The sequence below is a fragment of the Nonomuraea sp. NPDC049646 genome, from assembly GCF_044465525.1.
Taxonomy (GTDB): domain Bacteria; phylum Actinomycetota; class Actinomycetes; order Streptosporangiales; family Streptosporangiaceae; genus Nonomuraea.
In genome coordinates, this window is sequence record NZ_JBITLU010000003.1 from 107,807 (window position 1) to 162,663 (window position 54,857).

The 54,857-nt window shown below is 74.0% G+C and carries 50 protein-coding genes (2 of these 50 running past the window's edge); 29 read left to right on the forward strand and 21 right to left on the reverse strand.

Translation table 11 applies throughout. From position 1 onward, the window contains the following. Positions 1-275, forward strand: partial view of a serine hydrolase domain-containing protein gene (locus ACIBQ8_RS09565; protein ID WP_397191687.1) — the end only. It extends 1,054 nt beyond the left edge of the window; 275 of the gene's 1,329 nt are visible here — the last part of the coding sequence; its start codon lies off the left edge, out of view; its stop codon occupies positions 273-275. Between the two features lie 217 nt (positions 276-492). Here ACIBQ8_RS09565 and ACIBQ8_RS09570 read toward each other — a convergent pair whose 3' ends face one another. Beyond that, entirely contained in the window at positions 493-1,161 is a 669-nt protein-coding gene (locus ACIBQ8_RS09570) for a hypothetical protein (protein WP_397191688.1), read from the reverse strand. A gap of 61 nt (positions 1,162-1,222) precedes the next feature. On the opposite strand from ACIBQ8_RS09570, the gene ACIBQ8_RS09575 reads away from it, so the two are divergent. Next, the gene (locus ACIBQ8_RS09575) at positions 1,223-1,690 is read left to right on the forward strand and encodes an NUDIX hydrolase (protein ID WP_397175081.1); all 468 of its coding nucleotides are present in this window, start codon (positions 1,223-1,225) and stop codon (positions 1,688-1,690) included. A gap of 146 nt (positions 1,691-1,836) precedes the next feature. Here ACIBQ8_RS09575 and ACIBQ8_RS09580 read toward each other — a convergent pair whose 3' ends face one another. Both ACIBQ8_RS09580 and ACIBQ8_RS09585 read right to left on the reverse strand, forming a co-directional pair. Further along, on the reverse strand, positions 1,837-2,370 hold the full coding sequence (locus tag ACIBQ8_RS09580; protein ID WP_397191689.1) for a tetratricopeptide repeat protein: 534 nt from the start codon (positions 2,368-2,370) through the stop codon (positions 1,837-1,839). Between the two features lie 13 nt (positions 2,371-2,383). Continuing rightward, positions 2,384-5,278 (reverse strand): AAA family ATPase, encoded by a 2,895-nt coding sequence (locus tag ACIBQ8_RS09585; RefSeq protein WP_397191690.1) that lies wholly within the window; start codon positions 5,276-5,278, stop codon positions 2,384-2,386. 285 nt (positions 5,279-5,563) lie between these two features. Here ACIBQ8_RS09585 and ACIBQ8_RS09590 point away from each other — a divergent pair, with 285 nt between their 5' ends. The 7 genes from ACIBQ8_RS09590 to ACIBQ8_RS09620 all read left to right on the forward strand — a co-directional run bounded on the left by ACIBQ8_RS09590 (position 5,564) and on the right by ACIBQ8_RS09620 (position 16,164). Beyond that, positions 5,564-7,846: a TOMM precursor leader peptide-binding protein gene (locus ACIBQ8_RS09590; RefSeq protein WP_397191691.1), complete on the forward strand. Its 2,283-nt coding sequence runs from the start codon at positions 5,564-5,566 to the stop codon at positions 7,844-7,846. A gap of 39 nt (positions 7,847-7,885) precedes the next feature. Further along, complete coding sequence (locus tag ACIBQ8_RS09595; RefSeq protein WP_397191692.1) at positions 7,886-9,220, forward strand: SagB family peptide dehydrogenase; 1,335 nt, start codon at positions 7,886-7,888, stop codon at positions 9,218-9,220. A 54-nt stretch (positions 9,221-9,274) separates the two neighbouring features. Next, positions 9,275-10,087, forward strand: a complete 813-nt coding sequence (locus ACIBQ8_RS09600) for an HlyD family efflux transporter periplasmic adaptor subunit (protein WP_397175072.1) — start codon at positions 9,275-9,277, stop codon at positions 10,085-10,087. 42 nt (positions 10,088-10,129) lie between these two features. Then, on the forward strand, positions 10,130-12,460 hold the full coding sequence (locus ACIBQ8_RS09605) for an NHLP family bacteriocin export ABC transporter peptidase/permease/ATPase subunit (protein ID WP_397191693.1): 2,331 nt from the start codon (positions 10,130-10,132) through the stop codon (positions 12,458-12,460). Between the two features lie 16 nt (positions 12,461-12,476). Then, positions 12,477-15,404: an NHLP bacteriocin export ABC transporter permease/ATPase subunit gene (locus tag ACIBQ8_RS09610; RefSeq protein WP_397175068.1), complete on the forward strand. Its 2,928-nt coding sequence runs from the start codon at positions 12,477-12,479 to the stop codon at positions 15,402-15,404. A 19-nt stretch (positions 15,405-15,423) separates the two neighbouring features. Then, the gene (locus tag ACIBQ8_RS09615) at positions 15,424-15,750 is read left to right on the forward strand and encodes a YciI family protein (protein ID WP_397175066.1); all 327 of its coding nucleotides are present in this window, start codon (positions 15,424-15,426) and stop codon (positions 15,748-15,750) included. 69 nt (positions 15,751-15,819) lie between these two features. Further along, positions 15,820-16,164, forward strand: coding sequence for a YciI family protein (locus tag ACIBQ8_RS09620; protein WP_352356825.1), 345 nt, complete (start codon positions 15,820-15,822; stop codon positions 16,162-16,164). A 23-nt stretch (positions 16,165-16,187) separates the two neighbouring features. Here the strand turns inward: ACIBQ8_RS09620 and ACIBQ8_RS09625 are convergent, their stop codons facing one another. The 3 genes from ACIBQ8_RS09625 to ACIBQ8_RS09635 are packed head-to-tail and all read right to left on the reverse strand — an operon-like array spanning position 16,188 to position 18,495. Next, positions 16,188-16,373, reverse strand: coding sequence for a hypothetical protein (locus tag ACIBQ8_RS09625; RefSeq protein WP_189646391.1), 186 nt, complete (start codon positions 16,371-16,373; stop codon positions 16,188-16,190). Next, a complete protein-coding gene (locus ACIBQ8_RS09630; protein ID WP_397191694.1) occupies positions 16,370-17,206 on the reverse strand; it encodes a class I SAM-dependent methyltransferase in 837 nt (278 codons plus the stop codon). The genes ACIBQ8_RS09625 and ACIBQ8_RS09630 overlap by 4 nt, the downstream gene beginning before the upstream one ends. Before the next feature lie 32 nt (positions 17,207-17,238). Next, positions 17,239-18,495, reverse strand: coding sequence for a cytochrome P450 (locus ACIBQ8_RS09635; protein ID WP_397175062.1), 1,257 nt, complete (start codon positions 18,493-18,495; stop codon positions 17,239-17,241). 306 nt (positions 18,496-18,801) lie between these two features. Between ACIBQ8_RS09635 and ACIBQ8_RS09640 the strand changes: the two genes are divergently transcribed. Genes ACIBQ8_RS09640 through ACIBQ8_RS09650 form a run of 3 tightly spaced genes read left to right on the forward strand, consistent with a single transcriptional unit; the run spans position 18,802 to position 21,024 of the window. Further along, positions 18,802-19,173: a hypothetical protein gene (locus ACIBQ8_RS09640; RefSeq protein WP_352356831.1), complete on the forward strand. Its 372-nt coding sequence runs from the start codon at positions 18,802-18,804 to the stop codon at positions 19,171-19,173. Positions 19,174-19,213: 40 nt separating this feature from the next. Beyond that, positions 19,214-20,170 (forward strand): ABC transporter ATP-binding protein, encoded by a 957-nt coding sequence (locus ACIBQ8_RS09645; RefSeq protein WP_397175060.1) that lies wholly within the window; start codon positions 19,214-19,216, stop codon positions 20,168-20,170. Then, entirely contained in the window at positions 20,167-21,024 is an 858-nt protein-coding gene (locus ACIBQ8_RS09650) for an ABC transporter permease (RefSeq protein ID WP_397175059.1), read from the forward strand. The genes ACIBQ8_RS09645 and ACIBQ8_RS09650 overlap by 4 nt, the downstream gene beginning before the upstream one ends. Positions 21,025-21,037: 13 nt before the next feature. Here ACIBQ8_RS09650 and ACIBQ8_RS09655 read toward each other — a convergent pair whose 3' ends face one another. Then, entirely contained in the window at positions 21,038-22,243 is a 1,206-nt protein-coding gene (locus ACIBQ8_RS09655) for a cytochrome P450 (RefSeq protein ID WP_397191695.1), read from the reverse strand. Positions 22,244-22,294: 51 nt separating this feature from the next. Here ACIBQ8_RS09655 and ACIBQ8_RS09660 point away from each other — a divergent pair, with 51 nt between their 5' ends. Genes ACIBQ8_RS09660 through ACIBQ8_RS09675 form a run of 4 tightly spaced genes read left to right on the forward strand, consistent with a single transcriptional unit; the run spans position 22,295 to position 25,890 of the window. Continuing rightward, entirely contained in the window at positions 22,295-23,539 is a 1,245-nt protein-coding gene (locus ACIBQ8_RS09660; protein ID WP_397191696.1) for a flavin monoamine oxidase family protein, read from the forward strand. Then, entirely contained in the window at positions 23,536-24,459 is a 924-nt protein-coding gene (locus tag ACIBQ8_RS09665) for a Rieske 2Fe-2S domain-containing protein (RefSeq protein ID WP_397175053.1), read from the forward strand. Before ACIBQ8_RS09660 ends, ACIBQ8_RS09665 begins: the two co-directional genes overlap by 4 nt. After that, positions 24,456-25,277 carry an alpha/beta fold hydrolase gene (locus tag ACIBQ8_RS09670; RefSeq protein WP_397175051.1) on the forward strand — a complete coding sequence of 274 codons (822 nt, stop codon included), beginning with the start codon at positions 24,456-24,458 and terminating at the stop codon, positions 25,275-25,277. The genes ACIBQ8_RS09665 and ACIBQ8_RS09670 overlap by 4 nt, the downstream gene beginning before the upstream one ends. After that, entirely contained in the window at positions 25,255-25,890 is a 636-nt protein-coding gene (locus ACIBQ8_RS09675; protein ID WP_397191697.1) for a VOC family protein, read from the forward strand. The genes ACIBQ8_RS09670 and ACIBQ8_RS09675 overlap by 23 nt, the downstream gene beginning before the upstream one ends. Here the strand turns inward: ACIBQ8_RS09675 and ACIBQ8_RS09680 are convergent. Beyond that, positions 25,873-26,034, reverse strand: a complete 162-nt coding sequence (locus ACIBQ8_RS09680) for a hypothetical protein (protein ID WP_397175047.1) — start codon at positions 26,032-26,034, stop codon at positions 25,873-25,875. The genes ACIBQ8_RS09675 and ACIBQ8_RS09680 overlap by 18 nt on opposite strands. 164 nt (positions 26,035-26,198) lie before the next feature. On the opposite strand from ACIBQ8_RS09680, the gene ACIBQ8_RS09685 reads away from it, so the two are divergent. From ACIBQ8_RS09685 to ACIBQ8_RS09695, 3 genes are all read left to right on the forward strand, one after another. Further along, positions 26,199-27,572, forward strand: coding sequence for an NAD(P)/FAD-dependent oxidoreductase (locus ACIBQ8_RS09685; RefSeq protein WP_397191698.1), 1,374 nt, complete (start codon positions 26,199-26,201; stop codon positions 27,570-27,572). Continuing rightward, the gene (locus tag ACIBQ8_RS09690; RefSeq protein ID WP_397175043.1) at positions 27,572-28,123 is read left to right on the forward strand and encodes a hypothetical protein; all 552 of its coding nucleotides are present in this window, start codon (positions 27,572-27,574) and stop codon (positions 28,121-28,123) included. Before ACIBQ8_RS09685 ends, ACIBQ8_RS09690 begins: the two co-directional genes overlap by 1 nt. 122 nt (positions 28,124-28,245) lie before the next feature. After that, positions 28,246-29,076, forward strand: a complete 831-nt coding sequence (locus ACIBQ8_RS09695) for a hypothetical protein (protein WP_397175451.1) — start codon at positions 28,246-28,248, stop codon at positions 29,074-29,076. A gap of 159 nt (positions 29,077-29,235) precedes the next feature. Here ACIBQ8_RS09695 and ACIBQ8_RS09700 read toward each other — a convergent pair whose 3' ends face one another. Together ACIBQ8_RS09700 and ACIBQ8_RS09705 are read right to left on the reverse strand one after the other, a co-directional pair. Beyond that, a complete protein-coding gene (locus ACIBQ8_RS09700; RefSeq protein WP_397175041.1) occupies positions 29,236-29,541 on the reverse strand; it encodes a DUF6401 family natural product biosynthesis protein in 306 nt (101 codons plus the stop codon). A 48-nt stretch (positions 29,542-29,589) separates the two neighbouring features. Further along, on the reverse strand, positions 29,590-30,750 hold the full coding sequence (locus ACIBQ8_RS09705) for a 4-hydroxybenzoate 3-monooxygenase (RefSeq protein WP_397191699.1): 1,161 nt from the start codon (positions 30,748-30,750) through the stop codon (positions 29,590-29,592). A gap of 80 nt (positions 30,751-30,830) precedes the next feature. On the opposite strand from ACIBQ8_RS09705, the gene ACIBQ8_RS09710 reads away from it, so the two are divergent. Further along, on the forward strand, positions 30,831-31,583 hold the full coding sequence (locus ACIBQ8_RS09710; protein ID WP_397191700.1) for an IclR family transcriptional regulator: 753 nt from the start codon (positions 30,831-30,833) through the stop codon (positions 31,581-31,583). 17 nt (positions 31,584-31,600) lie between these two features. On the opposite strand, the gene ACIBQ8_RS09715 is transcribed toward ACIBQ8_RS09710, so the two are convergent. Next, positions 31,601-33,367: a thiamine pyrophosphate-dependent enzyme gene (locus tag ACIBQ8_RS09715; RefSeq protein ID WP_397175035.1), complete on the reverse strand. Its 1,767-nt coding sequence runs from the start codon at positions 33,365-33,367 to the stop codon at positions 31,601-31,603. Between the two features lie 87 nt (positions 33,368-33,454). Here ACIBQ8_RS09715 and ACIBQ8_RS09720 point away from each other — a divergent pair, with 87 nt between their 5' ends. The 3 genes from ACIBQ8_RS09720 to ACIBQ8_RS09730 all read left to right on the forward strand — a co-directional run bounded on the left by ACIBQ8_RS09720 (position 33,455) and on the right by ACIBQ8_RS09730 (position 36,555). Next, a complete protein-coding gene (locus ACIBQ8_RS09720) occupies positions 33,455-34,342 on the forward strand; it encodes an SDR family oxidoreductase (protein ID WP_397175033.1) in 888 nt (295 codons plus the stop codon). Between the two features lie 189 nt (positions 34,343-34,531). Then, positions 34,532-35,140 (forward strand): helix-turn-helix domain-containing protein, encoded by a 609-nt coding sequence (locus ACIBQ8_RS09725; protein ID WP_397175031.1) that lies wholly within the window; start codon positions 34,532-34,534, stop codon positions 35,138-35,140. Then, complete coding sequence (locus ACIBQ8_RS09730; protein WP_397191701.1) at positions 35,137-36,555, forward strand: NAD(P)/FAD-dependent oxidoreductase; 1,419 nt, start codon at positions 35,137-35,139, stop codon at positions 36,553-36,555. Before ACIBQ8_RS09725 ends, ACIBQ8_RS09730 begins: the two co-directional genes overlap by 4 nt. Before the next feature lie 48 nt (positions 36,556-36,603). Here the strand turns inward: ACIBQ8_RS09730 and ligD are convergent, their stop codons facing one another. After that, positions 36,604-37,845, reverse strand: coding sequence for a non-homologous end-joining DNA ligase (gene ligD, locus ACIBQ8_RS09735; protein ID WP_397191702.1), 1,242 nt, complete (start codon positions 37,843-37,845; stop codon positions 36,604-36,606). 29 nt (positions 37,846-37,874) lie between these two features. Beyond that, positions 37,875-41,069, reverse strand: a complete 3,195-nt coding sequence (locus ACIBQ8_RS09740; RefSeq protein ID WP_397191703.1) for a BTAD domain-containing putative transcriptional regulator — start codon at positions 41,067-41,069, stop codon at positions 37,875-37,877. 55 nt (positions 41,070-41,124) lie between these two features. Between ACIBQ8_RS09740 and ACIBQ8_RS09745 the strand changes: the two genes are divergently transcribed. Further along, positions 41,125-42,405 (forward strand): FAD-binding oxidoreductase, encoded by a 1,281-nt coding sequence (locus tag ACIBQ8_RS09745; protein WP_397191704.1) that lies wholly within the window; start codon positions 41,125-41,127, stop codon positions 42,403-42,405. 5 nt (positions 42,406-42,410) lie between these two features. Here the strand turns inward: ACIBQ8_RS09745 and ACIBQ8_RS09750 are convergent, their stop codons facing one another. Together ACIBQ8_RS09750 and ACIBQ8_RS09755 are read right to left on the reverse strand one after the other, a co-directional pair. Next, on the reverse strand, positions 42,411-43,499 hold the full coding sequence (locus tag ACIBQ8_RS09750) for a winged helix DNA-binding domain-containing protein (RefSeq protein ID WP_397191705.1): 1,089 nt from the start codon (positions 43,497-43,499) through the stop codon (positions 42,411-42,413). Continuing rightward, positions 43,496-44,620, reverse strand: coding sequence for an epoxide hydrolase family protein (locus ACIBQ8_RS09755; RefSeq protein ID WP_397191706.1), 1,125 nt, complete (start codon positions 44,618-44,620; stop codon positions 43,496-43,498). Before ACIBQ8_RS09755 ends, ACIBQ8_RS09750 begins: the two co-directional genes overlap by 4 nt. 104 nt (positions 44,621-44,724) lie before the next feature. Here ACIBQ8_RS09755 and ACIBQ8_RS09760 point away from each other — a divergent pair, with 104 nt between their 5' ends. Then, positions 44,725-45,699: a helix-turn-helix transcriptional regulator gene (locus ACIBQ8_RS09760; protein ID WP_397191707.1), complete on the forward strand. Its 975-nt coding sequence runs from the start codon at positions 44,725-44,727 to the stop codon at positions 45,697-45,699. A 24-nt stretch (positions 45,700-45,723) separates the two neighbouring features. Here the strand turns inward: ACIBQ8_RS09760 and ACIBQ8_RS09765 are convergent, their stop codons facing one another. Continuing rightward, a complete protein-coding gene (locus ACIBQ8_RS09765) occupies positions 45,724-46,467 on the reverse strand; it encodes a crotonase/enoyl-CoA hydratase family protein (RefSeq protein WP_397191708.1) in 744 nt (247 codons plus the stop codon). Between the two features lie 58 nt (positions 46,468-46,525). Next, positions 46,526-48,178 (reverse strand): acyl-CoA dehydrogenase family protein, encoded by a 1,653-nt coding sequence (locus ACIBQ8_RS09770; RefSeq protein ID WP_397191709.1) that lies wholly within the window; start codon positions 48,176-48,178, stop codon positions 46,526-46,528. A gap of 31 nt (positions 48,179-48,209) precedes the next feature. Between ACIBQ8_RS09770 and ACIBQ8_RS09775 the strand changes: the two genes are divergently transcribed. Then, positions 48,210-48,929, forward strand: coding sequence for a PaaX family transcriptional regulator C-terminal domain-containing protein (locus ACIBQ8_RS09775; protein ID WP_358285340.1), 720 nt, complete (start codon positions 48,210-48,212; stop codon positions 48,927-48,929). 59 nt (positions 48,930-48,988) lie between these two features. On the opposite strand, the gene ACIBQ8_RS09780 is transcribed toward ACIBQ8_RS09775, so the two are convergent. From ACIBQ8_RS09780 to ACIBQ8_RS09790, 3 genes are all read right to left on the reverse strand, one after another. After that, positions 48,989-50,017, reverse strand: coding sequence for a hypothetical protein (locus tag ACIBQ8_RS09780; RefSeq protein ID WP_397191710.1), 1,029 nt, complete (start codon positions 50,015-50,017; stop codon positions 48,989-48,991). A gap of 64 nt (positions 50,018-50,081) precedes the next feature. Then, positions 50,082-51,479 carry a glutamate--cysteine ligase gene (locus ACIBQ8_RS09785; RefSeq protein WP_397175010.1) on the reverse strand — a complete coding sequence of 466 codons (1,398 nt, stop codon included), beginning with the start codon at positions 51,477-51,479 and terminating at the stop codon, positions 50,082-50,084. 35 nt (positions 51,480-51,514) lie between these two features. Then, positions 51,515-51,961, reverse strand: coding sequence for an SDR family NAD(P)-dependent oxidoreductase (locus tag ACIBQ8_RS09790; RefSeq protein ID WP_397191711.1), 447 nt, complete (start codon positions 51,959-51,961; stop codon positions 51,515-51,517). 258 nt (positions 51,962-52,219) lie between these two features. Here ACIBQ8_RS09790 and ACIBQ8_RS09795 point away from each other — a divergent pair, with 258 nt between their 5' ends. Beyond that, positions 52,220-52,828 (forward strand): helix-turn-helix transcriptional regulator, encoded by a 609-nt coding sequence (locus ACIBQ8_RS09795; protein ID WP_397191712.1) that lies wholly within the window; start codon positions 52,220-52,222, stop codon positions 52,826-52,828. Between the two features lie 9 nt (positions 52,829-52,837). After that, positions 52,838-53,875, forward strand: coding sequence for a zinc-dependent alcohol dehydrogenase family protein (locus ACIBQ8_RS09800; RefSeq protein ID WP_397175005.1), 1,038 nt, complete (start codon positions 52,838-52,840; stop codon positions 53,873-53,875). A gap of 56 nt (positions 53,876-53,931) precedes the next feature. Here the strand turns inward: ACIBQ8_RS09800 and ACIBQ8_RS09805 are convergent, their stop codons facing one another. Continuing rightward, a complete protein-coding gene (locus ACIBQ8_RS09805) occupies positions 53,932-54,420 on the reverse strand; it encodes a carboxymuconolactone decarboxylase family protein (protein ID WP_397175003.1) in 489 nt (162 codons plus the stop codon). Between the two features lie 144 nt (positions 54,421-54,564). On the opposite strand from ACIBQ8_RS09805, the gene ACIBQ8_RS09810 reads away from it, so the two are divergent. Next, positions 54,565-54,857 carry the 5' portion of a response regulator gene (locus ACIBQ8_RS09810; RefSeq protein ID WP_397175002.1) on the forward strand. It continues 316 nt past the right edge of the window, so 293 of the gene's 609 nt are visible here — the first part of the coding sequence; it begins with the start codon at positions 54,565-54,567; its stop codon lies beyond the right edge, outside the window.

A 54,857-nucleotide genomic window follows, 5' to 3' on the forward strand; every position in this document is an offset into this window, starting at 1 on the left:
CCTACGCCGAGGTGCTCACCGCGGCCAAACTCCCCCACGGACCGCAGTCGTTCGGGGCTTACCACATGCCGGTCCGCATCGTCGGCGGTCAGTGGGTGCACGGGCGCGCCGGCGCCAACCCCGGTGTCGGCGCGAGCTGGAACATCTACCCGTACACCGGCTGGGTCGGTGTCATCCTCAGCAACACCGACGGCGGGACGCTGCAGGAGCTGACCGGACGTGAGACACAGGCGGTCACCGGAGGCACGCCCGGCGGCGGGGGCGGTGGCGGCTGAGGTGGCCCGGCGGCCGACACGAACGGAACGGAACGCCGAGGAGACACGGCCTCGCCTGCCCTGAGCCCGCGCGCGTCCCGGCTCGGCACGGCGGACACCGCCACAGAGGCGGACGTCGCCACACCTTTGAGGCCCTTCAAGCGAGCGAGGAGGAGTGGGTCGTGTATCCGAACGCCGACGCCGTGGAGGATGGGCGTTCCAGTTCTGGGGCACTGGCTCACGGCCAGACGTCCATGTACGCCATGTCGCTCATGGGCAGTCCTGTGTTCGTAACCCGCTTGCGCAGTTCGCTGCTCAGGTGTGTCTCTTCGAGCCGCTCAACCGTCACGAGGGCGGACGGCCACCTGGCCGATTCCAACCGGATCTCGGAGGGCTCTCTTCGCGTCGCGTGCCAGCCATGCTGCTGCAGCCGATGTTCGATCTCGGCGACCACGTCCTCCTTCGCGTTCTCATCGAGGTAGATCACGAGGTCGCTCAATTCGATGTAGTTGTTCTCCCACTGGTGCCCCACGACGGTGTCTTCGCCGACCACCCGGCCGACGGCCCGTAACTCCGACAGCATGGCCGGGTCTATGCGCGATATGCGGGGGGCGAAGACGAAGTGCAGCGCGGCCCACACCAAGCCCATCACGACGAGCACGACAGCTACCAGAACCACGGGCGCGGTCACGTCGCTCTTCGGGCGGTTGCGTACGTACGACCGTGTCATGCCACCCGCACCTCCGTGATCACGCTGCCGGTCAGCACGCCCGGCGATCAAGGGCGAGCGCCGCCGAGGGCACCATCGCTCCTGCGCGCCGGAACGGATCTCCCAGATCCTCTCAGAAACGGCACGGGCCTGGTTGATCGCCGACGTCGCGGCGGGCGCAACCTTGATCATTGCCATCCGGCGTCGATGATCAGTAAGTTCGTGCCAGCGAAGTGCCGGTGCGTCAAGGAAGGTGCGGATGAGTTTCCGGCTGGCGGCGTACGCGGTGTGCATCGAGGACGAGCGGGTGTTGCTCGCTCGTCACGTACCACCCACAGGCGAGCCTGCCTGGACTCTTCCCGGCGGCAGGGTCGAGCACGCGGAGGATCCGTTCGACGCGGTGATCCGGGAGATCGCCGAGGAGACCGGTTGCGACGCGGTGGTCGAACGCCTGCTGGGCGTGGACTCACGGGTGATCCCCGCCACCGTCGCCCGTGCCGGTGCCGAGCACCAGAACGTCGGCATCTTCTACCAGGCCCGCATCACCGGCGGCGAACTCCGGCCGGAGCCGGACGGCGAGATCGCGGAGTCGAGGTGGACACCGATCGCCGACGTCGCCGGGCTGCGCCGATCATCGCTCGTCGACATCGGCCTTGCCCTGGCACGGACCCTTCCGGCGACCGGCCACGTCGCTCCCGTCCCGGTCGGTGGCCTGATCCAGCATTGAGGCCACCGCCGACATCCACCCAGCCCGCCCGACCGCCGTCCACAAGGCGATGACGGTGGCCGGGCTGGAGGGGTGAGTTGCGCTACGTCGTGATCAACGGGTCGGGTGAGAGCGCGTCTACCGGCCGCCCCTGGGGCAGTTGGGGATCAGGGGGCCGGGTCTTCGCCGGTGGCGGCGGCGTCGAGCGATCGCAGGGCCGCCCGGCTGCGGGCGATCAGCTCGGGGTCGCCTTCGGCCGTGCGCAGGGCCAGGGCCTCCTGGAGCACCTCGCGGGCCTCCTCCGTGCGCCCCAGGTCGGCAAGGGTCTTGCCGAGATGCTGGAGCGGGAAGCACACCATCTCGGGTGCTTCGTTCCTCGCGAGGGTGAGCATCGCGCGGCAGAGGGTTTCCGAGGCTGCCGCGTCGCCTGCGTACCGATGGGCGTCGGCCAGGTTGAGCGACGCGGCGATCCGCCTGCCGGTCGTGTCCGCCAGGTCGAGCGCACGGCTGAGGCAGTGGATCGCGTCGCCGTACTCGCCCAGAACCAGCAGCCCGACCCCGAGCGCGCGCAGCGTGCTGTGATCGGCGGGGTCGCGGGCGCGGGCGGAGTCGACGAGCGTGGCGAGCAGGCCACGGTCGCGGGGGACCATGCGCTGGCGTTCGTCGTAGGCGATGAGCTGGTTGACTGCTTCGAAGAGCACGGCCTGACCCGGGCTACAGGTACTCGTGGGGGCCGGTGGGCACGGGTTCGGCGGAGGGCGGGTCGTCGTCGGACAGGCCGGTGAGGATGACGGCGAGTTCGGCGCGGGTGTGGATGCCGAGCTTGCGGTAGATGCGGGCCAGATGGGTGTCCACGGTGCGCTTGCTGATCGACAGCGTCGTGGCCACCTCCAGGTTGCTCATCCCGCGCAGCACCAGGTCGGTGACCCGGCGTTCGCCGACGGTCAGCACGTGGTCGTCCTGGCCGGGGGTGAGCGTGGCGACGCGGGCCGGGGCGGTGGCGGCGCGGTGCTTGTCGGCCAGGGCGGCCAGGCGGCCCGCGCCGCAGTCGGCTGCCAGCCGCAGCGCCAGGGCCAGCGTCTCGTGGGCCTTGCCGTCGTCGCCGGCCTGGCGCTGGGCGATGCCGAGGCGCAGCAGGGCCCTGGCGTGTTCGAGCCGGGCGCCCCGGTTGCCCAGCAGGGCGACGGCCTCGTGCAGCATGTCGAGCCGGACCCGTCCCTCGTGGGCGAGGCTGCCCGCGCTGAGCGCGCGGGCGACGACGGTGGGCGCGCCCCAGGCGCGGGCCAGCTCCAGCTCCCGTTCGGCCACCATGCGGGCCGCCGAGCGCTCCCCGGACAGGACGTAGGCCAGGATCGAGTTCGTGCCCCAGGGCACGCAGGCGGGGTTGGTGATGCCGGCGACGGTCAGGCGGCGGCCGCACTCCAGCAGGGTCAGCAGGCCGTCGCGCGGGCGGCCCTGCGCGAGCCGGAGGCGGCCCAGGGCGTCGAGGGCCTGCCCGGAGATCATCGGGTGCCAGTCGCCGTACGGGGCGACGGACTTCAGCGCCGACTCCGCGGCCTCCAGGTCGCCGAACTCCACCAGCACCCGGGCGGCGCAGGCGGCGGCGGCCACGTGGAAGCCCTCGGCCTGGCACTCGCGCGCGCTGGCGACGGCGGCCTCGGCGTCGGCCAGCCCGGCCTCCAGGCTGCCGAGCTGGTAGCGCACCTCGGCCCTGGTCAGCAGCGCCAGCGCCAGGCCGGTGCCGGAGCCGGCCTCCTGGGTCTCGCTGACCAGGCGTTCGGCCCAGTAGGAGGCCTCGTCGAGGCGGTCGCCCCACACCAGCGGCAGCACGGCGGCCGCCGGCACCGGGCCCTGGCCGTCGAGGCAGCGCCGGGTCTGGGCGAGCGTGCGCGGCAGGCTGCGGCCCCGCGCGCCGGTGGCCAGGGCCAGCACGCTGAGGAACTCCCTGGCGGCCGGGCTGACCAGCGTGCCGAGGGAGCGGCCGAGCCGGCGCAGGCCGAGCCGTCCGGCCGAGCGGCCCCACAGCAGCGCCTGGGCGGCGAACACGAGCAGCAGGTCCGCGCTGCCGAACTGCGGGACGGCGGCGGCGCTCTCGGCCGCGCCGGCGAAGACCTCGGCGGCCTCGGCGGAGTTCGCGGTGACCAGGATGTCGGCGAACGGCGCCAGCGACATCAGGGCGTGCGGGGCCAGCCTGACCCGGCCGTAGGCGGTGCGCAGGTGGCGCAGGCAGGCGGGCAGGTCGCGGTGCTTCTCCACGGCGCCCAGCTCGGCGGTGACCTCCAGCACGGTGTCCTGGTCGTCGGTCTCGGCCAGCGCGCGGTGCAGGTAGCCGGTGGCGTCCTGCCACGAGTGCCTGGCGGCGGCCTCGCCGGCGGCCTCGCGCAGCACGGTGACGGTGAGCGGGTCGCCGGTCGGGCCGGCCGACATCAGGTGGCGGGCCGAGCGTCTCAGCGGCGCGCCCAGCCGGTACAGCAGCGACGCGGTACGCCGGTGCAGCCGGTCGCGCTCGCCCGGGTCCATCCCGGCCAGCACGGCCTGCTGGATGCGCGGATGGGCGAAGCGGTCGGGCGGCGTGCCGGTGACCAGCCCGGCGCGGCGCAGCGTCTCCCCCGCCGCCCTGGCGGTGTCCTGGCCGTGTCCGGCGATCATGGAGGCGACCTCCATGCCGTCCTCGGGCGCGACGATGGCCAGGCTGCGCAGCAGGTCGACGCCAGCTGCGTCCACGCCTGAGCCGCTGCCGGACAACCAGCCGAGCGCGGTCTCGGTCAGCGCCAGCGCGCCGATCTCCAGCACGCGGGGCAGCTCGGCGGTCACCGGGCGCACGCCGGACCGGCCGAGCCGCCCGGCCAGCTCCCGCAGCAGCAGCGGGTTGCCCTGGGTGAGCCGGTGGCAGGCGGCGGCGACCTCCTCGCCGATCTCGTCCCCGCTCTCGTCCCCGGTCTCCTTCCCGGTCTCCTTCCCGCCGGCGAGCACCGACTCCATGAGCCGGGCGGCGCAGCGGGCGCACAGGGGCGCGGGCCGCAGCAGCCGCGTGTACGGCAGCGCCGCCAGGTCCCTGACCAGGTCGTCGGGGCCGCCGGAGTCGGCGGTGGTGTCGGCGGTGGTGAGGACCATCGCGATGGGCAGGCCGTCGAGCCGCCGGGCGATGTAGGAGCACCACTGGGAGGACTGCGGATCGGTGTGGTGCACGTCGTCGACGGCGATGATCAGCGGCCGGTCGCCGGTGAAGGACCGGGTGGCCCGGTAGAGGCCGTGCAGCAGGTCGGGGGTGACGGGATGGCCCCGGTCGAGCCCGCCGCCGAGGTCGGGGCCGACGACGGCGCTCCCGCCGGACGGCGGCGCGCGCCCGGCGGTCATGAGCGGTTCGAAGAGCTGGCGGACCACGCCGAACGGGTGGTCGCGCTCGGTGGGGTGGCCCCGGGCCATCAGCAGCAGCGCCCCCACCTCGCCCCTGGCCGCCAGCGCGGCGTTGAGCAAGGTCGTCTTGCCCATGCCCCGGGACCCCTGGATCAGCAGGACGGAGGGGCCGCCGGCACGGACCCTCGACAGCGCCTCCCGCATCGCGGCGGTCTCGACGTCACGGTGTAGCAGCGGCTGTCCCGAAGACATCGCCACTCCCCACAGTTTGGCCCCCCTGAAACTGTCCACCAGGATCATGCCGCCTCAGCCGGGCGGGCTGTCAATACCTAGGCGCACGAATCCGACTAATCCGGACTATTGGCACCAGGTTCAACAGCCGGCCCACGCCGGGGCGCATGCGCATTCCCGACGGACCAATACGTATTTTCCCCCGTCGTACCGGTGAAATGCGTACGCCGGAATTACGTCTTTACACCGGATCCGGCCCGGTGCGACTCTGCGATCAACCGATATGGACCCGATACGGGGAGGGTCATGGACCGCCCACGTCTCAAGGCGCACTTCACACCCCAGGTGATCGACGGGTCGAAGGTTTTTCTCCTGGCCGAGGGGCAGCACTACCTCGTCCAGTCGGCGGGGGCCGGGAAACTCCTTCCCTACCTGGACGGACGGCGTACCGTCGCGGAGATCGCGAGCGCGCTGAGCGACGAAGTGCCGCTCCCGCAGACGCTCATCGCCATTCGCAAATTCGCCGCATTCGGCCATCTCGCCAATGGCCGGCCCGATTGGCCGGACAGCACGCTCGCATTCTGGGACGCGCAGGGAATTGACCCGGTCCACGCCCACGACGCGCTCTCCCGCGCCGAATTCACCGTCGTAACGTGCGCGGGTGCCGACGCCGAGCCGCTGCTCCCGGTGCTGCGCGAGCACGGATTACGTATGCGTACGACAAGCGTGGAGCAGGCGGCCGCCGAGCCCGGCGGGACGATGTCGGTCGTGGTGGCCGGCGACTACCTCGACCCGGCGCTCGACCGGCTCAACGCCGCCTGCCTGGCCGCCGGGCACCCGTGGGTTCTGGTGAAACCGGGCGGGATCACGCTCTGGGTCGGCCCGGTGCTCCAGCCGGGACGCACCGGCTGCTGGGCCTGCCTGGCGCAGCGGCTGGCCGGGAACCGGCAGGTCGAGCGGTACCTGGCGGGCAAGCGCGGCGGCGGGGCGCCCTTCCACCCGGCGCGGGAGTCGGCGCCCGCCGGTCCGGCCGTGGCGGGCGGGCTGCTGGCCGTGGAGCTGGCGCGGATCGCCGCGGGGGCGGCCTCCTCGCGGCTGGAGGGCCGGATGACCACCGTCGACCTGCGCACGCTCGGCGTCATGGAGCACACCCTGGTCCGGCTGCCGCAGTGCCCGGCCTGCGGCGATCCCACGCTGATCAGCGGGCGCAGCCCCAAGGTCGCGCTGTCGGCGCGCAGCGCCCGGCACGTCACCGACGGCGGCTACCGCATCGAGCCGCCCGCGCGCACGTACGCCCGGCTGGAGAAGCACATCAGCCCGCTGATCGGCGCGGTCACCCGGCTGCACACCTTCGCCGAGCAGGACAACGGCGTCACCTACAGCTTCACCGCGGGCCACAACTTCGCCATGATCGGCGACAACATGGACCTGCTGCGGCGCAACCTGCGCGGGCAGAGCGGCGGCAAGGGCCGGACCGAGGTGCAGGCCAGGGTGAGCGCGCTGTGCGAGGCCATCGAGCGCTACTCGGGGGTCTGGCGCGGCGAGGAGCCGGTCACCGAGGCCGCCTACGCCGACCTCGACCCGGCGGTGGCCGTCCATCCGGAGTCGCTGCTGCACTTCTCCGACGCCCAGTACGCCGGCCGCGAGGAGTGGAACAAGGACCCCGCGCACCGGCTGCACCTGGTGCCCGAGCGGTTCCGTACGGACCTGCCGATCGACTGGTCGCCCGCCTGGTCGCTGACCGAGGAGCGGGAGCGGCTGGTGCCCTCCGGCTACGCCTGGTACGGCCACCCCGACCTGGAGCGCCACTTCTACTGCGTGGGCGACTCCAACGGCAACGCCTCGGGCAACTCGATCGAGGAGGCCGTCCTGCAGGGCTTCTGCGAGCTGGTCGAGCGGGACGCGGTGGCCCTGTGGTGGTACAACCGGGCCCGTCGGCCGGCCTTCGACCTGGACTCGCTGCGCGACCCGTACGTCGACACCGTGCGCGAGTTCTACCGCGGCATGGACCGCGACCTGTGGCTGCTCGACATCACCACCGACCTCGGCATCCCGGCGTTCGTCGGGGTCTCGCACCGGCTGGGGCACCCGGTGGAGGACGTCATCGTCGGGTTCGGCTCGCACCTCGACCCGCGGATCGCCGCCATCAGGACGCTGACCGAGGTCAACCAGTTCCTGCCCTCGGTGGAGCGGCGCGACGAGCGGGGCGAGACGCTCTACCTGGACGACGACGTCGCCACGCTGGCCTGGTGGAAGCAGACCAAGCTGGCCGAGGAGCCGTGGCTGGTGCCCGACCCCGCCGCGCGTCCCCGCACCCTGGCCGACTACGCCCGCTCGGACGGCGGCGACCTGGCCGGTGACGTGCAGACCTGCGTGGCCAGGGCCGCCGCGGCCGGGATCGAGGTCATCGCGCTCGACCAGAGCCGCCCCGACCTGGAGCTGAGCGTGGTCCGGGTGATCGCGCCCGGCATGCGGCACTTCTGGCGGCGGCTCGGCCCCGGCCGCCTGTACGACGTGCCGGTCTCGCTCGGCTGGGTCCCCGAACCCCGCGCCGAGGACGAGCTCAACCCGACCAGCGTCTTCTTCTGACCGGTTCGCGGGGCCCCTGGTGACGGAGAGGAGCGGGCCATGGACGAGACCAAGCTGCGGCTGCGGCGGGACGCGGAGCTGACCGAGGCGGACGGCGAGGTGCGCATCTCCGCGCCGGCCGGCTCGCTCGGCCTGCGCGGGCTCGACGCCGGGACCGCGGCCGCCCTGCGGATCCTGGCCGGCGGCGACGCGGGCGAGACCGCCCTGGCGGCGACGGTGGGCGAGGCCGGGCTGCTGCGCTGGAACCTGCTGGTACGCCGCCTGTCCAGAGCCGGTCTGCTGGAGTACGCCGCGGCGGGGGCCCGGCTGCGCCCGGTCGGCGCCGGGGCCGTGGAGCCCGCGCCCGCGCCGGCGGCCGACACGCCGATCAGGCTGTCCCGCTTCGCCGTCGTCACCGCCGGGGACGGCGTGCTGACCGTGCGCTCCCCGCGCAGCCCGGCGGTGGTCGAGCTGTCGCCCGCCGCCTGCGGGCTGCTCGGCGCGCTGGCGTCCTGGACGACCCCGGCGCAGGCTCCGGGACAGGGGCAGGCGCTGCGGTTCCTGGCGGCGGCGGGCGTGCTCGCCACCGGCCCCGAGGACGACGACCTGTCCCAGGCCCAGTGGCACCCGCGCGACCTGTGGCTGCACGCCCACAGCCGCGGCCCCCGCTACACCGGCCGGTACGGCGGCACGTACGCCTTCACCTCCCGCTTCGACCCGGTGCCCGCCGACCCCCCGCCGTTCACCGGCGAGCGGATCGAGCTGCCCCGCCCCGACCTGGAGCTGCTGGCCAAGACCGACCCCAGCCTGACCGACACGCTGGAACGCCGCCGCTCCCTGCGCGAGCACGACCCGGACGCGCCCATCACGCTGGCCCAGCTCGGCGAGCTGCTCTACCGGACGATGCGGCGGCGGGCCGTGTTCACCTCGCCGGACGGCCAGGAGCTGGCCGACCGGCCCTACCCCTCCGGCGGCTCGGTCCACGAGCTGGAGGTCTATCCGCTGATCGTGTCCTGCCAGGGGGCCGAGCCGGGCCTGTGGCACTACGACACCGCCGGGCACGCCCTGGAGCTGGTCTCGCCGCCCACGCCCGCCGTGCGGGCGCTGGTCGAGCGGGCCAGGTCGGCGGCCCAGCTCACCGGCGACCCGCAGGTGGTGCTGACCGTCACCGCCCGCTTCGGCCGGGTGATGTGGAAGTACGAGACGATCGGCTACTCGCTGGTCCTCAAGCACGTGGGCGTGCTCTACCAGACGCTCTACCTGGCCGGCACGGCCATGGACCTGGCCGTGTGCGCGCTGGGCGGCGGGGACGCCGCCGACTTCGCGCTGGCCAGCGGCCTGGACTACCTGACCGAGGGCAGCGTCGGCGAGCTGATCGTCGGCAGCCGGCGGTGATGGGCACATGACGGCACGACGGCGGCCCGGCGGCCGCTTCCAGGGGACGGCGTGATGAAGTTCCGGTTCAAGGCGTTGCAGCGCATGCGGGAGCCCGACGAGCTGGACTCGCCGACGCTGCTGGCCTCCCCGCGCGGGTGGATCGCCACGTTCGTGGTGCTGATCATCGTGGTGGCCGCGGGGGTGTGGTTCTTCGCCGGGCGGCTGCCGGTCACGGTGCCCGCCGTGGGGCTGCTGACCCATCCCGGCGGCACCGCGCGGCTGCAGAGCCCGTACGGCGGGACGGTGCGCTCGATGCTCGTCCAGCCGGCCGAGGCGGTGCGGGAGGGCCAGGCGGTGGCGGTCATCGCCGCCGACGGCGGGACGGAGCAGGTGGTGCGCAGCCCGTTCAGCGGGCAGGTGGTCGCCGGTTCCGCCGTGCCGGGGCACGTGGTCAGGGAGGGCGAGGAGCTGCTGCTCATCGAGCGTACGGACGCGCCGGGCGACCGGCTGGTGGCGATGCTGTTCGTGCCGGTCGACCGGGCGATGGGCGTGGTGCCGGGCAAGCCGGTCGATCTGGCGGTCTCCTCGGCGCCGCCCGGCGCGTACGGGCTGCTGCGCGGCCGGGTCGCGTCGGTCAGCGCCTATCCGGTGATGACCGAGCAGGCCGCCGACCTGGTGGGCGGCGAGGACCCGGCACGCGGTTACCTGCGCAGCACGCCGTCCAGGCTGGTGATCGTGGACCTGGTGCGCGATGCCGGCACGCCGTCCGGTTACGCCTGGTCGACCAGGAAGGGGCCGCCGGTGGGCCTGCAGTCGCAGGTCTCCGTCAGCGGCGCGATCGGGCTGGGCAGCCAGACGCTGTTCGACCTGCTGCTCGGGCGCTGAGGTGGGCCGCGTGCAGGCCCCCGCCGCCCGGCCGAAGGAGGGATGCGTGACCACGACCAGCGCCCCCGGGAGGGACGTGTGACCACCACCGGCGTCCCCGAGCAGGGGCATGCGGACCAGGCCGCCGGGCGGCCCGGGGAGCCCGCCGCGCCCGCTCCCCCGGCGGCCCCCGTACGGCGGCGACGGTGGCGGTGGCGGCGGCGCACGCCGACGGTGATCCAGATGGAGGCCGTGGAGTGCGGGGCCGCCTCGCTGGCGATGATCCTCGGCTACCACGGCAAGTTCGTGCCGCTGGAGGAGCTCCGCTCGGCCTGCGGCGTCTCCCGCGACGGCGCCAAGGCCTCCAGCGTGGTGGCCGCCGCCCGCCGCTACGGGCTGATCGCCAGGGGCTTCCAGATGGAGGCCGACGACCTGCGCACGCTGACCGAGCCGGCCATCGTGTTCTGGGCGTTCCAGCACTTCATGGTCCTGGAGGGGGTGCGCAGCCGGTTCGGAAGGAAGGCCGTCGCGGTCAACGACCCGGCGGGCGGCCCCCGGATGATCGACTGGGACGACTTCGACTCCGGCTTCACCGGCGTGGTCCTGACGTTCGAGCCCGGGCCGGACTTCCGGCCCGGCGGCCGGCCCACCCGGGTCGGCCAGGCCCTGCTGGCGCGGCGGATGCCGTCGGGCCGCGCGCTCCCGCTGGTGCTGCTGGCCAGCCTGCTGCTGGTCGTACCGGGCATCATCGGGCCGGCGTTCAGCCGGGTGTTCATCGACCGGATCCTGACCGGGCGCGACCCGGGCTACCTGGTGCCGCTGCTGTTCGCGATGGGGGTCACCGCGGTCGTGGTGTTCGTGCTGACCTCGGTGCAGCGGCACTACCTGCTGCGGCTGGAGATCCGGCTCGGCCTGGTCAGCTCGGCCCGGTTCTTCCGCCATCTGCTGCGGCTGCCGGTGGAGTTCTTCCTCCAGCGCCGTCCGGCCGAGGTGGCCAAGCGGGTGCAGGCCAACGACGGCGTGGCCGAGATCCTGTCCCGGGACCTGGCCGTCACGCTGGTGAACCTCGTCCTGGTGCTGTTCTACGCGGCCGTGCTCATCCGCTACGACGTGCTGCTCGGGCTGGTCGGGGTGTCGATGGCGCTGCTGAACATCGCGGTGCTGCGCCAGGTGTCGCGGGCGCGGACGGACGCGGTGGCGGCGCTGCGGGCCGACCTGGGGAACCTGACCTCCACCACGTTCAACACGCTGCAGCTCGTGGAGACCGTCAAGGCGACGGGCGCCGAGCCGACGGCGTTCCAGCGCTGGGCCGGGTTCCTGGCCAAGGCGGTCACCGCCAAGCAGCGGCTGGGCGTGGCCACGGCGACGCTGACCGTCGTGCCGCCGCTGCTGGCCGGGATCAACAGCGGGCTGATCCTGCTGATCGGCGGGCTGCGGGTGGTGGACGGGGTGATCAGCGTCGGCATGCTGGTGGCCTTCCAGACGCTGCTCAACGCCCTGTCCAGGCCGGTCACCCAGCTCACCAACCTGGGCGGCCAGTTGCAGGACATCTCGGCCGACATCTGCCGCCTGTACGACGTCGAGAAGTACCCGATGGCCAGGACGTTCGAGCGGGCCGCCGCCGTCGGGGAGCAGGCCGACCCCGGCGGCCGCCTGGACGGGCGGCTGGAGTTCGCCGACGTGACCTTCGGCTACAACGCGCTCGCCGCCCCCGTGATCAGGAACCTGTCGTTCACCGTGGTGCCGGGCCGCCGGGTGGCGATCGTCGGCAACTCCGGCAGCGGCAAGTCCACCGCCGGCAAGCTGGCCGCCGGCCTGTACGCGCCGACCGGCGGCCAGGTGCTGCTGGACGACCGGCCGCGCGACGACCTGCCGCGGGCCGTCGTGGCCGCCTCCGTCGCCTACGTGGACCAGGACATCACCCTGTTCGAGGGCACCGTGCGCGACAACCTGACGTTGTGGAGCGACGACGTGCCCGACGAGGTGGCGGTCTCGGCGCTGCGCGACGCGGCGCTGTTCGACCTGATCGCGGCCCGGCCCGGCGGCCTCAACAGCCGGGTGCTGGAGGGCGGCAGGAACCTCAGCGGCGGCCAGCGGCAGCGGCTGGAGCTGGCGCGCGCCCTGTCGATCCAGCCCACGCTGCTGATCCTGGACGAGGCGACCAGCGCCCTTGACCCGGAGACCGAGCGGACCATCGCCGACAACCTGCGCAGGCGCGGCTGCGGCTGCCTGATCATCGCGCACCGGCTGTCCACCGTGCGCGACGCGGACGAGATCATCGTGCTCGACCGCGGCGAGGTGGTCGAACGCGGCAGGCACGCCGAGCTGCTGGCGCTCGACGGCCACTACGCCGAGCTGCTCAGAAGCTCCCGCAAGAACGGCGACGCCGGATGACACGGAGGATGACGCAGTGCTGAAGGTGGCCGGTTTCTCCCCGTTCTTCACCGACGCCGCCACGCCGGTGGACTACTCGGCGGAGAACCTGTTCGTGCTGTCGGGCGTGCGCGAGGTGCTGCTGGTGGAGGAGGGCGCGGTCGACCTGTTCGCGGTGCGGCTGGAGGGCGGCCGTCCGGTCGGCCGGTGGCACTACCTGTGCCGGGTCCGGCAGGGCACGCTGCTGCCGGGCTCGCCCAAGGGGCCCAGGCACGGCATCGTGGGCCGTCCGGTGCTCGGCACCCGCGTGTCGCGGCTGCCGCTGGCCAGGCTGGGCGAGCTGTCGGGCACCAACCGGTCGGCCACGATGTCCACCGCCGAGTACGGGCTGGCCGTCCGGCAGTTCGTCCGCGGGCTGGAGGCGGGGCTGATCGCGCTGGCCACCGCCCTGCGCGACGCGCTGCCGCCGCGCGAGTTCGTCCCGCTGCTGCCCGACGCGGTGACCGAGCTGCCCGCCGGGCGCGCTGCCCGGTCGGTGGACGGCGTGCGGTGGATGACCGTCGAGGCGGGCGCGGTCGAGATGCCCGACGGGGTGGCCGGCGTGCTGACCGCGGGCGCCGAGCTGGCGGTGACCGAGCGGGACTGGCTGGTCGCCGACGCGCCCGCCCGGCTGCGCGCCCGTTCGACCTGGCAGTTGCTGGCCGACGAGACGATCTGGGCCCGCTGGGTCGAGCACGCCATCCGGTTCCTCTACACCGTGGACCGCCGGGTCGAGCGGCGGCGGGCGCAGGAGCTGGAGGCCTTGCGGCGGCGCAAGGAGCGCGAGGCCGGCACGACGCGGGCGGCCCGCCGGGGCTTCGACACGCTGGTCCGCGACACCGAGGCCAAGGTGCGCCTGGCCGACGTCACCGCCGACCCGCCGGCGCTGGCCGCGGCCAGGCTGGTCGCCTCGCACGGCGGGTTCACGGTGACCGCGCCGCCGCCCGGCCAGGCCCGCGGGGCCGATCCGCTGCAGGCCGTCGCGCTGGCCTCCGGGGTGCGCACGCGCTCGGTCCGGCTGGACGACGGCTGGTGGAAACGCGACATCGGGCCCATGGTGGGCTACCGGGCCGACGACGGGACGCCGGTCGCCCTGCTGCCGATCGGCTCGCGGTACGTGGTGGCCCAGCCGGGCCACAGCCGGGTCACGCCGATCACCAAGGCGGTGGCCGCCACGCTGAGCGGCAAGGCCGAGGTGCTGTACCAGCCGCTGCCGCGCGAGGTGCGGACCGTGGCCGGGCTGCTGCGCTTCGGCCTGGCCCGCAACGGCCGCGACCTGTGGGTGCTGGCCTCCCTGGGCACGCTGGTGGCGGTCATCGGCCTGCTGGTGCCCGCGATGACCGGGCTGGTGCTGGGGACGTTCGTGCAGCGGGCCGAGCGCGACCTCATCGTGCAGGGCGCGGCGCTGGTGATCGGCGGCGCTCTGGTGGCGGGGGCGCTGTCGATCGTGCAGAACGTCGCGGCCCTGCGCATCGAGGGCCGGTCGTCGGCCCGGGTGCAGGCGGGCGCGTGGACCCGGCTGCTGTCGCTGCCCGTCACGTTCTTCGGCCGGTACTCCACCGGCGAGCTGGGCACGACCGTGCTGGGCGTGAGCGCGGCGCAGGAGACGCTGTCGGGCGTGATGACGACGGCGACGCTCGGGCTGTTCGGCGGGCTGGCCAACCTGGCGCTGGTGTACTTCTACGACGTCGGCCTGGCGCTGCTGGCGACCCTGCTGGTGCTGGCCGGCGTGCTGGTGTGCGCGGTCGCCGGGTTCTTCGAGGTGCGCCTGCAACGCCGCCTGTACGAGCAGGAGCAGCGGCTGTCCTCGCGGGTGTTCCAGCTCCTGTCGGCGGTGCCCAAGCTGCGCGTGGCGGCCGCGGAGGACCAGGCGTTCGGCGTGTGGACGCGCGACTTCATGGCCACCAGGACCACCTCGGCCGCGGCCCGGCGGCTGCAGAACGTGGTGACCACCTTCAACGCCGGGTTCCCGCTGGTCTGCTCGGTCGTGATCTTCGCCGTGGCCGCCGGGCCGCTGCGCGGGCAGCTCCCGATCAGCGCGTTCCTGGCCTTCTTCGCCGCGTTCAGCCTGCTCATCGCCTCGGTGTTGCAGTTCACCGGGGCGGCCATCACGGCCATGGGCGTCGTGCCGATGCTGGAGAAGCTGGCGCCGGTGCTGGAGGCCGAGCCGGAGGACCACGCGGGCAAGGCCGACCCCGGCGACCTGTCGGGCCGCGTCAGCCTGTCGCGCGTGTCCTTCCGCTACGGCGAGGACGGCCCCGCGGTGCTCACCGACATCGACCTGTCGATCGAGCCCGGCGAGTTCGTCGCCATCGTGGGCCCGACCGGCAGCGGGAAGTCCACGATCCTGCGCCTGCTGCTCGGCTTCGAGCAGCCCGACGTCGGCTCCGTCCTGTACGACGGCCAGGACCTGGGCGAGCTGGACCTCGGCGCGGTGCGCCGGCAGTGCGGCGTGGTGCTGCAGAACGGCGCGCTGCTGGCCGGCGACATCAGGCAGAACATCGTCGGCAGCACGAACCACACCATCGACGACGCCTGGGAGGCGGCGGCGATGGCCGGCATCGCCGACGACATCACGGCCATGCCGATGGGCATGCACACCGTCCTGTCGGAGGGCACGAACACGCTCTCCGGCGGCCAGCGGCAGCGCATCATGATCGCCAGGGCGCTGGTCTCGCGGCCCCGCATCGTCTTCTTCGACGAGGCGACCAGCGCCCTGGACAACCCCGCCCAGAACGTCATCGCCGAGAGCACCCGGCGGCTCAACGCCACCCGCGTGGTCATCGCGCACCGGCTGTCCACGGTCCGGGACGCCGACAAGATCCTGGTGCTCGACGGCGGGCGCATCGTCCAGCAGGGCACCTACGACGAGCTGCTCGCCGAGGAGCAGGGGCTGTTCGCGCGGCTGGCGCGGCGGCAGATGTGAGCGCAAGGGAGGAGCCGTCATGGAGTTCGCGCTGCTGATCCACGGGCCGGAACGGGCCTGGGCCGAGCTGCCGGAGCAGGACCGGGCCGCGCTGTTCGCCGCCTACCTCGACTTCGGGCGGGAGCTGCGGGAGGCCGGCGTCACGGTGCTGTTCGGCGCGCGGCTGGCCCGCCCGGACGCGGCCAAGGGGGAGCCGCGCGAGGACGGCCGTCCGGAGCTGGGCGGCATGTGGATCCTCGACCTGCCGTCGGAGGAGGCGGCGCTGGAGTGGGCCGGGCGCCTGCCGTCCGGGCCGGGCGACCGGGTCGAGTTACGGCGCTGCGACCGTGGAAGGATGTCACGATAGTGCCAACCGGGGCTCTGCCCGCGCCCCACCACGCCTTTGGGGCAGAACCCACAGGGAGGTAGACGACTCATGGACTTCGTGCTGCTGATCCACGGCGACGAGATGCTCTGGGACGCCTTCAGCGAGAGCGAGCGGGAGCGGATGGCCGAGGCGCACCGCCAGTTCGGCCGGGCGATGGCGATGGCCGGCGTCAAGGTCAAGTACGGCGCCGGGCTGACCAGGTCCAGGGAGGGCAAGCTGGTCAGGCCCGACGGGCCCGCCGTCGACGGGCCGTACGCGGTCGGGCGGGAGCAGATCGGCGGCATCTGGGTCATCGAGGTCCAGTCGGCCGAGGAGGCCGAGTCGTGGGCGCGCAAGATGCCCTACGCGCCCGGTGACATCGTCGAGGTGCGCCCCTGCGACCCGGCCTCCTGACGGGCCGGGCCCCCGGGCCGCCCTCAGTAGCGGGCTCTGCGGCTGAGCAGCACGCCCACGGCCAGGAACAGCAGGCCGGCGGCGCCGTACACGATGGCCAGCGAGGTCGCGGGCGGCTTCTCGCTGGCGTTCACGACGGCCAGCCCGAGGCCCACGATCGCGCTGATGTAGCTGAAGATCGCGATGAAGATCTTCCAGAACGGACTCATGACGTGCTTCCTTCCGATGGGTGCTGAGCCGGTCCGTACGGTGCGGTCCCGGCGACGACGAAGCCGAGCAGCATGACCCAGGCGTCCGGGTCGGCCAGGAAGCGCCGCCAGCGGTCGGCGGCCAGGGCCAGCCCCGCCATCGGCAGCGCGCCCGAGGCGACGAGCGGCGCCAGGCGTTCGGGCCCCAGGTGCGGGGCGAAGGCCGCGGTGGGGTGGGTGTCGTTGGTGGTGGCGAACGGGCGCAGCACCACGTCGGCGAACCCGCCGCGGCGCAGCAGCCGGGTGAGCTTCCTGCCGATCTGCCGGTCGCCCCCGGCGCCGCGCTGGGCCTGCGCCATGGTGGCGTGGACGGAGGCCAGCTCCGGGTACATCGGGTCGGCCAGCCCCCACAACATGCTGTCCACCTCGACGACCACGATCCGGCCGCCGGGACGCAGCACGCGCAGCGCCTCGGCCAGCATCGGCGCCGGATCGCCCACGTGCTGCAGTACGTACCGCAGCAGTACGCCGCCCACGCTGCCGGTACGCAACGGCAGCCGGGCGCCGTCGGCGGTGACCAGCGGCGCGCCGCAGCCGCCCGCGTTGCGCAGCAGCGCGGCGTCCACGTCGAGCGCGATGACCGGCAGCCCCGGCTCGGCGGCGCGCAATCTGCGGGTGACCGCGCCGGACCCGGCGCCGAGCTCCAGCAGCGGGCCCTGGCCGGTCAGGCCGAGGTCGCGCATGATGCGCAGCTCCTCCTCGAAGGAGAGCGCCGCCTGGGCCTCCAGCCGGGCCAGCTCGCCCGCCACGCCTCCCCAGGTGGTGTTGGCGGCGTCGTAGGAGCCTGCACCCACCCGAGCACCCACCGGGGCATTCACCGGGGCGCTCACCGGGGCCTCGGGGTCATCATCAGGCCGTGCCGGGGCCGCAGCGTGACCAGCGCCTCCGGCTCGACGGGGAAGCCCGGCACCAGCTCCATGCGCAGCCCGCGCAGGATCACCGCGAGCACGAGCGTGGCCTCCGCCAGCGCGAAGTGCCGGCCGACGCAGATGCGCGGGCCGCCGCCGAAGGGCAGGTACTGGTGGCTGAGCAGCCGGGCGGCCCGGTCGGGGTCGAACCTCTCCGGCCGGTACGCATCCGGCTGCTCCCAGTACCTCGGATCGCGGTGCAGCACCCACGGGCTGACGCACACCAGCGACCCGGCCGGTACGTCGTAGCCGTCCAGCACGTCGTCGGCCGTCCCGCGGCGGGAGATCAGCCAGACCGGCGGGTAGAGCCGCATGGCCTCCTGGACGGCCTGCCGGCAGCGCCGCAGCCCGGGCAGGTCGGCGGCCGTGGGCGAGCGGCCGGCCAGCACCTCGTCGATCTCGGCGTGCACCGCTCCGGCCGCCTCCGGGTTGCGGTCGAGCAGGTAGAGCGTCCAGGTCAGCGACTTGGCGGTGGTCTCGTGCCCGGCCATGACGATGGTCAGCACCTGGTCGCGCAGGTCGGCGTCGGACATCGCGTGCCCCTCGGCCAGCATCGCGCCGAGCAGGTCGTCGCCCGCGCCGCCGGCCCGGCGGGCGGCGATGATGAGCCGGGTGACCCGGTCGAGGAAGGCCCGCGCGCGCAGGAAGCCGGCGTGCCGGGCGGCCGTGTCGGCCGGGTCGGGGTCGTCGCTGGGCACGTAGTGGCCGATGAAGCGGTTGACCGCGTCCACGGCGCGGCCGAAGCCCTCGCCCGCGACGCCGATGTCGGTGCCCAGCATGGCCTTCACGATCACGGTGAGGGTCAGCGAGGTCAGGTCGTGGTCGACGCGTACGGGCCGGCCGCCGGCCCAGTGCGTCACCAGGTTCTCGGCCGCCTCCACGATGACCCGGTCGAACCGGCCCACCTCGGCGGGCCGGAACGCGGGCGCGCACATTCTGCGCTGGGCCGCCCACTCGGCGCCGTCGCTGGTCAGCAGGCCGTTGCCGAGCAGGGGGCGGAGCATGTCGTCGTCCGGCGTGCGTTCCTTGGTGTAGGCGGCGCCGTTCTCCTTCAGCACGTGCCTGGCCAGGTCGGGGCGGTTGAGCATGTAGACCGGCTCGCCGTCGGCGTCGTGGCGGGTGACGTCGCCGAGGGCCGCCATGGCGGTGACGAACTCCAGCGGAGCGTCGCGCATGGCCCTCAGGCTCTGGGTTCCGGCGGGTCCCGGCGGCACCCGGGGGGATACGTACGTCCCGGACATGGGTTCTCCCGATGGCTTACGCAGACGAATATTCTCGATACGCATTTCCGGCCATCGAATACGTATATCGCTTCGTATTGTTCCGGTCGGCGTATTTGCAGAGTACCTTTTAAGCAGAGGGCTCTCAATACTTAATCCAGGGCCCCGGAAATTAAGTCTAGGCACTCCGAATTCGGCTGTGTAAGACTCCGTTCCGAGACGGCGCACCGCGCCGAAGGGGAAAAGCTCCAGGAGGACGCAATGGCCCTGAACCCCAGAGAGCGGACCGAATTCGTCAACGCCTACACGCGAGTCCTGATCACCGCGTGGTCGAGCGAGGAATTCTCGGCGAAGCTGGACAGCAACCCCCGCGAGGCGCTGGCCGAGGCCGGCCTCGAGGTTCCCGCGGGCGCCCAGATCACCCTCGTGCGCAACGTTCCCGACGGCCACCACGACACGAACCTCGACGTGCAGGTCTCGCTGTGGGAGCGCGGGCTGGAGACGGGGACGTTCGAGTTCCACATCCCCGAGACGCCGCAGATCGACATGGCCGAGCTGAGCGAGGGCGACCTCGACTCGATCGCGGCCGGCGACGTCAACTGCTGCTGCTGCCCCTGCTGCTGCTGCACCTGACGCCGGGAGCCACGCACGCCAAGAGGAGGTTGAGGAGATCATGTCCGACGACCAGGCGAACCCCATCCACGTACGGGGGCTGCGCAAGCAGTACGGTCCCGCTCTCATCCTGCAGGGTGTGGACCTGGACGTTCGTCCCGGAGAGGTGTTCGCCTTACTCGGGCCCAACGGCGCGGGCAAGACGACCACGGTCGAGATCCTCGAAGGCGTGCGCAGGCGTTCGGGCGGCGACGTGCGAGTCCTCGGCCGTGACCCGGCCGAGGACGCCCCGCAGTGGCGGGCGCGGCTCGGCATCGTGCCGCAGACGACGGGCGCCTACGCGGACCTGACCGTCCGCGAGGTCGTCGAGCACTTCGCCGCCTTCTACCCCGCGCCGCTGCCCGCGGCGCAGGTGATCGACATGGTGGGCCTCGGCGCCAAGGAGCGCAAGCAGGCCCAGACCCTCTCGGGCGGCCAGCTGCGCCGCCTGGACGTGGCCGTCGGCGTCGTCGGCGACCCCGACCTGATCTTCCTCGACGAGCCGACCACCGGGCTGGACCCGGAGGCCCGGATGGAGGCGTGGGACCTGGTCCGCTTCTTCGCCGACCAGGGCAAGACCACCGTGCTGACCACCCACTACCTCGACGAGGTGGAGGCGCTGGCGCAGCGCGCGGCCGTGATCGTGGCCGGCCGGATCGTCGAGACGGGGCCGGTGAGCGAGCTGGGCGGACGGCGCGACACGCCCGCCGCCGTGAGCTTCACCCTCACCCCCGAGCTGAGCGCGGCCGACCTGCCGGACCTGCCCGCGGGCACCGCGCTCGACCCGTCCTGCGCGCCCGGCGTGCCCGGCGGCACGCTCACGCTGCTCACCCACACGCCCACGCGGGCCCTGGCCGCGCTGCTGCCCTGGGCCGCCCGCGCGGGCGCCGACGAGCTGCCCGACCTGCGCGTCCACCGGCCCACGCTGGAGGACGTCTACCTCAAGCTGATCCGCGAGAACCAGGGGGCCCAGGCATGACCAGCTCGAACGCGATCGTGGCCGAGCAGGGCCGTCCCGTGCGCGCGACGGGCGGCGGGTCGGGGCTGTGGCGGGCGTCGGCGGCCCGTTCGTCGGTGGAGCTGAAGTCGTTCTTCCGCAACCGGCAGTCGTTGTTCTTCACGCTGCTGCTGCCGATCGTGCTGCTGCTGGTGCTCGGCTCGATCTTCTCCGGCACGGTCCCCGGCACGCACACCGACTTCAAGCAGATGTTCGTGGCCGGGATCATCGCCTGCGGCATCATGAGCGTCAGCTTCAACGGCCTGGCCATCAACATCGCGATCGAGCGGGACAACGGCATGATCCGCCGCCTGGCCTCCTCGCCGATGCCGAAGACGGCGTACTTCGTCGGCAAGATCGTCCGGGTGGTGGTGACCGGGGTGCTGGAGGCGGCGATCCTGCTCGGCGTCGGCGTCGCGCTGTTCCGCCTGCCGCTGCCGCCGGACGCCGGGCACTGGCTGACCTTCGCCTGGGTGCTGCTGCTCGGGGCGACGTCCTGCTCGCTGCTGGCGGTGGCCTTCAGCGCGATCATCCCGAACGCCCGCTCGGCCGCGGCGATCGTCACGCTGCCGTTCCTGGTGCTGCAGTTCATCTCCGGGGTGTTCTTCCCCTACAGCGAGCTGCCGGCGTGGATGCAGAGCCTGGCGGCGTTCTTCCCGCTGAAGTGGATGACGCAGGGCCTGCGCTCGGTGTTCCTGCCGGCCGACTTCGCGGTGGTGGAGCCCGCCGGCACCTGGGAGCTGGGCAGGACCGCCGCGGTGCTGGGCGGCTGGTGCCTGGCGGCGCTGCTGCTGAGCCTGCTGACCTTCCGCTGGCGCGGCGCCAACGTCCGCTGACCGGGGAAGGGGCTCAGATGGCGAGGGTGAAGCCGGTCAGCCTCCTGGGCACCAGGCCCGGCGCCCAGGCGGGCGGCTTCCCCGTGCGGCGCAGCCCGGGATACCGCTCCAGCAGCCCGCTCAGCAGCAGCCCGCCGGCCTGCCTGACCAGCGGCGCGCCCAGGCAGAGATGGGTGCCGGCGCCGAAGGCCAGGTGGGGGTTGGGCGACCGGGTGACCAGCAGCTCGTCGGGCCGGTCGAACACCGCCGGATCGCGGTTGGCCGCCCCGACCAGGGCCAGCACCCGCGCCCCCGCCGGGATCACGCCGCCGTCCAGCGGGACCGCCTCGGTGGTCACCCGGGCGGTGAACGGGATCGGCGACTCCAGCCGCAGCAGCTCGTCGACGGCCGGCTCGGCCGCCTGCGGGCCGCCGTCCCTGATCAGGCCGGCGGCCTCTTCGCGCGGCAGCAGCCAGTGCAGGGCGTTGCCCACCATCTCGGCCAGCGGCTTCCATCCGCCGACGACCGTGAGCGCGGCGATGCCCAGCATCTCGGCCCTGGTCAGCCGGTCGTCGGCGGCCAGCCGCCCGAACGGCGAGCCGCCCGGCCCGTTCCCGGCGGCGGCGGCTTCGGCGGCCTTCGCGGCGGCGTCGGCGCGCTCGCCGAGGAAGCGGGTGAGCTCGCCCATCGCGGCCCGCCCGGCCGCGGCGGCCTGCGGCCCGGCCAGCGGGTCGAGGTTGACCGACACGCGGGCGGCCAGCCCGGCGAAGGCCGGCACGTCGGCGGCCGGCAGGCCGAACAGCCTGGCCAGCACGCCGGTGGCCAGCGGCTCGCCGAGGTCGGCGGTGGCCTCGATCTCCGCCCGGCCGGCCAGCCCGTCGAGCACCGCGGCGATCCCGGCCTCGATGTCGCCGGCGATGCCGCGGATCGCGGCCGGGCCCATCAGCAGGGCGCCGGGCGAGCGCAGGCGCTGGTGCTCGGGGGGATCGGTGGTCAGCATCGACGGCGGCAGCTCGTCGTCCCTGACCCGCTCCCGCTGCCCGAGCGCGGCCGAGAAGCGCGGGTCGCGCAGCGCGAGCGCGCAGTCGGCGTGCGCGGTCAGCAGCCACATGCGCGAGGTGACGTCGAAGTGCACCGGATCGTGCTCGCGCAGCCAGCGGTACGCCGGATACGGGTCGAGCCGCCCGCGAGGAGAGAACGGGTGCGCAAGGTGGCCGGGCAGCGTGCGGGGTGCCGTCATGGCGTCTCCTCGTGATCAGGCCGAGGACAAACTACTACAGAGGATGTGCCGGTGGCAGAGCTTGACGTCGTCGTGATCGGCGCCGGGGTGAGCGGGCTGGCGGCGGCCGCGCGCCTGGCCGCCGCCGGGCTGGCGGTCACGGTGCTGGAGGCCAGGGAGCGGGTGGGCGGCCGGATCCGCACCCACCGGCCGTCCCTGCTGGAGCTGGGCGCGCAGGTGATCCACGGCGACCGCAACCCGATCGCGGCGCTGCCCGGCCTGGAGGCGCCGGTGCCGGTGCCGCGGCGCGCGGCCCGGGTGCTGCTGCCCGGCGGGCCGCGCCCGCTGACCGCGCTGCGGCCCACGCCGCCGCTGCTGGAGGAGCGGCTGACGTCGGGCGCGGCCCGGGAGCCGCTGCGCCGCCTGGCGGGGGCGAGCCCATGGGACGTCCCGGTCGCGACGTGGCTGAAGGAGGAGACCGCGCGGTGCCCGCAGGCGCTGGAGCCGGCGGCGGAGTGGTTCAGGCAGAACTGGGCGGCCGAGCCGGAGGCGCTGAGCGCGCCCGCGCTGGCCGCGCTGCGGCGGGCCGACCGGTCGGGGCGGGGCGAGTTCGCGCTGCCCGGCGGCTTCGACCGGCTGCCCGCGCGGCTGGCCGAGGGGCTGCGGGTGCGGCTCGGCGACGCGGTCGTGCGCCTGTCCTGGAGGCCGGGCCGGGTGCGGGCGCTGACCGCCTCGGGGCATGCGGAGAGCGCCGCCGCCGCCGTGCTGACCGTGCCGCCGCCGGTGGTCGCCGAAGGACGGCTGGTGCTGGACGACCTGCCCGTGCGCAAGCAGGCCGCGGCCTACGAGCTGCGGCCCGGCGACGCCTGGTGCGGGCTGGCCGCCTATCCCGTGGCCGCCCCCGAGTCCGTCGTGGTCTTCGACGCCGGCGGCCGTCTGGGGTTCGTCAGCACGACCGCCGGGCGGCCCGAGGTGCTGGTGATGGCCAAGGGGCGGGCCGCCGCGGCGGCCAGGAGCGCGTGGGCCGAGCCGGGCGGCCTGGCCGCGCTGCTGGCCCGCGCCCTGCCGTGGACGCGGGGGCTGAACCCGGAGGTGGTGGTGTCCGACTGGGGCGCCGACCCGTGGGCGGGCGGCGCGTACACCTACCCGGGCGTGGGGACGTTGTGGGCCTCCCCTGCCTGGGCCGAGCCGCTGGGCGGGACGGTCTTCTTCGCCGGGGAGGCCACCGTCGGCCTGTCCGGCCCGCCCATGGCGCACATGGCGATGGCCAGCGGGGAGCGCGCGGCCACAGAGGTGATTGGGGCGCTGGAGAGATGACGGCCGGTAACGGGGAGCTGCACGGCGGGTGGTTCCTGCTCGCCCTCGACGACGAGATCGGCCCGGGGATCACCCCGCTGCGGCTGGGCGGCGCGCGCCTGATGGCCGTGCGCGACGGCGAGCGGATCCGGGTGTTCGAGGCCACCTGCCCCCACCGGGGCGCCCATCTGGCCTACGGCGGCAAGCTGGACGGCGACTGCGTGATCTGCCCCTTCCACGGCAAGCGCGTCTCGCTCGGCGGGTCCGGCCGCCGCTGGTCGGTGGGCGAGCTGCGGACGCTGCGGGCCGGGGCGGCGCTGTTCGCCCGGCTGTCCGGCGACCCCGGCGACGACCGCGGCTTCGAGCAGGCGATCAAGCAGGCGGCCGAGGACCTGGTGATCGTGGCGGCGGTGCACCAGCCGGTGACGGTCCCGGCCGAGTACGTCGTCGAGAACGCCTTCGACGCCCAGCACTTCAGCACCGTCCACCTGGTGCCGTCGGTGCGCGGCATGCGGGTCAGCATGGGCGGGCACGACGAGCTGGTCATCGAGGGCGAGTTCCGCACCAAGGCGCCGCCGTGGGAGCGGGAGCGGCGGCTCGACTTCGCCTCCCGGTTCGTGGCCCGCGCCTACAGCCCGCACCTCGTGGTGACCGAGCTGGGCACGCGGGCGGCGCCGTACACGATCGTCACCGGCGCGGTGCCGGACGGGACGGGCTGCGTGGGACGGGTCGCCATCGGCGTGCGCCCGGACCGGCAGGACTCGCTGCCCGCGCTCGTCCACGGCGCCCGCTACGCCTTCGACCAGGACCGCGTCGTCTGGGACCACCTGGACACCGGCGCCCCGCAGCGGCTGGACGCCGGCGACACCCCGGTCATCGCCTTCCGCCGCTTCTGCCAGGGCTTCGCCCCCGCCTCGACCTCCGCCGGAGCGTCCTCATGAGCCTGTACGTGCGCTCGACCGGCGAGGGCCGGGCCGTGCTGTGGATCCACGGCTACACGATGGACTCCTCGGTGTGGGAGCCGCTGTGGAACCTGCTGCCCGGCTGGCGGCACGTCGGCGTGGACCTGCCGGGGCACGGGCGGTCCGGGCCGCTGCGGCCGGGCACGTCGCTGCCCGCGCTGGCGGCCGAGCTGGCCGGGCTGGCCAGGACGGAGTCGGCCACGCTGGTGGTGGCCGAGTCGATCGGCTCGATGATCGCCCTGCAACTGGCCGTGGACCACCCCGGCGACGTGCGCGGGCTGGTCGTCGGCTCCCCCACCATCGCCGGCGCGCCTCCCGAGCCGGGCACCGCCGAGCGTTACCGGGCGCTGGCCGGGCTGGCCCGGCTGGGCGCGGACGGCGAGCAGCTCGCCGACCTGTGGATGTCCTCGCCGCCGGACATCTTCCGCGGCACCGAGGACCATCCCGAGCTGCGGGCCAGGCTGCGGGCGATCGTGGCCGGGCACTCGTGGCGGGAGCTGCGCGACGGCGCGATGCACGGGCTGAGCAGGCACGTCCACACCGTGGACGACCTGCGCGGCATCCGGGCGCGCACGCTGGTCGTCGTCGGCGACCGGGACATGCCGACGTTCCGGGCCGGCGCCGCGCTGCTGGCCGAGTCGGTCCCCCGGTGCCGTACGGTCACCGTCCCCGGGGCGGGGCACCTGTGCCTGATCGAGCGGCCCGGGGTCGTGGCGCCGCTCCTGGCCGCGCACCTGCGGCTGTCGGCCCTGGAGACGGACGAGGAGGCCGGGCGTGCCGATTCACGAGCACTATGAGCCGGGCGAGCCGTGCTGGGTGGACTACGGGGCGCTCGACCCGGCCGGCGCGCGGGCCTTCTACGGGGAGCTGTTCGGCTGGACCTTCCGCGACGAGGGCGGCTACTCCTTCGTCGAGCTGGGCGGCCAGGTCGTGGCCGGTTTCGGCCGGGTGCCGCCGGGCCTGCCCGCCTCCTGGAACACCTACCTGGCGGCCCCGGACGCGGACGCCGTGGCCGTGCGGGTGAAGGAGCTGGGCGGCGGCGTCGTCTTCGGCCCGATGGCGGCCGGGCAGGACGGGCGCGTGCTGTTCGCGACCGACCCGGCGGGGGCGGCCGTCGGCTTCTGGGAGGGGCACCGGCCGGCCGGGATCGTGCTGGCCGGCGAGCCGGGCACGTGGTGCGCCCACGAGCTGTGGTCGTCAGGGACCGCCTTCTACCGGGACCTGCTCGGCGTCGCGCCCGAGGTCCGCGAGGGGACGGGGGCGCGGCCGCAGTGGATGACGTTCTTCGCGACCGCGGACCGCGCCGCGACCGCCGCGACGGCGGCCCGGCTGGGCGCCACGACCGCCCCCGGGCATCCCCGGGCGACGATCGTGCGCGACCCGTGGGGGGCGCTATTCGCGCTGACGTGACCGGCCGGACAGCACGAAGAACAGGGCCACGAGGACGGCGCCGGCGATGACGACCACCGAGCCGACCGCCTTGCCGATCAGGAAGGCCACGACCACCGCGGCGGCGTAGACCAGGGGAACGACCAGCCGGAGGTTCAATCCCATGCGCGCTCCTTGAAGAAAGACGGAACGGAACTCAGACGCATCATCGAACAGGCCGGGCCGGCGGTCCAGAATAACGCCGGAATATACGTATCGGCCTACGTATTGGGCCCCGCACGCCGGGCCCGTCACTGCGTAATACGTATCGATTATCGGAAGGGCTCGCGATGACCAAGGTATTAGTGATCGGCGGCGGCCCGGCGGGCTCGATCGCCGCGACGCTGCTGGCCCGCAACGGAATGGACGTCCGGCTCCTGGAACGCGAGCGTTTTCCGCGTTACCACATCGGCGAGTCCGTCTCGCCGTCCTGCCGGACGATCATCGACTACGCCGGGGCGCACGAGAAGGTCGAGGAGCGCGGCTATCCCGTCAAGGAGGGCCTGCTGCTGCGCTGGGGCGCCGAGCGCGACTGGACGGTGAACTGGGCGGCCACCTTCGGCCCCGAGGTGCGCTCCTGGCAGGTGGACCGCGACGACTTCGACCAGGTGCTGCTGGACCACGCCGCCTCCCAGGGCGTCGAGGTGATCCAGCGGGCCAGGGTCAGGCGCGTGCTGTTCGAGGACGGCCGCGCCTGCGCCGCCGAGTGGGACCGCGGCCTGGAGCGCTTCGATCACGTGGTCGACGCCTCCGGACGGGCCGGGGTACTGTCGGCGCAGCACTTCCGTGACCGACGACCGCACGACGTCTTCAGGAACGTCGCGATCTGGGGCTACTACCAGGGCGGCGAGCTCCTGCCCGGCACGCCGGGCGGCGGCATCAACGTGATCTCCGCACCGGAAGGGTGGTACTGGGTGATCCCGCTGCGCGGCGAGGTGTTCAGCGTCGGCTTCGTCACCCACCAGGCGCGCTTCCTGGAGCGGCGTCCCCGATACCGGTCGCCGGAGGAGATGTTCCACGCGGTGGTGGCCGAGTCGCCGACCGTGGCGGGGCTGGTCGGCAGGTTCACCGGCCCGGTGCGCATCGAGCAGGACTTCTCGTACGTGGCCGACTCCTTCTGCGGCCCCGGCTTCCACATCGCCGGCGACGCCGCCTGCTTCCTCGACCCGCTGCTGTCGACCGGCGTGCACCTGGCCATGTACAGCGCCCTGCTGTCCGCGGCCTCGATCACCGCCACCGAACGCGGCGAGGTGAGCGAACAGGAGGCCCAGGGCTTCTACGAGTCCCTGTACCGCAACGCCTACCAGCGGCTGCTGACCATGGTCTCCTCGGTCTACCGGCAGTACCGCGGCCGGGCCAGCTACTTCTGGCTGGCCCAGCACCTGGTCAGGGGCGGCGGGTCCGACCACGCGTTCGCCGCGATCACCGCCGGGCTGTCCGACCTGACCGACGCCACCACCGCCGGCGGCACCGCGCCGATGAGCGAACTGGTGACCGCCGCCCACGACGCGGGGCTGCGCGCCCTGCGCAACGTCACGCCCGCCGGCAGCACCCTGGCCCCCATGCGCATGGACGCCAACGACCTGTACGACGCCGCCACCGGCCTCTACCTGACCGCTCACCCCCGGCTCGGCATCAGCCGCTCACTGACGAGGACGCCTTGATGAAGTCACTGGTCCGCCTGCTCCTGCCGCTCGCCTTACTGGCGGCCCTGCTCTCCCCCGGCCCGGCGACGGCCGCCCGGACGCCCGACCAGGCCGCGGCCGGGCAGGCGGAGGCCATGCGGCGGCTGTCGTTCATGATCGGCACGTGGGCCGGGACGGGCTGGACCGTCACGCCCTCCGGCGCCCGGCAGGAGTTCCTGCAGACCGAGCGGGTGCGCCGGCAGGCGGGCGACCTGGTGATCTCGGTCGAGGGTCAGGGCCGCGACAAGGCCGACCCGCGCACGATCGTGGACAGCGCCCTGGCGGTGATCAACTACTCCGAGGCGACCGGCCAGTACCGCTGGGAGGCGTTCTCCCGCGGCTACGTCACCACGGTGGTGCCGGTGGTCGGCGACGGCACCTTCCAGTGGAGCCTCCAGACGCCCGCCTACACCAGCCGCTACACGCTGACGTTCACCGCCGCCACCTGGCACGAGATCGGCGAGACCACCGTGGACGGCGGCCAGACCTGGCACCAGAACTTCCAGATGGACCTGCGCCGGCTCCGCTGACCTCAGCGCACACTTGTACATATGTAACACTGTGCGAAAATTTGGTAGCAATGCGTGCATAGTGCTAGTTCAGCCGGGTACCGCGACTCCATAGGCTCCTCGTCCTGGAGGAAACCGTGGACATCAATATTGGCCAAGGCCTGACGGACGCCTGGCGACAGGTCGCGACGTTCGTGCCCAGGCTGGTCGCGTTCCTGGTGATCCTGATCATCGGGTGGATCGTGGCGAAGGCGCTGCAGAAGCTCGTGGACAAGATCCTCGACCGCGTCGGCTTCGAACGGGCGGTACAGCGCAGCGGCGTGCAGCGCTGGCTCGAAAGCAGCCGGTACGACGCCAGCGGGCTGCTCGCCAAGCTCGTCTACTACGCGATCCTGCTGATCACCCTGCAGATCGCCTTCAGCGTCTTCGGGCCCAACCCGATATCGGCGCTGCTCAACGGGGTGGTGGGCTGGCTGCCCAAGGCCGTGGTCGCCATCGTGATCATCGTGATCGCCGGGGCCATCGCCCGGGCCGTCCGCGACCTCGTCGACGGCGCGCTCGGCGGGCTGTCCTACGGGCGCTGGCTCGGCATCGCGGCCGCCGTCTTCATCTGGGCGCTGGGCATCATCGCCGCGCTCAACCAGATCGGCGTCGCCACGACCGTCACGACCCCGGTGCTCATCACCGTGCTCGCCACGATCGGCGCGATCATAGCGATCGGCCTCGGCGGCGGGCTCGTCCGCCCGATGCAGCAGCGCTGGGAGCGCTGGATCGGCCGGATCGAGGCGGAGGCGCCGCAGGCCAGGGCGCACGCCGAGGCCTACCAGCGGGGACGTGAGGACGCCCGCTCGATGGCCCGGCCCGCCGAACCGGCCCGCACCACACCCGGCGCGCCCGGCACGACCGGCCCGACCGGTCCCACCACGGGCCCGACCGGCGGGGCGACCCGCGCGGACATCCCGCCGGAGAGCTGAGCTCCGTGTGGCCGGGACGAGCGCCCGGTCACGCGGACCCCGCACGCGGACCCCGCACGGGGGACGCCGCACGCGGACCCCGCACGGGGGACGCCGCACGCGGACCCCGCACGGGGGACGCCGCACGCGGACCCCGCACGGGGGACGCCCGGCGCGGGCTCAGGCGGGTTCGGCGAGGAAGCCCTGCTCGCGGGCGAGCCAGCAGACCGCCGTCAGCCGCAGCGCGGGCGCGTCGTGGTCGCCGCTGAAGATCCAGCCACGGTGGCGCAGCTCGTCGAGGAAGCCCAGCAGATAGTCGCCGAGGGTCTCGCGGCTCAGCGGGATCGCGTCACGCAGCAGCGCCGCGTGCTGGTCCACGGCCGCGACCAGCGCCGGCTCGGACTCCATCCTGGCGAGCTGGGCATGGCCCAGCGTGTCCATCAACCACCGCAGGGGCGAACGCGCCCAGCCCTCCTCGAAAACCACGCGCCAACTTTAAGGCATCGCCCGAGGTCAGCCCCCCAGGGGGGCCGGTCAGTCGAAGGGCAGGCCGACGTAGTTCTCCGCCAGCGTGGTCGCCGCCGCCTCCGAGGAGGTGACGTAGTCCAGGTAGGAGGTCTGGAGCCGGCGTCCGTACGCGTCGTCCTCGTCGAAGGTGTGCAGCAGCGTCGTCATCCACCACGAGAAGTGCTGCGCCCGCCACACCCGCTTCAGGCAGGCCGCCGAGTAGCCGTCGAGCAGCTCCGTCGAGCCGTGCTCGAAGAAGGCCGCCAGCGCCTCGGTCAGCACCCGTACGTCGGCCACGGCCAGGTTCAGCCCCTTGGCGCCGGTCGGCGGCACGATGTGGGCGGCGTCCCCGGCCAGGTAGAGCCGCCCGTACTGCATGGGCTCGGCGACGAAGGAGCGCATCGGCGTGACGCCCTTCTCGATGATCTCGCCCGTGGCCAGCTCGAAGCCCGGGACGGTCTCCAGGCGGGCCTTCAGCTCGGCCCAGACGCGCTCGTCCGGCCACTGCGCCACGTCGGCGTCGGCCGGGACCTGGAGGTAGAAGCGGCTGACCGTGGGCGAGCGCATGCTGTGCAGCGCGAAGCCGCGCTCGGTCCTGGCGTAGATCAGCTCCTCCGACGACGGCGCCACCCGCGCCAGCACGCCGAGCCAGGCGAACGGGTACTCCCGCTCGAACACCTCCAGGACCCCGTCCGGGACGCTCGGCCGCGAGACGCCGTGGAAGCCGTCGCACCCGGCGATCACGTCGCAGTCGAGCCGCTCGCCGCCGAAGGTGAGGTACGGCTCGGACTCCAGCGCGTGCACCTCGACGTCCTCGACCTCGAACCGCAGGTCGCCGCCCGCCGCCAGCCGGGCCGCGATCAGGTCCTTGACGACCTCCTGCTGCCCGTAGACGGTGATCGCCCGGCCGGGGACGAGCTTGTCGAAGGCGATGCGGTGGCCCGCGCCGCCGTACCGCAGCTCGATGCCGTGGTGGGGCAGGCCCTCGCGCAGCAGGCGCGCGCCGGCGCCCGCCTCGACGAGCGTGTCGACCGTGCCCTGCTCCAGGACGCCCGCGCGGACCCGCCGCTCGACGTAGGCGCGGCTGCGCCTCTCCAGCACCACGGAGGAGATGCCGCGCAGGTGGAGCAGATGAGACAGCAGCAGGCCCGCGGGGCCCGCGCCGATGATCCCGACCTGAGTTCGCATGAGGGAAGTCTGCTGCCTGCCGCCCCCGGGAGCCGAGTAGCCTCTTCCACTGAGTGGAAGATTCGCGCAGGAGTGTGGTCATGTCCGGAGGAGCCCGGCGTCCGGGGCAGACGGTGACGTCCAAGGTGCTGGCCATCCTGGGGGCGTTCGACGCGGCCCATCCGCAGCTCACGCTGACCGACCTGGCCAGGCGGAGCGGGGTGCCGCTGAGCACGGCCCACCGGCTGGTGGCCGAGCTGGAGGAGTGGCAGGCGCTCAGCCGCTCCCCCGACGGGCGGCTGCGGGTGGGGCTGCGGCTGTGGGAGCTCGGCCAGCTCGCGCCCGGCAGCCTCCAGGGCCGCGCGCACCCCTGGCTCCAGGAGCTGTTCGCCACCACCGGCGAGAACGTGCACCTCGCCGTCCGCGACGGCCTGGAGGTCCTGTACGTGGACAAGGTGTACGGCAGGCGGGCCGTGCCCATCGTCTCGCGCACGGGCGGGCGGCTGCCGATGCACCCGACCGGGGTGGGCAAGGCGCTGCTGGCCTTCGAGCCGGAGTGGTTCGTGCAGGCGTACCTGGCCCGCGCGCTCGAACGGCCCACGCCGCACACCGTCACCGAGCCGGGCCGGCTGGCCAGGGAGCTGGCGGCGGTGCGGGCGCAGGGCTACGCGCTGACCCACGAGGAGATGACGCTCGGCTCCTGCTCGGCCGCCGCGCCCGTCGTCGTGGACGGGCGGGCGGTGGCCGCCGTCGGGATCGTGCTGGCCTCGCGGCGCGCCCGCGAGCTGCCCCGGCTGGTGGACCCGCTCCTGGAGACCGCCGCCCGGATCGCCCGCGCCTGCCGGACCTCCTGACCGGCCGGCTCAGGGGGTCAGTCGGTGAACCTCTGGATGCGGTCCTTGAACAGGGTGGTCGCGATGGCCGCCTTGTGCGGCTGCCCCTTCAGGAACGCCTGGGCGAAGCTCTTGGCCTGGTCGTAGGAGACCTTGCCGGGCATCGGCGGCTCGTTCGGGTTGACGTCCACGTCCACCAGGGCGGGGCCGTCGTGGGCGAGCGCCTGCCTGATCGCCGCGGCCACGTCCCCGGACTTGGTGACCTTGGCGCCGAACCCGCCGCACGCCCTGGCCCAGACCGAGTAGTCGGCCTCCGGCTGGGCGAAGCGCACGCCGTGCTCGGGGTAGCCGAGGACCATCTGCTCCCACAGGATCTGGCCGAGCGAGTTGTTGTTGTTGATGACGACCTTGACCGGCAGCCGGTGCTGGGCGGCGGTCAGGAACTCGGCCATCAGCATCGCGAACCCGCCGTCGCCGACGTAGGCGATGACCTGCCGGCCGGGGAAGGCGTGCTGCATGGCGATGGCGTACGGCAGGCCGGGCGCCATCGTGGCCAGCGTGCCCGACAGGTAGAACTCGCGCCCGCCGCGGATCGTCCAGTGGCGGGCGGCCCAGGTGGCGATCGTGCCGCTGTCGCAGGTCAGGATGGCGTCGTCGGCGGCCAGGTCGTCCAGGACGGACATGGCGTACTGGGGGGCGATCGGGTCGCGGTCGGGGTTCTCCAGGCTGTCCATGTCGGCGCGCCATTTGGCCATGAGCTTCTGGTACTTGGCCAGGTGTCCGTCGCCGTCGCGCCGGGTGAGCAGCGGCAGCAGCTCGCGCAGGCCCTCCTTGGCGTCGCACACCACGGGCACGTCGGTCGGCACCCGCGCCCCGGCCCTGGTCGGCTCGGCCTCGAACTGCACCACCCGCGCCTTGCCCGGCTCGGGGAGGAACTTCGAGTAGGGGAAGTTCGTGCCGATCATGAACAGGACGTCGGCCTCGTCCATCAGCTCCTCGCTCGGCCTGGTGCCGAGCAGCCCGATCCCGCCCGTCGTGTACGGCGAGTCGTCCGGGACGACCGCCTTGCCGGGCAGCGTCTTGACCACCGGCGCGCCCAGCGCCTCGGCCACGGCCAGCACCTCCTGCCGGGCGTGCAGCGCGCCCTGCCCGGCCAGGATGGCCGGGCGTTCGGCGGCGTTGAGCACCTCGGCGGCGCGCGCCAGGTCCTCCCGGCGCGGCAGCCCCGGCGGCCGCAGGTAGATCGGCGCGGTCTCCGGCGCGCGCACCGGCGCGACCGTCCGGTACGGGTCCTCCCCCGCCTCGGCCACCTGGATGTCGTTGGGCAGCGTGAGATGGGCGACGCCGCGCCGCGCGTAGGCCGTCCGGACGGCCAGGTCCACCAGCGAGGGGAGCTGGGCCGGGTTGGTGATCATCATGTTGTACTCGGCCACGTCGGCGAACAGCTTGTCGAGGTGCACTTCCTGCTGGTAGCCGGTGCCGAGCACGGCGGTCTCCTGCATGCCGGTGATCGCCAGCACGGGGACGTGGTCCAGCTTGGCGTCGTAGAGGCCGTTGAGCAGGTGGATGCCGCCGGGGCCGGAGGTGGCCAGGCACACGCCGATCCGTCCCGTGGCCTTGGCGTAGCCGGTGGCCATGAAGGCGGCGGCCTCCTCGTGGTGCACCAGCACGAACCGCACCCGGTCACGATGACGGCGCAGCCCCTCCATGATGCCGTTGATGCCGTCGCCGGGCAGGCCGAAGACGGTGTCCACGCCCCACTCGGCGAGCCGTTCGATCAGGGATTCGGATGCGATACGAGCCATATCTGCGGCTCTACCCCGCACCGCCGTCCACAGACCTCGTCACGAAAATCATTGTCATCTCTGGGGATTCGCGGGTATGGACCCGGCATGCGCATTCTGGTCACAGGAGCCACCGGCACCCTCGGCAGGGCCCTGGTGCCCGTCCTGCTCAAGGCGGGACATCGGGTACGGGCGCTCAGCCGTACCCGGCACGAGGACCGCGGCGGCGTGGAGTGGGTGTGGGGCGATCTGGCCTCGGGCAAGGGCGTCGCCGAGGCCGTCCGGCAGGTCGAGGCCGTCGCGCACCTGGCCACCGGCGGCCGGCAGGGCCGCGCCCAGGTGGACCTGGCCGGCACCCGCACGCTGACCGCGGCGGCCCGCGCGGCCGGGGCCGCGCACGTGCTGCTGCCCTCGATCGCCGGCGCGGACCGCGCGCCCGGCCACCGGCACAAGCTGGAGGCCGAACGGCTGGTCAGGGAGAGCGGCATGGCCTGGACGGTCGTCCGCGCCACCCCGTTCCACCAGTCGGTGGACCGGCTGCTGCGCGACCTGGCGGCGCTGCCCGTGCTGCCGGTGGACCGCTCGCTGCTGTGGCAGCCGGTGCACGTGGACGACGTCGCCGGCCGCCTGGCCGCGCTGCTGGCCGGCGGCCCGGCCTGCGCCGTCCTGGAGTACGGCGGCCCGCAGGTCCTCGGCACCGAGGAGCTGACCAGGACCTGGCTGGAGGCCCGCCGCCTGCGCCGCCTGTGCCTGCCGGTGCGCATCCCGGGCAGGCTGGCCGCCGCGCAGCGCGCGGGCGCGTTCACCACCGAGGCCGACCCCAAGGGCCGGATCACCTGGCACGACTACCTGTTCCCGCCGCCGCCCGTGCCCTCGGACGATTTCGCCGAGGAGCACACCGCCTCGCCCACCAGCCCGGCCACGCAGCCCGAGCGGGACCCGTCGGTGCGCGTCTACGGCGGCGACGAGGGCTACCAGCGGCCGACCCGCGGCTGACCCGCGGCCGACCCGGGCCGTTCCACAGCCGACCCGCCGCTGACCCGCGGCGGCCCCACAGCCGACCCGCGCCGGCCCCGCGGCCGGGACCGGTTACCGTTTCGTTAGGCACCCCCCTCTTGCTGGGCTTTCTCCGCCGTCGGTACCGTCACTGAACAACTTGTTCAGCCTGACCGATCGAGAGGTTCGATGACGGACCTGGGCACCCGCATCCGGGTCTACCGAGGCATGCGCGGCATGACCGTGCGCGCCCTGGCCGGCGAGGCCAAGGCGAGCCCCAGCTTCATCAGCCAGCTCGAACGCGGTCAGACCAGCGCGAGCATCGGCATGCTGCGCAGGATCGCCTCCGCGCTCGGCATCACCGTGGCCGACCTGTTCAACGAGGACGACGAGCCCGCCCACCGCGTGGTGCGCCGCGCCGAGCGTCCCGAGCTGGCCACCGCGCCGGGCACCCGCAAGTTCCTGATCTCCCAGCGCCCGCTGCGCACGGTGGAGATGTACGCCGGCGAGTTCGACCCCGGCGCCTCCACCGGCGACGAGCCGTACACGCACGGCGACTCGCAGGAGATCTTCCTCGTGCTGCGCGGCAGCCTCACGCTCTGGCTGGGCCCCGCCGGGTCCGCCGCCGCGCACCCGCTGGGGCCCGGCGACAGCGTGGAGTACCGCACGTCGGTCCCGCACCGGGTGGTCAACGACGGCGACGAGACCGCCGAGGTGCTCTGGGTGATCAGCCCGCCGACCCCGTCCAACGGGGAGGCATCGGGGGAAGCAGCAGCCGTGGAGGCAGAACAGTCATGACAGGCATCCCGCTCACCGACGACTACGCCAACGGGGGCGTCTCGTTCTGGTACCGGCAGATCGGCCTGCCCGCCAGGCGGCCCTCGCTGCCCGGCTCCCGCGAGTACGACGTGGCGATCGTCGGCGGCGGCTACACCGGCCTGTGGACGGCGTACTACCTGAAGAAGGCCCAGCCCGACCTGCGGATCGCGATCCTGGAGAAGGAGTTCGCCGGGTTCGGCGCCTCCGGGCGCAACGGCGGCTGGCTGTCGGCCGAGTTCGCCGGCTCCCGCGAGCGGCACGCCCAGGCCCGCGGCCGGCAGGCCATGATCGACCTCCAGCACGCCATGTTCCGCGCGGTGGACGAGGTCATCGACGTCACCCGCGCCGAGGGCATCGACGCCGACGTGCACAAGGGCGGCCTCGTGCACGTGGCGACCAACCCGGCCCAGCGGCGGCGGCTGCGCGAGGAGGTCGCCGACCTGCGCTCCTGGGGCTACGGCGAGGACGACATGCGCCTGATGGACCGCGACGAGCAGCGCGAACGCCTCCAGGTGGCGGGCACGCTGGAGGCCGCGTACTCGCCGCACTGCGCCCGCGTGCAGCCGGCCAAGCTCGCCGTCGGGCTGGCCTCGGCCGTGGCCGCGCTGGGCGTGGACGTCTTCGAGGGCACGACGGTGACCGAGATCCGGCCGCGCGTGGGCGGCGGCAAGGCGACCGCGCACACGCCGCTCGGCATCGTCTCGGCCGACTACGTCATCCGCGCCACCGAGGGCTTCACCGCGTCGCTGGCCGGGCAGCACCGGCAGTGGCTGCCGATGAACAGCTCCATGATCGTCACCGAGCCGCTGCCGGCCGAGGTGTGGAAGCACATCGGCTGGGCCGGGCACGAGCTGCTCGGCGACCAGGCCCACGCCTACGTCTACGCCCAGCGCACGGCCGACGACCGGATCGCGATCGGCGGGCGGGGGGTGCCGTACCGGTTCGGGTCGCGTACCGACCGCAGGGGGGCCACCCAGGCGCGGACGGTGGCGCTGCTGTGGCGGATGCTGGTGAAGCTCTTCCCTGCGGCGGCCGACGCGCGGGTGCAGCACTCGTGGTGCGGGGTGCTCGGCGTGCCGCGCGACTGGTGCTCGACCGTGCACCTCGACCACGCGAGCGGGCTGGGCTGGGCCGGCGGGTACGTCGGCAGCGGCGTCACCACCACGAACCTGGCCGGGCGCACGCTGCGCGACCTGGTGCTGCGGCGGGACACCGAGCTGACGGCGCTGCCGTGGGTGGGCCGGCAGGTGCGGCAGTGGGAGCCGGAGCCGCTGCGGTGGGCGGGCGTGCAGCTCATCTACACGCTGTTCCGGGCCGCCGACCGCCACGAGAACGACCGCGGCACCGGCACCTCGCTCTACGCCCGCCTCGGCAACCTCGTCTCCGGCCGCTGACCCGCCTGCGCCGGCAACCGGCCGCGGCCCGGGCCCCGGCCGGACCGGTCAGGAGCCGCCCGCTGAGGGGCCGCCCGCTGAGGGGCCGCCCGCTGGGGGGCCGCCCACGCCGTGCCAGGGGTCGTAGTCGACCTCCAGCGGCTCCTGCGCCGGCCGCTCGCCCTCCGGCACGTGCTGGAGGTTGACCCGGATCCGGTACCACACGCTGCTGCGCCCGCGCATGCCGTCGACCAGCACGTCGGCGGGCTCCAGCAGGGCCGCGACCCCGGGGTGGCGGGCCTTCCAGCGGTCGAGCCCGGCAAGGGCCTCCTCCTTGTGCTGGGCCCTGGCGATCTCGATGACCGGCATGGTCTGCTGCCTGCGCCCGCTGCCCTTGGGCGGCTTGGGCGCGGGCCCGAGCTCCTCGGCCAGCTCCAGCAGGCCGTCGAGCGAGCCGGGGTGGAGATCCATGTCCTCCCACGGGTCGCCGAGCTCGGCCAGCCGCTTCGGCACGCTGTCGACGGTGAACTCCTCTGGCCGGCAGCCGGGCACCTCCTCCCAGCTCAGCGGGGTGGACACGCGGGCGTCGGGCACCGCCCGCACCGAGTACGCCGAGGCCACCGTGCGGTCGTAGGCGTTCTGGTTGAAGTCGACGAACACGCCGTGGCGCTCCTCCTTCCACCACCGGCTGGTCGCCAGGTCGGGGGCCCGCCGCTCGACCTCGCGCGCCACGGTCTCGGCCGCCTTGCGCACCTGGGCGAACGACCACCGCCGGTCGATGCGGGCGTAGACATGGAAGCCCCGCGACCCGGACGTCTTGGGCCAGGCGACCAGCCCGTGGTCGGCCAGCACCTCGCGCGCCACCTGCGCCGTCGCCAGCACGTCGGCCCATTCGACGCCCGGGACGGGGTCGAGGTCGATGCGCAGCTCGTCGGGCCTGGCCAGGTCGTCGGCGCGGACCGGATGGGGGTTGAGGTCGACGCACCCGAGGTTGACCACCCAGAGCAACTGCGCCAGATCGGTGCAGACCACCTCTTCGGCGCTCAGCCCGGACCGGTAGCGCAGCTCGGCCACCTCGATCCAGTCGGGCCGCTTGGCCGGCGCGCGCTTCTGGAAGAACGCCTCCTGCTCGATGCCGTGGACGAACCGCTTGAGCACCATCGGCCGCCCGTGCACGCCGCGCAGCGCCGCCTCGCCGACCGCCTGGTAGAACCGGATCAGGTCGAGCTTGGTGTGGCCGGACCGCGGGAAGACCACCTTGTCGGGGCTGGTGACGCGGACGGAACGGCCCGCGACCTCGATGTCAGGCATGAGATCACGATACGCGGCGGGTCCGACAGTCAGCCGGGACGCCACCCCCGGCTGCGCGCCTCCCAGTAGGTCAGCCCGAGCCGCCGGTGCAGCTCGACGGCGGCCTGGTTGTGCTCGCGCGCCTGCCGTCCGCGGCCGAGCCGCAGGGCCAGCTCGGCCAGCACGTCGTGCACAGAGCCCCAGGCGGCGCTGCCCATGCCCATGACGATGAGCTGCCCGGCGCTGGGCAGCAGCCGTTCGTACAGCTCGGCGGGGTCGGGCGTGCCGAGGCGGGCGGCCACCAGCCCCCAGACGGGGTGCAGGAAGTCCGCGGCCCAGTCCTCGCGCAGCTCCACCCCCCACCGGCCGATCAGCTCCCGGGCCAGCTCCGGCCGCCCGGCCTCCAGCGCGGCGAGCACGGCCAGCGGGCGCACCGGGCTCATCAGCGGCCGCTCCCCCACCGCCACCAGCTCCTCCAGCAGCTCCGCGCCCCGGCCCCGGCCGCGCCTGCAGGTGTAGAGGGTGGCCAGGCGGCGCGCCTCGATCCCCCACAGGCTGCCGCCGAACGCCAAGCCGGGGAAGCGGCCGAGCAGGGCCTCGGCCTCGTCCCAGCGGGCGTGCAGGGTGTGCGCGGCGGTCTGGGAGACGCGGACCATGGCCTCCAGCTCGGGCCGGGCCACCTCGTGCAGGAGCTGCTCGCAGCGGTCCAGGTCCCTGGCCCACTCGGCCAGGTCGCCGGCGCGCAGCAGGCACGACATGCGCAGGACGCGCCCGACCAGCCGGGCCTCCCTGGGCAGGCCGGGCACGGCCAGCATCTCCTCGGCCGCCCTGCGCCGCACGTCGTTGCGGCCCGGGACGAACCCGGCGATCAGGTAGTTGTTCAGCGCCCTGGCCAGCAGCATCGGGTCGTCCAGGCCGCGGGCCAGCTCGACGGCCTCCAGCGCCAGCCGCTCGCCCTCCGCGCGGCGCGGGCCGTAGTGCAGCTCGATGCCGAGCGTGCCGAGCAGCGCCGCCCTGGACGCCGGGTCCGGGCCGCCGGCGAGCAGGTCCTCCAGCACCGCGACCATCGTCTCGTCCACGACGCCGTACGGCCGCCAGTTCCACACCGACAACCCGCCGAACACCGAGACGGCGGCCACCAGCGCGTCCCGGTCGCCGAGCCGCTGGGCCTGGGCGACGGCCTCGTCCAGGTCGCGGTGGGCGCCGGCGGCGTCGCCCAGGCTGCGGCGGGCCCGGCCCAGCTCGGTGAGCAGCCGGCAGCGCCGCGGCGAGTCGCCGGGCGGGAGGTGGGCGAGCGCCAGCTCCCACAGCTCGACGGCCTCCTGGTAGCCGTGCCGGGCGGCGGCCTGGGCGGCGGCCCGGCAGGCGTGCGTGACGGCCTTGGGCGCGCCGCCCAGCCTGGCCGCCGCGGCGAAGTGCCCGGCCAGCAGCGCCGGGTCGGCGCCGGGCACGCTCTCCAGGTGCAGGCCGGCGCGCAGGTGCAGCCGGGCGCGGGCGAGCGTGGTCAGGCCGGCGTCCAGGGCCTGGCGGACGAGGGCGTGCGAGAAGCGGTAGCCGCCGGCCTCGGTCAGCAGCCCGGCGGCCAGGGCCGGCTCCAGGCCGGTCATGACGTCCTCGACCGGCTGCTCGGCGAGCGCGGCCAGCAGGTCCACCTCGACCTCGCGGCCCGCGACGGCGGCGGCCCTGAGCAGGTCCAGCGTCGGTGCGGGCAGCCTGGCGAGCCTGCGGTCGATCACGTCGCGGGCGCCAGGCGGCACGAGATGGCGTTCGCGTTCGGGCAGCCGCAGCAGCTCGGTGAGGTAGAACGGGTTGCCGCCGGAGCGGTCGAGCAGCTCTTCCGCGTCGGCGCTCACCTCGCGCAGGCGCAGGAAGTCGCGCACCCCGTCGGCGTCGAAGGGCGCGAGCGGCAGCCTGCGGCCCTCCCTGGACAGGGCGGCCAGGGTCTCGCGGAGCTGGGCCGGGTGGCCGTCCGGCTCGGGCCTGAGGGTGGCCAGCACCAGGGCGGACGTGCCCGCCAGCTCGCCGGCGACGTGGCCGAGCAGCTTCAGCGAGGAGGCGTCGGCCCAGTGCAGGTCCTCCAGCACCAGCAGCAGCGGGCCGCCGCGCAGCGAGTCGAGCACGGCGTCGTAGAGGTCGAACAGCTCGGCGTGCGGCGACGGCGGGATCATGCCGGCGCGCGTCCACGGCCAGAACGCCGGGGCCGTGGCGTCGTCCAGGCACCTGCCCCACTCCACCCGGAACCCGCGGGCGGCGGCCAGGTCGGCGGCGGCCCTGGCCAGGCTGGTCTTGCCGATGCCGGGCTCGCCGGTGACCAGCGCCAGCCCGCCCCGCCCGGCCCGCGCGGCGCCCAGCAGCTCCTCCAGGGTCCGCAGCTCCGCCTCCCGGCCCACCAGCCGCTCCCCCGCGGCCCGGCCCGCCGCAGGCGGGGGCGCCGCGTCATTGTCCGTTCCCCGGTCCGCCGCCGCCGGGCGGGCGGTCGTCGCGCCGGGGGCGTCCAGGGCCGGGGACTGGTCGAAGACGGCCTGTTCCAGACGTCTGAGCTCGGGTCCCGGCTCGATGCCCAGCCGTCCGGCCAGCAGGCCGCGCACCCGGCGCAGGGCGGCCAGCGCGTCGGCCTGCCGGCCCGCCCGGTAGAGGCCGAGCACCAGCAGCCGCCACGCCCGCTCCCGGTACGGATGCGCCTCGGCCAGCGCCTCCAGGTCGGGCACGGTGGCCTCGCCCAGCTCCAGCCGCGCCTCCAGCCGGTCCTCCTCGGCCGCCAGCCGCAGCCGTTCCAGCCGGGCCGGCACCTCGGGCGCGAGACCGGGGAACTCGGCCAGCGGCTCGCCGCGCCACAGGGCGAGCGCCCGGTCGAGCACCCGCGCCGCCTCGCGGTGCCGTCCCTGCCGCACCAGCCGGGCGCCGTCGGCCGTCCAGGAGGCGAAGCGGGCGACGTCCGTCTGGCCGGGCGCGATGTCCAGCAGGTAGCCGGGCTCGCGGGTGAGCAGCACCCGGGGCGGCGTGCGCGGCCTGCGTCCGGGTTCGAGCACCCGCCGCAGGTGCGACACGTACGCCTGGAGCGTGGCGGTGGCCCTGGCCGGAGCCTCGCCCGCCCACAGCTCGTCGATCAGCCGGTCGAGCGGCACGACGCGGCCCGGTTCCAGCGCCAGCATGGCCAGCACCGCGCGCTGCTTGCGGGTGCCGGGGTCGAGACGGACGCCGTCGGCGTCGTCGACCTCAAGCGGCCCGAAAAGTCGGAAGTCCACAGACCTCAAGTCAACCCCAATTCCCACGCAAGTGGGCTGACACATCATCGATCACATGAACGAACTGAGGAACATGACGGCCGGCCCGGTGCTGCTCCCCGGCGACGACGGCTTCGACCAGGCGCGACGGCCCTGGAACGTGGCGGTGGACCAGCCGGTGCGCGCGGTGGTCGAGGCGGCCGACGCCGACGACGTGGCCGCGGTGATCGGCTACGCCCGCCTGCACGGCCTGGCGGTCACCGCGCAGCCGAGCGGCCACGGCGCGTCGGGCGACACCGAGGGGACGATCCTGCTGCGTACCGGCCGGCTGGGCGGGGTGGAGATCCGCGACGGCGTGGCGCGCGTCGGCGCGGGCGTGAAGTGGGGCGAGGTGCTGGCGGCCGCGAGCCCGCTCGGGCTGACCGGCCTGGCGGGCAGCTCGCCGGTGGTGAGCGTGACCGGTTACACCCTGGGCGGCGGCCTGAGCTGGTTCAGCCGCAAGTACGGCTTCGCCGCCGACAGCGTGCGCGCCGTCGAGGCCGTGGACGCCGACGGCGGCCGGGTCAGGGTGACCGCCGAGCGCGACCCCGAGCTGTTCTGGGCCCTGCGCGGCGGCGGCGGCGACTTCGCGATCGTGACGGCGCTGGAGTTCGACCTGCACCCCGCGCCCGTCCTGTACGGCGGCCGGATCATCTGGCCGGCCGACCGCGCCGAGCAGGTCATGGCGGCCTTCCGCGAGGTCACCGCCGGCGCGCCGGAGGAGCTGTCGGTGTGGTTCCAGCTCCTGACGCCGCCCGGCGCCCCCGGCTTCGTCATGGCCGACTGCACCTACCTCGGGGCCGACCCCGGGACGCTGCTGCGGCCGTTCGAGGCGGTGGGCGGGGCGATCGCCGACACCAGGCGGCGGCTGCCGGTGGCCGAGCTGGCCTCGATCTGCGACGAGCCGGTCGACCCGAGCCCTGGCGTGGGCCACACCGAGCTGCTGACCAGGCTGGACGACGAGGTCGCCGGCGTGCTGGCCGGCGAGCCGATCGAGCCGCTGCTGGCGGTGCAGGTCCGGCACCTGGGCGGGGCCGTGGCCAGGCCGGTCGCGGGCGGGGGCGCGGTGGAGCGGCTGGCGGAGCCGTACCTGGTGCACGCGCTGGGCCTGCCGTCGCCGGAGGTGTCGGAGCGGATGGAGCGGCTCGGCAAGTCGCTGGTGCCGTTCAGCACGGGGCGGCGTCCGTTCACGATGCTGCACGGCGGGGAGCAGGCGGCGGCGGCGTTCTCGCCCGAGACGCTGGCCCGGCTGCGCGACCTCAAGCGGGCCCGCGACCCGCTGAGCGTCATCAGGTCCAACTTCCCGGTGCTCGGCTGACGGGCCTACGGTTCGTCGAGGACCAGGTCGTACGTCGCCCGGGGATCGAGGAAGGCGCACAACCGGGCGGCCTCGGTCAGCAGGGCGTCGCGATCCGTGCGGCGCAGGGGGGTGAACGGCCGGACGCGCAGTGTCCGGTCCCGGATCCGCCAGGTGCCCTGCCACATGCCGTCGACCAGGAAGGTGCCGGTGGTCGCGCCGTTGCCCGGGGGGAGCGGGACGGGGCGGTTGCCGGGGATCACCCGGGTGCGGTCCTTGTGTGACAGCAGCAGATTGTCGTATTCGGGGAGGAATCTGGGCGGAGCGGGCACGTCCTCGGCCGGGCGGGGCGCGTCGGGCAGGTCGTACAGCACCTGCCGCTCCTCCCCGCGGAACACCCGCAGGGGCAGCCGCTCCACCACCTCGCGCAGGCGGGTCAGCCCGGACCACAGCTGGACGTCCGCGACGCTCGCCGGGCCGAACGCGCCGAGGTAGCGCAGCACGAGCGCGTCCACCGGGACCGGGCGCAGCGGCGCGCCGAGCCAGCTCTCCACGGGCGTCCACGCGGCGGGGCCGGCGCCGCCCCAGACGCCCCGCGGCGGCACCTGGCACAGCGCGAGGTGATGCGTGACCGCGTGGGCCAGCGCGCTCGGGTCGGCGCCCGGCCGGCTCCGCGCGAGCAGCCTGCCGAGCTCGCCGCGGGTGCGCGGCCGCTCCGCCAGCAGCCGCCCGGCCTGTTCGAGCAGCGCCTCGCGGTCCGCGTCGCCGAGGCCGTGAGGGAAGTGCGCGCGGAAGTGGGCGCGGAAGCCGGCGGCGTGCAGCGGGTGGAACAGCGCGCGCCAGCCCAGGCAGTCGCGCGCGCTGACGAGGTGCACGGTGTTGCGCATCAGGTGCAGCCGCACCACCTGGCGCCGCTCGGTCAGCGCCGACAGCTCACCCGGCTCGAAGCCCCGCAGCCGGGTCCACAGCCCCACGTACGGGGCCAGCGGCGCCTGGGACTGCATGCCGCCCAGGTGCTCGATCGCGTCGATCGCCCGGCCCGGCGCGCGTTCCAGCAGGTACTGGCGGGCCAGCGTGGCCCGGTTGAGGCGACGCCGGCTCAGCACGTCGCTCATCGCAGCGGCCCGAAGAAGGCCCGCAGGTCGGCCGCCAGCAGGGCGGGGGCCTCCATCGCGGGGAAGTGCCTGCCGCGCTCGAACTCGCTCCAGTGGGCGCCGGCCGGCGCGGGCACCAGCCTGCGCACCGTCTCGTCGGCGCCGAAGACCGCGAACCCCTGCGGCACGGCGGGCGGCGCGCCCCAGTCGGCGGAGTGGGCCTGCTCGTACAGGGTGTGCGCGGCCGAGGCGCCGGAGCCGGTGAACCAGTACAGGCTGACCGTGGTGAGCAGCTGGTCGCGGTCGACCGGCAGGTCGGTCCACTCGTGGACCTTCTCGGCGATCCAGGCGAGCTGCAGCAGCGGCGAGTCGGCCAGGCCGTAGCCGATGGTCTGCGGGCGGCTGTTCTGGATCGCCAGGTAGCCGGAGCCCTCCTTCCGGAAGGCGTCCATCCGGCTCAGGATCAGCTTGTCGACCGGGTCGTCGGCGTCGAGCCGGTCGGCGCTCCCCGGCATGAAGGTGGCGACGCTCGCGGCGGTGAACGGGTCGGTCACCACGTGCACGCCGACGACGTGCTCGCCGTCGAGGCCGGCGAGCAGGCCGGACACGCCCGCGCCGACGTCGCCGCCGTGCACGCCGTACCGCCGGTAGCCGAGGCGGCCCATCAGCTCGGCCCAGGCGCGTGCGGTGCGGCCCATCGTCCAGCCGGTCCCGCCCAGCGGGGTGGAGAAGGCGTAGCCGGGCAGCGACGGCGCGACGACGTGGAACGCCGGGCCCTCCGCCGGGTCGACCAGCGGCTCGATCAGGTGCAGGAACTCGGCGACGGAGCTCGGGTAGCCGTGGGTGATCAGCAGCGGCGTGGCGTCCGGCCGGTCGGACCTGACGTGCAGGAAGTGCACGCGCTGGCCGTCGATCTCGGTGGTGAACTGCGGGTACCGGTTGAGCCGGGCCTCCTGGGCGCGCCAGTCGTACTGCGTCCGCCAGTAGCCGGCCAGCTCCTTCAGGTGGCCGAGCGGCACGCCGCGGGTCCATTCCACGCCGGGCAGCTCGCCGGGCCAGCGGGCGTGGGCGAGCCGGTCGCGCAGGTGATCGACGTCGGCCTGGAGGATCTCGACGCGGAAGGGCTGGATGTCGTCGCGCACGGCGCTTCTCCTTGTCAGCGGCGTGAGTGCTCTTGCGCTCACGCCGGGAACACTAGGAACATTCGCGGAAAGGTTCGTTCCTAGATTGTCGGCAGGATCGAAGAATGCTGGAGACCTCGGCGCGGCTGCTGCGCCTGCTGTCCCTGTTCCAGGCCAGGCGCGACTGGACGAGCGCCGAGCTGGCCGCCCGGCTCGGCGTCACCACCCGCACGGTCCGCAACGACGTCGGCCGGTTGCGCGCCCTCGGCTACCCGGTCGACGCGCGGCCGGGCGTGGCCGGCGGCTACCGGCTCGGCTCGGACGGCGTCCTGCCGCCGCTGCTGCTGGACGACGACGAGGCGGTGGCGGTCGCGATCGGCCTGCGCACCGCCGCGAGCGGGTCGATCGCGGGGATCGAGGAGACCTCGATGCGGGCGCTGGCCAAGCTGCAGCAGGTGCTGCCCGCGCGGCTGCGTCACCGGGTGAGCGCCTTCCAGGCGTCCGCGCTGCCGATGCCGTCGCGCGGCTCGCAGGTGGATCCCGACGTGCTGACCGTGATCGCGAGCGCGTGCCGCGACCATGAGCGGCTGCGGTTCGACTATCGGGCGCATTCCGGGGCGGCCACCAGGCGCTCGGTGGAGCCGTACCGCCTGGTGCACGACCGGCGGCGCTGGTACCTGGTGGCCTGGGACGTCGACCGGGACGACTGGCGCACCTTCCGGGTCGACCGGATCGACCCGCGGACGCCGTCGGGACCGCGCTTCAAACCCCGCGAGCTGCCGCCCGACCACGAGATCACGGCGCGGGTGGCCCGCGGAGCCGGCGAGGCGACCTGGCGCTACCGCGCGCGGGTCATCGTGCACGCGCCCGCCTCGCACGTGCGCGACCGGCTGCCGATCCCGGTGGACGTGCAGCCGCTGGGCGAGGACCGGTGCGTGTTCGAGCCGGGCTCGGACCACCCGGAGATGCTCGCCCTCCACCTGGGCCTGCTGGGCGCGGACTTCACCGTCGAGGGCTCGCCGGAGCTGGTGGCCGCCCTGCGCACGCTGACGAGCCGCTACCAGCGCGCCATCGACGCCGCCGACCGGACCCCCGGTTAGCCGGCCCCTCCCGACGACGCCCGGTCAGGCGGAGTCGCCGTGGCGGCCCGCGCCGGCGGCGAACCTGGCGGCGCCCTCCGCCGCGTCCGGCAGCGAGACCAGGCCGTGGCGCAGCTCGTTGCGCATGGCCTCGTCCTCGGGCAGGCCGTGCTGCTCCAGCAGCGACATGCGGTCGCCGCGCAGGCACGCCTGCGGGAACGCGGCGATCCGCGCGGCCAGCTCCTCGGCGTGCCGCCGGGCCGTGCCGGTGGGCACCAGGCGGTTGACCAGGCCCATGTCACGGGCCTCCGGGGCGCTCACCGCGCGGCCGGTGAGGATCATGTCCATGGCGCGGGAGGCGCCGACGAGCCGGGGCAGCCGCACCGTGCCGCCGTCGATCAGCGGCACGCCCCAGCGGCGGCAGAAGACGCCGAACACCGCGTCCTCCTCGGCCACCCGCAGGTCGCACCAGAGGGCGAGCTCCAGCCCGCCGGCCACGGCGTGCCCGGCGACGGCCGCGATCACCGGCTTGGACAGGCGCATCCTGGTGGGCCCCATGGGGCCGTCGCCGTCCTCGCCGACGTGGTTGTCCAGCGCCTTGAGGTCGGCCCCGGCGCAGAACGTGCCGCCCTCGCCCCACAACACCGCCACGTCCGCGTCGGAGCGCTCGAAGCCGGCGAAGGCGTCCGTGAGCGCGTCGGCGGTCTTCCTGTCCACCGCGTTGCGCGCCTCCGGCCTGCTGATGACGACGGTGGTGACGGGCCCCTCGCGCTCGACGCGTACGGTCATGCGACCCTCCTCCGGGGGACGTGCGGCTTCGCCTCGGGGAAACCTGCCGAGCGTACCCTCAGGCCAGGGCCCCGGCCAGCAACGCGTCGAAGTGGTCGGCGGCCGGGGCGTCGATGCCGCGCAGCGGGCCGCGCTCGGCCAGGTGCGCCTCGGCGTACAGGCGGGCGACCAGGGCCTTGCGCCCGTCGTCGAGGCCCCAGCCGGCCTGGTCCTCCAGCAGGGCGGCGGCGTAGACGTCGGCCATGAACTGGGCCAGCGGATAGAGGCGTTCCTCGGCGAGCGCCGGGTCGAGCCCGTGCCAGGCGGCGACGGCCTTGGACAGGTCGTCGATGCGGGCGTTCACCAGGTCGGAGGTGGCCAGGGCGCGCAGCCGGGCCAGGAACGGCACGTGGGCCTCCTCGCGGAGCACGGCGCGGCGCACGTCCAGGCACAGGATGTTGTCGCCGCCCTCCCAGATCGGGTTGACCTGGGCGTCGCGCAGCAGCCTGGCCACCGGCCACTGCTCGATGTAGCCGTTGCCGCCGTGCACCTCGATCGCGTCGCTGGCCGCCGTCAGGCCGAGCCGGGCGGCGCGCAGCTTGATCAGCGCGGGCCCGAGCCGCAGCCGGGGGCCGACCAGGCCGTCGAACACCATCGCCTGGGCGGCCTCGACCTCGACGATCAGCTCGGCCAGCTTGCGGCGCATCAGGGGCTGCTCGATGAGCGGGCGGCCGAACGCCTCGCGGGAGCGGGCGTAGCAGATCGACTCGACCAGGGCCCGCCTGGCCACGCCGACGCCCATCATGGCCACGCCCAGCCGGGAGGCGTTGGTGAGCTTCATCATCGTCCCGAGCCCGGAGCCGGAGCCCTGGCCGGCCAGCAGGAACGCCTCGGCCCCGGTGAACTCGACCTCGGCCGAGGCGACCGAGCGGGTGCCCAGCTTGTCCTTCAGCCGGCGGATGCGCACCGCGTTGCGCGAGCCGTCGCGCCGCTCCCACAGCGCCAGGAACGGCGCCACGGACCCGTCGGGCGTGCGGGCGAGCACCACGAACGCCGAGCCGTTGGCGTTGGAGGCGAACCACTTGAACCCGGTCAGCCGCCACGCCTCCCCGTCGGGCTCGGCCCACGCCTCCAGGGCGGCCAGGTCGGAGCCGCCGGTGCGTTCGGTGAACATCTGAGCGGCCTCGCCGGAGTAGTAGCCGTCGGCGAAGATCTCCCGGACCCGGTCGCGCACGTCCGGCGGCGCGTACTTCTCGGCCAGCGAGACCACCATGTCCCCGCCGGTGCCGAGCGCGCAGCCCATCCCGATGTCGGCCTGGTCGAGCAGGTACGTCCAGGCCGCCGCCAGCGCCGACGGGTCCGCCCCGTTCGCCCGCGCCTCCTCCGCGAAGGACGGCGAGGTGAAGTTGTCCGCCATGAGCGCCGCGCGGGCGGTCTGGAAGGACGGCGGCATGACGACCCGGCTGACGTCCCTGCCCCACTTGTCGTACTTCTCCAGGCGGGGCGGGTTGCGGTCGGTCTCCTCGGCGCATTCGGCGACCAGGCCGCCCATCAGCGCGCCGAGCCGTTCGAGGTGCGGCTCGGCCCAGGCGAAGCCGTCGCCGAGGTGGCGCCGCATGAGCAGGCGCAGCGTGGGGTCGCAGGTCCACCAGTTGCGCCCGGCCGCTCCCTGGTAGCGCTCGGTGGCGTAGCGGTCGCTGTGGTCGAAAGGTTCGATGAGATACCGGCCCATACTCGCGAGTGTTACATATAATCAACACGCGATGGAAGACCGTAACACCTCACTCAGCGCCCGGTCGGCGGTGCTGAGCGCGCTGCTCGGCAGCCACCCGCCCCGCCTGCCCGCCCGCCACCTCGTGCGCATCGGCGCGCTGTTCGGCATCGCCGAGGGCACGGTCCGGGTGGCGCTGTCGCGCATGGTGGCGGCCGGCGACCTGACCCAGCAGGGCGGCCGCTACACGCTGTCCGAGCGGCTCGTCGAGCGCCAGGCCCGGCAGGACGAGAGCCGCGACCCGCACACCAGGCCGTGGGACGGCACGTGGGAGGTGGCGGTGGTCACCGCCGAGCGGCGCGCCCCGGCCGACCGCGCCGCGTTCCGGCACACGATGTCCGCGCTGCGCATGGGCGAGCTGCGCGAGGGCACCTGGCTGCGTCCGGCCAACCTGGTGCGTGAGTGGCCCGAGACCGTCACCGCGCAGTGCACTTTGATCGACGGCCGCCCGCACGGCGACCCCACCCCGCTGCTGTGGGACCTCGACGGCTGGGCGGCCGAGGCGGGCCGCCTGGAGCGGGCGCTCGACCGGGCCGACGGGCTCGCCGAGGGCTTCCTGGTCTCGGCCGCCGTGCTGCGCCACCTCCTGGCCGACCCGCTGCTGCCCGCCGAGCTGCTGCCCGCCGGCTGGCCGGGAGCCGCCCTGCGGGCCCGCTACGACGCCTTCGACCGCCGCTACCGCGAGGTCCTGCGCGCGCACATGGAGGGCTGAGCCCTCCTGAAGCTGAGCCCTCCTGAAGCTGAGCCCTCCTGAATCAGAGCCCTCCTGAATCAGAGCTCGACGCCGAAGACGATGCGCTTGTTCCTGAACTCGGTGACGCTCCACACCTTGCCGCCGCGCACCGTCAGGTCCTCAGGCCCGATCGGGTACGGCCTGGTCAGCAGCTTGTCGCCGCTGTGGACGAGCAGCCTGCCGTTGGTGACGGCGTCGGCCGCCTGGCTCAGGTACCACTTGCCGCCCCACGAGACCGCGCCCTGGATCTTGGGGTGGCCCATGACGAAGGCGTCCTTGGGCGTGCCGTCGGTCAGCGGCAGGTTCCAGCGGGCGACCCACCCGCCGGGGTCGTTCTCCCGGTACTCGCCCGACACCAGCGCGGGCGTGCCGCCACTGCGGTCGACCGACAGGAACGAGAAGTGCGGCCCGCCGCGGGCCAGCTTCCAGCAGTCGGTCTGCGGGAGCAGGTAGCGGTAGCCGAAGGCGTGGAACCTGCCGCCGGAGCGCCCGATGCGCGCGGGGTCGCCCAGGTCGCTCTGGGCGGTGCGCAGGTCGAGCAGGTTGCCCAGGTCGAAGACGCGCAGGCCGTTGTAGGTGTCGGCGACGTAGAGCAGGTCGCCGTGGCAGGCCAGGCCGCCCGCGTGCACGTCGATCGGCCCGTACGAGCCGTCGGGCCTGGCCTCGACCAGCAGCGCGTGCTGGTACTTCAGCGTCCGGGGGCTCAGGAACGACACCCTGATCCCCCGCTCGCCCGCCGCCGGCTTGAAGTACCAGCTCACCAGCAGCACCGGCACGCCGATGGCGCCGGACTCCTCGCCGCAGGTCACGCCCTGCGGGTACCAGTCGACCGTGTCCTGGTCCTTCGCGTCGAAGGCGTACCAGTCCGCCGGACGGGGCCGCATGGAGCCCAGCGCCGCCGTCGCGCCCTTGTGGACGGCGGTCCTGTTGGCGTGGGCCAGCAGCGCCTCGACCCCGGTCGCGCCGATCTCCCCGGCCAGCTTCGCCGCCCCCGCGGCCAGCGTCCCCGTGGCCCGCGTTAACGCGTAGGGCGCCTTGTCGGCCGGTACCATCCCCGTCGCCGCCATATCTGCCTCACTCCGTCCGTCTCTCGGAGTAGTTTGACGGACGCGCGGCGGCATTTGTTGGCGTTCAGTCCCACAGGTGCACCGGCAGGCCCGACAGGGCCAGCTCGCGGTAGCGGCGCACGAGCCGTTCCCGGTCGCCGCCGAAGCGCGCCAGCGCCTCGCGCTGCCAGACCGCGCCGGTGCGCCGCAGCCGGGTGCGCTGGGCGATGACGTCCAGCGCGGTATCGGCGTCGTGCGGGGTCACCCCGGCCGCCAGCAGCGCGGCCCGCGCCTCGGGCAGCAGCCTGAGCACCAGGTCGGCGGCCTCGAACTCGCCGTCCAGCCCCGGCCAGGTCAGCTTGGCCTCCAGCCCGTCCTGGGCGGCGCGGTAGAAGTTCTGGTACGCCTCGGCGAACCGGTAGCCGGTCAGGTCCCGCTCGGCCTGCGACAACGTCAGCCCCAGCAGGAACGCGGTGTTCGCGGTCATGTCCGCGCACGAGGGCCCGGCGGGCAGCGCGCGCATCTCGACTCGCAGGTGGCCGCCGTCGGCCGGGTCGTAGACGGGCCGGTTCCACTGCCAGATCGTGCCCTGGTGCAGCCGCAGCTCGGGCACCTCGTGCGGCTCGGCGTCGTCGGACAGGTCGGGCACGATCGGCTCGTAGTCCTGGACGTACCGCTCGAACAGCTCGTGCGCGCCCTCCCGCACCCAGTCCGAGCCGAACGTGACCCGCCCGTCCCTGCGCCCGCGCCGCTCCACGTCGCGGTCGTCGGCCGCCTCCTCCATCAGCGCGATCCGCGTCTCGGCCCACAACTGCCTGCCCAGGAAGAACGGCGAGTTGCCGCACGCGGCCAGCACCGGCCCGATGGCGAGCTGGGCGGCGTTGAACAGCCGGGCGAAGCGGTCGGGCGGCGTGCGGATGTGCACCTGCCAGGAGGTGTTGGCGCTTTCGAGGATCACGTCCTCCACCGACAGCTCCAGATCCTCGATCTTGACGAGGAACGGCTCCAGCCGCAGCCGCCTGATGCCCCTGCTCATGGCCCGGTAGCGGTTCTGGTCGCTCATCGCGCCGATGGTGAAGTCCTCGGCGGCCAGCGTCGGCAGGATGCCGATCGGCAGGGCGCCGCCGTCCTCGACGGCGGCGTCCACCTTGGTCACCGTCTCCTGGATCTCGGCCCCCATGCGCTCGAAGGGCGCGCCGGCCAGCGGCATCGGGGTGAGGTTGACCTCGATGTTGAAGCGGCCCAGTTCGAGCACGACGCGCGGGTCGCCGAGCTTGTCCCGCACCTCGTCGTTGCGCGGCAGCGGCCGTCCTTGCTCGTCGATGAGGAACAGCTCCAGCTCGGCCCCGATGGTGGCCGGCCCCTGGCCGAAGCCAGGGGTTTCGAGCAGCTCGCGAAGAGTGCCGAGCTGCTGCCGGATGCGTTCTCCGAAGCGCGCGTACTCCGCCTCGGAGAACCGCTCTTTGTCCAGATCTCGTCCCATCGCCCCCTTCTGTCCAGTACGCAAGTGTCCACACCTCACCAGCCGATCGGCCCGCCGTCCTCCAGGTAGGCGCCGGTCGGGCCGTCGGCGTCCAGGGTGGCCAGCCGTACGGCGATGGCCGCGCCCTGCTCGGCGGTGCGGAAGCCGGTGTGGGCGTAGGCGGCGAAGTTGAGGTCCCAGAACGGGCTGTCCGGGGTGCGGGCCAGGCTGATCGAGCCCAGCTCGCTGGACATGTTCACGATCCGGCCGGCCGGCGACCTGCGCAGCAGCGGCAGCATGGCGTTGGTCACGGTGACCACGCCGAACACGTTCGTCTCGTAGACCTCCCGCGGCTCCCGCGCGGTGACGGCGCTCAGGAGGCCCCCGTCCAGCCCGCCGGCGACGCCCGCGTTGTTGACCAGGATGTCGAGCGAGCCGTACTCGGCCTCGATCCACTTGGCGGCGGCGGCCACGCTCTCCTCGTCCGTCACGTCGATCCGCACGTACAGCAGGCCCAGCCGCCCGGCGGCGGCCCGCCGGCGGCCCGCCGGCGCCCCTCGTCGCGGGCCCCCACGATCGCGGTGATCCCCCGTCCGTCAGCAGCCGCGCGATCTCGTGGCCGATCCCCTTGTTGGCGCCCGTGATCAGGGCAGTCGTCGTCATGGCCCGACTTTCTCCCGGGCCGGAGGGGGGACGGGAGAGACCCGCGGAAGCTGGGATCGGCGGTACCACCTTCGCGCGCCCGCGTCACCCCGTCCGAGGTGGGCCTGCCCGGCGGCGGGCGGCGCCGCACGCCCGGCCTGCGCCGCCAGGAGGTGGCCCAGCTCGCCGGGATGTCGATCGACTACTACATCCGGCTGGAGCAGGGCCGGGGCCCGCACCCGTCGCGGCAGGTGCTCGGCGCGCTCGGCCGGGCGCTCATGCTGGACCAGGACGAGCGCGCCCACCTGTTCCGGCTGGCCGGCCAGGTGCTGGAGACGCCCCGGATCAGGGAGGACGTGCCCGCGGGCATCCTGCACCTGCTGGCCTTCCTGGAGGACGTCCCCGCCTACGTCCTGGACGCCCGCTACGACCTGCGCGCCTGGAACCCGCTCGCCAACATGCTCATGGGCGACCTGGACTCCCTGCCGCCCGACGGGCGCAACGTGATCCGCTGGGTGTTCAGGTCGCCCGGCATCGCCGAGCACCTGTCCGACGAGGAGAAGAAGAGCCGCTTCGCCCGCGCCTCGGTCGCCGACCTGCGCGTGGCCGCGCCATCTGCCAGGTGCTCGCGGTGCCCGACCGCGACGACCTGCGGCTGGTGCTCTACACCACCGAACCCGGCTCGCCCTCCCACCGGGTCTTGCGCGACCTGCGGCGACTCACTCTAAGCTCATGAGATGCGAGCGGTTGCCTTTGACGTCTTCGGTGGGGAGCTCGACCTGCGCGAGCTGCCCGATCCCACCCCCGCGCCCGGCGGGGCGGTGATCCGGGTCGAGGCGACCGGGTTGTGCCGCTCCGACTGGCACGGCTGGCAGGGGCACGACCCCGACATCAAGGTCTTCCCCCACGTGCCCGGCCACGAGCTGGCGGGCGTGATCGAGGCCGTGGGCCCCGACGTGCGCGGCTGGCTGCCGGGGGCGCGGGTCACCGTGCCGTTCGTCTGCGCCTGCGGCGCCTGCGCGGCCTGCGCGACGGGCGAGCAGCAGGTGTGCGAGCGGCAGACCCAGCCGGGCTTCACCCACTGGGGCTCCTTCGCCGAGTACGTGGCCGTCGACCACGCCGACGTCAACCTCGTCCCGATCCCCGAGGAGATGGCCTACGCCACCGCCGCCGGGCTCGGCTGCCGCTTCGCCACCGCCTTCCGGGCGGTCGTCCAGGTGGGCGAGGTGCGTCCGGGCGAGTGGGTGGCGGTGCACGGCTGCGGCGGGGTCGGGCTGTCGGCGGTGATGATCGCGGCGGCGTCCGGGGCGCGGGTGGTGGCCGTGGACATCAGCGGCGACGCGCTGGAACTGGCCGAGCTGGCCGGGGCCACGCACTTCGTCAACGGCTCGGCCGGCGACGCGGCGGCCCAGGTCAGGGAGCTGACCAGGGGCGGCGCGCACGTCTCGCTCGACGCGCTGGGCAGCCCCCGCACGTGCGCGGCCTCGGTCGAGAGCCTGCGCAGGCGGGGGCGGCACGTCCAGGTCGGCCTGCTGCCGGGCGGCGCGACGCCGGTGCCGATGGACCGCGTGATCGGCCACGAGCTGCGGCTGCTCGGCAGCCACGGCATGGCCGCGCACGCCTACCCGCCCATGCTGGAGCTGATCAGGGCCGGGATCCTGCACCCCGACCAGCTCGTCACCCGGACGATCGGCCTGGCCGACGCGGGCAAGGCGCTGGCCTCGATCGGCTCGGTCCCGGGCGTGACGATGATCCTGCCGCGGGCGGGCGCGTGAGAGCCGGGGCGCGTACGGGCGGGTGAGAGCCGGGGCGCGTACGGGCGGGCGAGAGCTCATTCCTCCAGTTGCACGCCGAACGTCCTGAGCACCAGCGCCAGCATGGCGTAGTGCGCGACGAGGACGACCAGCTCGATCCTGCACACCTCGTCGTAGCGGTCGCACAGGGCCGCCCAGGTGGCGTCGGTGAGGTCGCCCGCGTAGTGGAGGTCGTCGGCCACCTGTAACACCAGGCGGTCCTCGACCGGCCAGAGGGCGTCGAGCTGGCGGACCGACTCGATCTCCACGTCGGTCAGGCCGACCTCGCGGGCGATGCGGGCGTGGTGGGCCCATTCGTAGGCGCTGCCGCTGTGGAAGGCGGTGCGCAGGATGGCCAGCTCGCGGTCGCGGGCCGGCAGTGCGCCGTTGAGCAGCGCGCCGCCGAAGCGCAGCCAGCCTTCGTAGAGCGCGGGGTGCCGGCCCAGCGTCGTGAACACGTTCTGGGGGTTCGCCTGCTGAAAGTCGTCCCATTCCGCAGGAGGCAGGGGCTTCACTCGAGGCTTCATGGCCATGAGCATTCCCCAAAATGAGCGTCCACTTGTGCGGCGGCGGCTTTACCGTCACTTAGGAGGACTTTCCACAGTGCGGGCTTTACGTCAGGATTGAGTGGCCCGCAGGACGTTGCAAGCCTGGTCGACCGCAAGGACCCCATGGTGATTCGAACGTTGCTCGCTGAGGACATGAACCTGGTACGAGGGGCGCTCGTGGCGCTGCTGGCCTATGAGGAGGACATCGAGGTCGTCGCCGAAGTCGAGCGGGGCGACCGCATCCTGGCCGCCGCCCAGTCGTGCCGTCCGGACGTGGCGGTGCTCGACATCGCCCTGCCGGGCATGGACGGGCTCGCCGCCGCCGGCGAGCTGCACGACAAGCTGCCCGACTGCGGCGTGCTGATCCTGACCGGCGTCGGCACCCCCGGGCTGCTGAAGCAGGCGCTGGAGGTGCA

Excerpts from the sequence above, each read along its gene's own strand:
- ACIBQ8_RS09665 (WP_397175053.1), top strand. The coding sequence starts at position 23,536 with ATGACGGCCGGTAACGGGGAGCTGCACGGCGGGTGGTTCCTGCTCGCC.
- ACIBQ8_RS09670 (WP_397175051.1), top strand. The coding sequence starts at position 24,456 with ATGAGCCTGTACGTGCGCTCGACCGGCGAGGGCCGGGCCGTGCTGTGG.
- ACIBQ8_RS09655 (WP_397191695.1), bottom strand. The coding sequence starts at position 22,243 with ATGACGGCACCCCGCACGCTGCCCGGCCACCTTGCGCACCCGTTCTCT.
- ACIBQ8_RS09760 (WP_397191707.1), top strand. The coding sequence starts at position 44,725 with ATGCTGGAGACCTCGGCGCGGCTGCTGCGCCTGCTGTCCCTGTTCCAG.
- ACIBQ8_RS09625 (WP_189646391.1), bottom strand. The coding sequence starts at position 16,373 with ATGAGTCCGTTCTGGAAGATCTTCATCGCGATCTTCAGCTACATCAGC.
- ACIBQ8_RS09710 (WP_397191700.1), top strand. The coding sequence starts at position 30,831 with ATGTCCGGAGGAGCCCGGCGTCCGGGGCAGACGGTGACGTCCAAGGTG.
- ACIBQ8_RS09595 (WP_397191692.1), top strand. The coding sequence starts at position 7,886 with ATGGACGAGACCAAGCTGCGGCTGCGGCGGGACGCGGAGCTGACCGAG.
- ACIBQ8_RS09775 (WP_358285340.1), top strand. The coding sequence starts at position 48,210 with ATGGAAGACCGTAACACCTCACTCAGCGCCCGGTCGGCGGTGCTGAGC.
- ACIBQ8_RS09785 (WP_397175010.1), bottom strand. The coding sequence starts at position 51,479 with ATGGGACGAGATCTGGACAAAGAGCGGTTCTCCGAGGCGGAGTACGCG.
- ACIBQ8_RS09730 (WP_397191701.1), top strand. The coding sequence starts at position 35,137 with ATGACAGGCATCCCGCTCACCGACGACTACGCCAACGGGGGCGTCTCG.
- ACIBQ8_RS09640 (WP_352356831.1), top strand. The coding sequence starts at position 18,802 with ATGGCCCTGAACCCCAGAGAGCGGACCGAATTCGTCAACGCCTACACG.
- ligD (WP_397191702.1), bottom strand. The coding sequence starts at position 37,845 with ATGCCTGACATCGAGGTCGCGGGCCGTTCCGTCCGCGTCACCAGCCCC.
- ACIBQ8_RS09720 (WP_397175033.1), top strand. The coding sequence starts at position 33,455 with ATGCGCATTCTGGTCACAGGAGCCACCGGCACCCTCGGCAGGGCCCTG.
- ACIBQ8_RS09705 (WP_397191699.1), bottom strand. The coding sequence starts at position 30,750 with ATGCGAACTCAGGTCGGGATCATCGGCGCGGGCCCCGCGGGCCTGCTG.
- ACIBQ8_RS09715 (WP_397175035.1), bottom strand. The coding sequence starts at position 33,367 with ATGGCTCGTATCGCATCCGAATCCCTGATCGAACGGCTCGCCGAGTGG.
- ACIBQ8_RS09805 (WP_397175003.1), bottom strand. The coding sequence starts at position 54,420 with ATGAAGCCTCGAGTGAAGCCCCTGCCTCCTGCGGAATGGGACGACTTT.
- ACIBQ8_RS09600 (WP_397175072.1), top strand. The coding sequence starts at position 9,275 with ATGAAGTTCCGGTTCAAGGCGTTGCAGCGCATGCGGGAGCCCGACGAG.
- ACIBQ8_RS09645 (WP_397175060.1), top strand. The coding sequence starts at position 19,214 with ATGTCCGACGACCAGGCGAACCCCATCCACGTACGGGGGCTGCGCAAG.
- ACIBQ8_RS09725 (WP_397175031.1), top strand. The coding sequence starts at position 34,532 with ATGACGGACCTGGGCACCCGCATCCGGGTCTACCGAGGCATGCGCGGC.
- ACIBQ8_RS09750 (WP_397191705.1), bottom strand. The coding sequence starts at position 43,499 with ATGAGCGACGTGCTGAGCCGGCGTCGCCTCAACCGGGCCACGCTGGCC.
- ACIBQ8_RS09680 (WP_397175047.1), bottom strand. The coding sequence starts at position 26,034 with ATGGGATTGAACCTCCGGCTGGTCGTTCCCCTGGTCTACGCCGCCGCG.
- ACIBQ8_RS09570 (WP_397191688.1), bottom strand. The coding sequence starts at position 1,161 with ATGGCAATGATCAAGGTTGCGCCCGCCGCGACGTCGGCGATCAACCAG.
- ACIBQ8_RS09620 (WP_352356825.1), top strand. The coding sequence starts at position 15,820 with ATGGACTTCGTGCTGCTGATCCACGGCGACGAGATGCTCTGGGACGCC.
- ACIBQ8_RS09605 (WP_397191693.1), top strand. The coding sequence starts at position 10,130 with ATGCGTGACCACGACCAGCGCCCCCGGGAGGGACGTGTGACCACCACC.
- ACIBQ8_RS09690 (WP_397175043.1), top strand. The coding sequence starts at position 27,572 with ATGAAGTCACTGGTCCGCCTGCTCCTGCCGCTCGCCTTACTGGCGGCC.
- ACIBQ8_RS09590 (WP_397191691.1), top strand. The coding sequence starts at position 5,564 with ATGGACCGCCCACGTCTCAAGGCGCACTTCACACCCCAGGTGATCGAC.
- ACIBQ8_RS09575 (WP_397175081.1), top strand. The coding sequence starts at position 1,223 with ATGAGTTTCCGGCTGGCGGCGTACGCGGTGTGCATCGAGGACGAGCGG.
- ACIBQ8_RS09800 (WP_397175005.1), top strand. The coding sequence starts at position 52,838 with ATGCGAGCGGTTGCCTTTGACGTCTTCGGTGGGGAGCTCGACCTGCGC.
- ACIBQ8_RS09635 (WP_397175062.1), bottom strand. The coding sequence starts at position 18,495 with ATGCGCGACGCTCCGCTGGAGTTCGTCACCGCCATGGCGGCCCTCGGC.
- ACIBQ8_RS09685 (WP_397191698.1), top strand. The coding sequence starts at position 26,199 with ATGACCAAGGTATTAGTGATCGGCGGCGGCCCGGCGGGCTCGATCGCC.
- ACIBQ8_RS09780 (WP_397191710.1), bottom strand. The coding sequence starts at position 50,017 with ATGGCGGCGACGGGGATGGTACCGGCCGACAAGGCGCCCTACGCGTTA.
- ACIBQ8_RS09585 (WP_397191690.1), bottom strand. The coding sequence starts at position 5,278 with ATGTCTTCGGGACAGCCGCTGCTACACCGTGACGTCGAGACCGCCGCG.
- ACIBQ8_RS09765 (WP_397191708.1), bottom strand. The coding sequence starts at position 46,467 with ATGACCGTACGCGTCGAGCGCGAGGGGCCCGTCACCACCGTCGTCATC.
- ACIBQ8_RS09650 (WP_397175059.1), top strand. The coding sequence starts at position 20,167 with ATGACCAGCTCGAACGCGATCGTGGCCGAGCAGGGCCGTCCCGTGCGC.
- ACIBQ8_RS09770 (WP_397191709.1), bottom strand. The coding sequence starts at position 48,178 with ATGGGCCGGTATCTCATCGAACCTTTCGACCACAGCGACCGCTACGCC.
- ACIBQ8_RS09615 (WP_397175066.1), top strand. The coding sequence starts at position 15,424 with ATGGAGTTCGCGCTGCTGATCCACGGGCCGGAACGGGCCTGGGCCGAG.
- ACIBQ8_RS09745 (WP_397191704.1), top strand. The coding sequence starts at position 41,125 with ATGAACGAACTGAGGAACATGACGGCCGGCCCGGTGCTGCTCCCCGGC.